This window comes from Candidatus Dadabacteria bacterium (assembly GCA_026705445.1).
Lineage (GTDB): Bacteria > Desulfobacterota_D > UBA1144 > Nemesobacterales > Nemesobacteraceae > Nemesobacter.
Window position 1 is genome coordinate 1 of sequence record JAPPAR010000010.1, and the last position, 46,834, is coordinate 46,834.

40 protein-coding genes, 1 tRNA gene and 1 other RNA gene are annotated in these 46,834 nt (G+C 52.0%); 22 read left to right on the forward strand and 20 right to left on the reverse strand.

Features of this window, described 5'->3' with window-relative positions; genetic code table 11:
- Positions 1 to 215: 215 nt before the first annotated feature.
- The 5 genes from OXG75_01480 to OXG75_01500 all read right to left on the reverse strand — a co-directional run bounded on the left by OXG75_01480 (position 216) and on the right by OXG75_01500 (position 5,209).
- A complete protein-coding gene (locus OXG75_01480; protein MCY3624664.1) occupies positions 216 to 1,106 on the reverse strand; it encodes a nucleotidyl transferase AbiEii/AbiGii toxin family protein in 891 nt (296 codons plus the stop codon).
- Positions 1,099 to 2,007, reverse strand: coding sequence for a hypothetical protein (locus OXG75_01485; GenBank protein MCY3624665.1), 909 nt, complete (start codon positions 2,005 to 2,007; stop codon positions 1,099 to 1,101). The genes OXG75_01480 and OXG75_01485 overlap by 8 nt, the downstream gene beginning before the upstream one ends.
- Before the next feature lie 226 nt (positions 2,008 to 2,233).
- Positions 2,234 to 2,914, reverse strand: coding sequence for a diphthine--ammonia ligase (locus OXG75_01490; GenBank protein MCY3624666.1), 681 nt, complete (start codon positions 2,912 to 2,914; stop codon positions 2,234 to 2,236).
- 51 nt (positions 2,915 to 2,965) lie between these two features.
- On the reverse strand, positions 2,966 to 3,697 hold the full coding sequence (locus OXG75_01495) for a TerB family tellurite resistance protein (GenBank protein MCY3624667.1): 732 nt from the start codon (positions 3,695 to 3,697) through the stop codon (positions 2,966 to 2,968).
- Between the two features lie 81 nt (positions 3,698 to 3,778).
- Entirely contained in the window at positions 3,779 to 5,209 is a 1,431-nt protein-coding gene (locus tag OXG75_01500) for a DUF4403 family protein (GenBank protein MCY3624668.1), read from the reverse strand.
- A gap of 173 nt (positions 5,210 to 5,382) precedes the next feature.
- Here OXG75_01500 and OXG75_01505 point away from each other — a divergent pair, with 173 nt between their 5' ends.
- From OXG75_01505 to phoU, 8 genes are all read left to right on the forward strand, one after another.
- A complete protein-coding gene (locus OXG75_01505) occupies positions 5,383 to 6,012 on the forward strand; it encodes a TetR/AcrR family transcriptional regulator (protein MCY3624669.1) in 630 nt (209 codons plus the stop codon).
- A gap of 33 nt (positions 6,013 to 6,045) precedes the next feature.
- Positions 6,046 to 7,218, forward strand: coding sequence for an aminotransferase class I/II-fold pyridoxal phosphate-dependent enzyme (locus OXG75_01510; GenBank protein ID MCY3624670.1), 1,173 nt, complete (start codon positions 6,046 to 6,048; stop codon positions 7,216 to 7,218).
- A gap of 77 nt (positions 7,219 to 7,295) precedes the next feature.
- Positions 7,296 to 8,132, forward strand: coding sequence for a M48 family metallopeptidase (locus OXG75_01515; protein MCY3624671.1), 837 nt, complete (start codon positions 7,296 to 7,298; stop codon positions 8,130 to 8,132).
- A gap of 162 nt (positions 8,133 to 8,294) precedes the next feature.
- Complete coding sequence (locus OXG75_01520) at positions 8,295 to 9,287, forward strand: phosphate ABC transporter substrate-binding protein (protein ID MCY3624672.1); 993 nt, start codon at positions 8,295 to 8,297, stop codon at positions 9,285 to 9,287.
- Between the two features lie 137 nt (positions 9,288 to 9,424).
- On the forward strand, positions 9,425 to 11,719 hold the full coding sequence (locus tag OXG75_01525; protein ID MCY3624673.1) for an ABC transporter permease subunit: 2,295 nt from the start codon (positions 9,425 to 9,427) through the stop codon (positions 11,717 to 11,719).
- Positions 11,712 to 13,328, forward strand: a complete 1,617-nt coding sequence (gene pstA / locus OXG75_01530; protein MCY3624674.1) for a phosphate ABC transporter permease PstA — start codon at positions 11,712 to 11,714, stop codon at positions 13,326 to 13,328. The genes OXG75_01525 and pstA overlap by 8 nt, the downstream gene beginning before the upstream one ends.
- Positions 13,329 to 13,361: 33 nt before the next feature.
- The gene (gene pstB / locus OXG75_01535; GenBank protein ID MCY3624675.1) at positions 13,362 to 14,222 is read left to right on the forward strand and encodes a phosphate ABC transporter ATP-binding protein PstB; all 861 of its coding nucleotides are present in this window, start codon (positions 13,362 to 13,364) and stop codon (positions 14,220 to 14,222) included.
- Between the two features lie 24 nt (positions 14,223 to 14,246).
- Complete coding sequence (gene phoU / locus OXG75_01540) at positions 14,247 to 14,912, forward strand: phosphate signaling complex protein PhoU (protein ID MCY3624676.1); 666 nt, start codon at positions 14,247 to 14,249, stop codon at positions 14,910 to 14,912.
- Between the two features lie 9 nt (positions 14,913 to 14,921).
- On the opposite strand, the gene OXG75_01545 is transcribed toward phoU, so the two are convergent.
- Together OXG75_01545 and OXG75_01550 are read right to left on the reverse strand one after the other, a co-directional pair.
- Positions 14,922 to 16,289, reverse strand: coding sequence for an ATP-binding protein (locus tag OXG75_01545; GenBank protein ID MCY3624677.1), 1,368 nt, complete (start codon positions 16,287 to 16,289; stop codon positions 14,922 to 14,924).
- A complete protein-coding gene (locus tag OXG75_01550; protein MCY3624678.1) occupies positions 16,286 to 16,984 on the reverse strand; it encodes a response regulator transcription factor in 699 nt (232 codons plus the stop codon). The genes OXG75_01545 and OXG75_01550 overlap by 4 nt, the downstream gene beginning before the upstream one ends.
- Positions 16,985 to 17,150: 166 nt before the next feature.
- On the opposite strand from OXG75_01550, the gene OXG75_01555 reads away from it, so the two are divergent.
- From OXG75_01555 to OXG75_01590, 8 genes are all read left to right on the forward strand, one after another.
- The gene (locus OXG75_01555; GenBank protein ID MCY3624679.1) at positions 17,151 to 18,422 is read left to right on the forward strand and encodes a porin; all 1,272 of its coding nucleotides are present in this window, start codon (positions 17,151 to 17,153) and stop codon (positions 18,420 to 18,422) included.
- Positions 18,423 to 18,567: 145 nt separating this feature from the next.
- Positions 18,568 to 19,188 carry a phosphoribosylanthranilate isomerase gene (locus OXG75_01560; protein MCY3624680.1) on the forward strand — a complete coding sequence of 207 codons (621 nt, stop codon included), beginning with the start codon at positions 18,568 to 18,570 and terminating at the stop codon, positions 19,186 to 19,188.
- On the forward strand, positions 19,175 to 20,374 hold the full coding sequence (trpB, locus tag OXG75_01565; GenBank protein ID MCY3624681.1) for a tryptophan synthase subunit beta: 1,200 nt from the start codon (positions 19,175 to 19,177) through the stop codon (positions 20,372 to 20,374). Before OXG75_01560 ends, trpB begins: the two co-directional genes overlap by 14 nt.
- Before the next feature lie 149 nt (positions 20,375 to 20,523).
- Entirely contained in the window at positions 20,524 to 21,324 is an 801-nt protein-coding gene (trpA, locus tag OXG75_01570; protein ID MCY3624682.1) for a tryptophan synthase subunit alpha, read from the forward strand.
- 48 nt (positions 21,325 to 21,372) lie between these two features.
- Positions 21,373 to 22,662, forward strand: coding sequence for a DHH family phosphoesterase (locus tag OXG75_01575; GenBank protein MCY3624683.1), 1,290 nt, complete (start codon positions 21,373 to 21,375; stop codon positions 22,660 to 22,662).
- Between the two features lie 131 nt (positions 22,663 to 22,793).
- Positions 22,794 to 23,822, forward strand: a complete 1,029-nt coding sequence (gene argC, locus OXG75_01580; GenBank protein MCY3624684.1) for an N-acetyl-gamma-glutamyl-phosphate reductase — start codon at positions 22,794 to 22,796, stop codon at positions 23,820 to 23,822.
- 7 nt (positions 23,823 to 23,829) lie between these two features.
- On the forward strand, positions 23,830 to 25,275 hold the full coding sequence (locus OXG75_01585; protein MCY3624685.1) for an AMP-binding protein: 1,446 nt from the start codon (positions 23,830 to 23,832) through the stop codon (positions 25,273 to 25,275).
- Positions 25,272 to 25,532, forward strand: a complete 261-nt coding sequence (locus tag OXG75_01590; protein MCY3624686.1) for an acyl carrier protein — start codon at positions 25,272 to 25,274, stop codon at positions 25,530 to 25,532. The genes OXG75_01585 and OXG75_01590 overlap by 4 nt, the downstream gene beginning before the upstream one ends.
- A gap of 9 nt (positions 25,533 to 25,541) precedes the next feature.
- Here the strand turns inward: OXG75_01590 and OXG75_01595 are convergent, their stop codons facing one another.
- A complete protein-coding gene (locus tag OXG75_01595) occupies positions 25,542 to 27,281 on the reverse strand; it encodes an NAD+ synthase (protein ID MCY3624687.1) in 1,740 nt (579 codons plus the stop codon).
- A gap of 175 nt (positions 27,282 to 27,456) precedes the next feature.
- Here OXG75_01595 and OXG75_01600 point away from each other — a divergent pair, with 175 nt between their 5' ends.
- Entirely contained in the window at positions 27,457 to 28,269 is an 813-nt protein-coding gene (locus tag OXG75_01600; GenBank protein ID MCY3624688.1) for a hypothetical protein, read from the forward strand.
- Between the two features lie 24 nt (positions 28,270 to 28,293).
- The gene (locus OXG75_01605; GenBank protein MCY3624689.1) at positions 28,294 to 29,667 is read left to right on the forward strand and encodes a nucleotidyl transferase AbiEii/AbiGii toxin family protein; all 1,374 of its coding nucleotides are present in this window, start codon (positions 28,294 to 28,296) and stop codon (positions 29,665 to 29,667) included.
- A gap of 158 nt (positions 29,668 to 29,825) precedes the next feature.
- On the opposite strand, the gene OXG75_01610 is transcribed toward OXG75_01605, so the two are convergent.
- Positions 29,826 to 30,509 (reverse strand): CPBP family intramembrane metalloprotease, encoded by a 684-nt coding sequence (locus OXG75_01610; protein ID MCY3624690.1) that lies wholly within the window; start codon positions 30,507 to 30,509, stop codon positions 29,826 to 29,828.
- Between OXG75_01610 and OXG75_01615 the strand changes: the two genes are divergently transcribed.
- A complete protein-coding gene (locus OXG75_01615) occupies positions 30,508 to 31,293 on the forward strand; it encodes a biotin--[acetyl-CoA-carboxylase] ligase (protein ID MCY3624691.1) in 786 nt (261 codons plus the stop codon). The two genes, OXG75_01610 and OXG75_01615, sit on opposite strands and share 2 nt — an antisense overlap.
- Here the strand turns inward: OXG75_01615 and OXG75_01620 are convergent.
- Positions 31,290 to 31,631, reverse strand: coding sequence for a hypothetical protein (locus tag OXG75_01620; GenBank protein MCY3624692.1), 342 nt, complete (start codon positions 31,629 to 31,631; stop codon positions 31,290 to 31,292). The genes OXG75_01615 and OXG75_01620 overlap by 4 nt on opposite strands.
- Positions 31,632 to 31,779: 148 nt before the next feature.
- On the opposite strand from OXG75_01620, the gene gltB reads away from it, so the two are divergent.
- The 3 genes from gltB to tyrS are packed head-to-tail and all read left to right on the forward strand — an operon-like array spanning position 31,780 to position 39,129.
- The gene (gene gltB / locus OXG75_01625) at positions 31,780 to 36,378 is read left to right on the forward strand and encodes a glutamate synthase large subunit (GenBank protein MCY3624693.1); all 4,599 of its coding nucleotides are present in this window, start codon (positions 31,780 to 31,782) and stop codon (positions 36,376 to 36,378) included.
- A 32-nt stretch (positions 36,379 to 36,410) separates the two neighbouring features.
- Entirely contained in the window at positions 36,411 to 37,895 is a 1,485-nt protein-coding gene (locus OXG75_01630) for a glutamate synthase subunit beta (GenBank protein MCY3624694.1), read from the forward strand.
- A gap of 34 nt (positions 37,896 to 37,929) precedes the next feature.
- Positions 37,930 to 39,129: a tyrosine--tRNA ligase gene (tyrS, locus tag OXG75_01635; GenBank protein MCY3624695.1), complete on the forward strand. Its 1,200-nt coding sequence runs from the start codon at positions 37,930 to 37,932 to the stop codon at positions 39,127 to 39,129.
- Positions 39,130 to 39,195: 66 nt separating this feature from the next.
- Here tyrS and rnpB read toward each other — a convergent pair.
- The 10 genes from rnpB to OXG75_01685 all read right to left on the reverse strand — a co-directional run bounded on the left by rnpB (position 39,196) and on the right by OXG75_01685 (position 46,688).
- Positions 39,196 to 39,562: RNase P RNA component class A (gene rnpB, locus OXG75_01640), an RNA gene on the reverse strand.
- Positions 39,563 to 39,979, reverse strand: a complete 417-nt coding sequence (locus OXG75_01645; GenBank protein MCY3624696.1) for a ribonuclease HI family protein — start codon at positions 39,977 to 39,979, stop codon at positions 39,563 to 39,565.
- Between the two features lie 30 nt (positions 39,980 to 40,009).
- Positions 40,010 to 40,711 (reverse strand): C4-type zinc ribbon domain-containing protein, encoded by a 702-nt coding sequence (locus tag OXG75_01650; GenBank protein ID MCY3624697.1) that lies wholly within the window; start codon positions 40,709 to 40,711, stop codon positions 40,010 to 40,012.
- A gap of 127 nt (positions 40,712 to 40,838) precedes the next feature.
- Positions 40,839 to 40,912, reverse strand: a tRNA-Ile gene (locus OXG75_01655).
- 94 nt (positions 40,913 to 41,006) lie between these two features.
- Positions 41,007 to 41,774: an ABC transporter ATP-binding protein gene (locus OXG75_01660; GenBank protein MCY3624698.1), complete on the reverse strand. Its 768-nt coding sequence runs from the start codon at positions 41,772 to 41,774 to the stop codon at positions 41,007 to 41,009.
- Between the two features lies 1 nt (position 41,775).
- A complete protein-coding gene (locus OXG75_01665) occupies positions 41,776 to 42,813 on the reverse strand; it encodes an iron ABC transporter permease (GenBank protein ID MCY3624699.1) in 1,038 nt (345 codons plus the stop codon).
- The gene (locus OXG75_01670) at positions 42,800 to 43,654 is read right to left on the reverse strand and encodes an ABC transporter substrate-binding protein (protein ID MCY3624700.1); all 855 of its coding nucleotides are present in this window, start codon (positions 43,652 to 43,654) and stop codon (positions 42,800 to 42,802) included. Before OXG75_01670 ends, OXG75_01665 begins: the two co-directional genes overlap by 14 nt.
- Before the next feature lie 20 nt (positions 43,655 to 43,674).
- The gene (locus tag OXG75_01675) at positions 43,675 to 44,670 is read right to left on the reverse strand and encodes a zinc-binding dehydrogenase (protein ID MCY3624701.1); all 996 of its coding nucleotides are present in this window, start codon (positions 44,668 to 44,670) and stop codon (positions 43,675 to 43,677) included.
- Between the two features lie 144 nt (positions 44,671 to 44,814).
- Entirely contained in the window at positions 44,815 to 46,095 is a 1,281-nt protein-coding gene (locus OXG75_01680) for a putative sulfate exporter family transporter (GenBank protein ID MCY3624702.1), read from the reverse strand.
- Positions 46,096 to 46,145: 50 nt separating this feature from the next.
- A complete protein-coding gene (locus OXG75_01685) occupies positions 46,146 to 46,688 on the reverse strand; it encodes a thermonuclease family protein (protein MCY3624703.1) in 543 nt (180 codons plus the stop codon).
- Positions 46,689 to 46,834 lie beyond the last annotated feature (146 nt).

Here is a 46,834-nt window from a genome sequence, read left to right on the forward strand (position 1 = left end):
CTTTATTATAACACAAACAACGGCCTTTTCTATACCTTACCGTGAGAAATCCGGGTTAGTGTGATTATGGATAAATTTAGATTGGTGTTTGAAGTAGTTTGGAAAGTGTTGTTGGTTGTTAATTTGCTGGGCCTGACCTATTATTTGGCGTGTCGGGCCCCGCTCTAAGAAAGGCGGAAGCCTAGTGGTGTGAGTCCGCAGAAATCTGCTATTTTTCAGGGGGTCCGTGTTGTTTGCCAGGGCAGGTCTCTGTAGAACTGCGAAACCCGTGCGAAACAATCTTCAAAATCCGGCACTTCCCCCAGCTCAAGCTCCATAGTCTGCCAGTCTGCCCCCGACCGTCTTTTTATTTCGGGGTGGTCAAGAGACATACGGGTCGGACTGATGCGGCGCGAGTTGCATTTCTCGATAAGAGCATCCAGGATCTGCGCACGGCAGGAATCGTCAATCTGGTCATCCGCTATCAGCAGGTCGAGATCATAAACGTCCTGTCGCCGGTTGCGTCTGCGCGCAAGCTGCTGAAGCATGGCGCGATATTTTTCGGCGATGAGATCTACGAGGCCGTAAGCCCGCAGTTGTTGTCCTCCGGTCAGTTCAAGCACTTGGAATTGTCCCAGCGGTTCATTAAAGGAGATGTCAAGGTTGATCACGCTGGTGGTTTTACCTTCCGAGAGTGCCGTCTCTTCCCTCGTGCCTCGTCGTGCGTAGGCGATTTTTAGTTGCAGTGCGGGGAATTGCGCTTTTTCAAAATCCATTTTTGGCGGGAGGCGCTTCACCGAGTAGGTTCTGACAATGAGGTCGGCATAACCAAGTGCGGTGGCAGCTCTCGGTAGCGCCGAATCCAGAAGTCTTCGGATTTTGTTGTCGACATTGGCCTCTGCGGTGAGATATGTCGTCAGATCTATATCAGATGTTTGCCTCGGGCTGTCGTAGGCAAGTCCCATCAGGATGCCGCCTTTTAGGAACATCTCCACATTCAGAGGAGTTGTCATGGCGATTGAATTGAGGACAATCTCGATCGTCTGGCGTTGTCGGTAGGCTGCGGGGTCGGGCTTTGCCCGTTCAACCCAGTCCGCGACTTTGATTTCAAGTACGGGGTTAGACATTAAGCGATATCATCCAGGTTTCGGAAAAAGTAGGCGCATAGGCCTCAGTCGGATCGAGTTTGCGGCTGCTCCCGCGCTGACAGAATTTCTTCCAACTCTCAATTGTACCGTGACGCAGGCCCAAGCGCTCTTCAAGTATATAACCGGCCCGACTTTTTACAATGCCGTTTTCGCAAGAGTCGACTGCGGAGACGATGTCGTCGAGATAATTTTCCGCGTGCTCTTCCCAGACGTCGAGAATATAAGACATGCCTCCGCACAGATCGGGTCTTCTGAGCATGTCGAGGAACGTCTGCCCGATCGTAGAGAGACGAAATTCGCTTCCCCGGTTTCTGAGCCACTTCCCCGGTGCCTTGCTTTCGTGAACTCGGATAGCTCGTCGCCTCACGCGGTCCGGATGCCCTATGATTTTCAACGGGAAAGGAGTGGTTTCGTCTTTGCCCAAGACTTCTTTCATGTAATTCCGAATTCTCTGCGCCGCAGTTCTGCGATCGGGGCGCGTAAGCATCAAGGCATTCGACCTCCGGTCGGTTAGCCCCCACCGCTGCATGGCAGAGAGGTGGGATACGTAGCATGTCGGGTCGACGAGACAGACGATGTCTTCTGCGGGAAGGTCGGAAATGGCCAGCACCCTGATGACGCGTCCGCCGTAATCCCTATCTGTTGCAACTATGGCTGTTTTCTTGAAATCTGATATTATCCGGGTGTAGTCGTCTTTCGTCGGAACGTCTCGGCGCAGGTACAGTTTTCTTCCGCCGTGATCCCGATACATTTTCCGAACGATCTGGAAAAAATCGAACTCCGTGAGAACTGGCTTGTTATTTTTTTCCAGCAGTTCCGCTAAGTAGCGGCCAGCACGAGTTAGTCTTGTCGGATAGATTATGGGAATTTTGTTCGGCACGGTTCTAAACTCTCTTTCCTGTTTCCGTTATATGTCCTTAGGACATATAACGGAAACAGGAAGGGAAGTCAAGAAAAAATATTTTAAGATTGAACATCTTCGGACGAAAAGGTTTTTTAAAACGAAGTATGAGGGAAAAGGAATTAGAAATTCTATTTTTCCTAGGTTGAAGATGTTTTTACGGACGTGCGTATTAAAATCAATGAGCATAATCGTCGGACCGGGACTAGGATGCACGGTGCGAACTTAATAAGAGGTCGTAGAAAAAGAAACCGTTTCTTTCCACTACCGTACCGCCTGTGAACTCAATCGGCCAGGAGAATATCGGTCCGTCGAAAACAAACGTGTGGAATTCCCCGTTCTCTCCGCAGGGGTCGACCCCGCTTGGAAGGTCATCAAGAAACGTCGTGTCGAAATGGCGTCCGGCGAAGGACTCATCAAGCATTTTGGAGTAAACGCATACAGTTACCGCACGAAACCCTTCGTCTATAAAGGTCCGGGCTAAAGACCGAGTCGGCTTCTTCCACAGGGGGAAGAGGCAGGTTAATCCCGAGGCCGCGAGCTGCCGTTCTCTGTAATCCCTAAGATCTTCCAAGAATATATCGCCGAAGGCAATCCGGCGAATGCCCTTGTCGCGGATATTGGAGAACGCCTTTCCCATTTCCTGTTCGTAGACAGCATTTGACGATTCCGGCGGCACCACGACTTCCACAAGTGGTAGACCTAAGGACTCCGCCTGTCTGCGAAGCAGCGTACGACGCACTCCGTGCATGCTCACCCGATCGTAGGCGTCAGTTACCGTCGTCACAAGTTCCGCCACGCGGTATTCCCCGCGCTTTCGGATTTCCTGAAGCGCCATGGCACTGTCTTTGCCGCCGCTGAAGCAAAGGGCAATCGGTTCGCTCAATGGAAAAATACTCCTTTCAGGGTGTCCTAGGGGACCGTCTGCGTAGAGGGATCAGATTGCCTTTCGCTCCTTCTCGATCCGGTCGTAGGCATCGTTTATGACTGCGAGCTTCTCGTTTGCCGCATCAACAAATTCCTGGGGAACGCCTTGGGCGATCAGGCTGTCGGGATGGTGCGCGCGGACAAGTTCGCGGTACTTGCTTTTAAGTTCGTTGTCCGAGATGTCCCTTGTAACTCCCAGGACTTCGTACGGATCCGGCTTGTCGACGCCATGTGCGGCGCGAATCCGCCTGAATGCCGCTTCGCTCAGTCCGAATATCTCGGCCACGCTTTTGAGATACTCATTTTCCTTGGTGTGGTAGACGTTATCGGCCTTGGCGATGAGAAACAGGCAGTTTAAAAGCTCCTCAAGAACTGCGGGGTTGCCCCTGAACATTTCGGCAAGCTGCTGTGCGTAGGGCTCAAAGCCTTCTGAGTCTTTCTTAGCGATATTGAAGACGCGGGCAACCTCGGCTTCTTTTACCTCGTCCCTCAGGATCGGATGAAACACCTTTCGGAAAGCTTGGATCTCCTCTTCGCTTACTACCCCGTCAGCTTTAGCCATCTTGGCCGCCAACACTATAACTCCGGCCGTGAAGGCGATCTGTTTTCTCGAGCGCGTGTCGGTTGGTCGCTCCCCGGTATCCACGAACGCGTGACCCGCCATGGCACCGAGCAACTCACCGATAGGGCCACCGAGAGCAAAACCCGCGGCACCGCCGATTATTTTTCCCCATACGCTCATATGATTTTCTCCTCTAAAAAATGTACCAGAAAAACTCCACTTCGAAATCTCCTCCAGAACTTCTGGACGCGAAAAAATACGCTAAGGAATTGCCTGCACTCTTGCCCTAACCCTGCCTTCTGCCGTGAGGACTAAACGCAGGTGTTCGGGCCCCACGTCAAGGCGGGTCAGGCGCACCTGGCGCACCTTGCCCGTAACCGAGACGTTCTCCGATGAAAGCGCCAAGATCGCGTCCTCCGCACCGTCTCGCAGTTCCTCAAGCTTAGGCCCGAGATCGAATGGAAGACGCTTTGAGATGGCTTCCAGTAGCAGTGGCTCCGCTGCCTTTCCAGCCATTGAGAAAAGCACGTTTTGCGAATCGATATCGAGTGCTACGTTTTCCAGCGTTATGGTCTGAGTCTCGGCGTCTAGTTCCGGTTCGGCAACCACGTACAGGATTCCCTTCACTTCCGTGTCTGAGAGGATTTTGGCCTCCACAGCCACCGTGGTTTCAAGCAGAAGCTTTTCTCCATACGGGTGAACCCTTATTGCCTTTATGGCTATGGAGATGTTTTTGCCCACAGACTTGCCGACTACCTCCTCGGCGAGTGTTCGCTCAAGCGTTTCGTAGTCGAGTATGGTGGGCATAATGATTTCGAAGCCTTCTGGCTTTGGCTTTTCTAGGAGCAGGGTTCTCGGGAAGGGGCATTCTGGCTGCGTTTGCTCTGTCAGGATGCGCGTTTTTACTTCAACTCCAATCGTAGTGCGGATGTCTTTGCGGCCGATGCGGATCTGTGCTGCGCGCGCAACTACGGGCCTTGTTTCAAGCCAGAGATCCGAGTCTTCTCCAAGCGGTGTTGAACCGCAAAGCCTCTTCCAGCCTTTTCTTACCGCCTGCTCAAAAAAATCGCTCCTGGCCACGCTTTGGTTAAGTTGCGTGCGAAGCGCATCGGCCGTGATTCGAACTCCGGGAAGTATATCTCCTCTTACGTCAAGGCTTCCAATGCGTTTTATCGGTATGTCGGCCTTTTGTATATCTATTTTTACCTCGGAGAGGTTCGGGGATACGCGCCAGTTGGTCTCAAGGGTCGGACTCGCGGTGAGGGAGACGCTTGCAAGTACGTCGCCGCGTGCGTTTACGTCAAACTTTCTTATCAGCCGAAGAGTCCCCGCTGCGCGAGCCTCTCCGCTAAGCCCGGTCGCTATGTCCAGCGCTCCGCTTCGGCCCAATACCTGAAGACGGGAACGGCTTAGATTCCAGCTGAGTTCGCTTTGGGCGAAAGGTCTTCCGAGACTGTTTTTCCTTGAACCCGACTCCTGCTTCGGCGTCTTGCGCTCAAGCGCTTCCTCTATTGCAGCTATGGGAACGGAGACTGGGATAGTTGCTCTTGAAAGATGCTCCGCAAGCGGTTCAAGCGCCGGGGTCTTGTGAGTGGGTCTTTCGGCGTCATGCCTCGACACGTTCTCCGAGAGGAAAACCCCCGCCGCGAGAATCACCCCGAGCACGAAAATGACCAGTATTATCCTTCCCATATTGAGGATATATGGTAAGGGAATTTCTGCGAATTTAAAGATTTTGGTCTCTTTGGGAGATTTCATCTGCTGTGGGATGGCCGGACCCTGATTTCAACAAGCTTAAATTTCTCCTTGACAATTTTTTAAGGACTTGTTAATCTGACTGACGAGTCAGTCAGTGGGTGAGGAGTATGGTTCAGACTAACAGCGTTCCCCAGAGAAGTACGCAGAGCACACAGACGTCCCGCAAGTTCAGGCGCCGCGACGAGATATTAAGAGCTGCGACCGACCTTTTCTCCGAGAAGGGCTACCACGAGGTCACCATGGAAGAGATAGCCGAGGAGATGGGCGTATCGAAAGGAACCCTCTACAACTACTTCTCTTCCAAGGAGAATCTCTACCTCGAAATCCTTAAGGAGAGCTTCGAGGCCATAGAAGCGCTCCTGCATGAGGAAGTAGAGAATTCGGACCCAGCCCCCCTGAAGCTCCGCAAGCTGCTTACGACCATATTCACTTTCTACAGACAGAACTTGAAGGTTCTTCGCATACTGAGCCGCGACGAGACTCATCTTCTTAAGGAACACTTTGAGCTTACCGAGAAGTGGAGAACGCGGCGGGTGAGGCTCTACGAAAAGATAATAGAAAAAGGCATAGACGAAGGAAGCTTCGTGAGGCAGAATCCGAGGCTTCGCGCCCTCATGCTCTACGGGGCCGTGGGCGCGGTAATGGTTCACCACGATTTCTCGATGGATGCGGGAGAGGTGGCCGACGCGGTTTTCTCGCAGCTTGCTTCCGGACTGCTGATAAACAAGGACTCTTAGCTTTTTGAAAAAAACTTAAGGAGGAGAGGAGTTATGTCATCATATGGATACAGTTCGCGTACCTCGCACTTTGTTCCGCCCAAGCAGTGGGCGAGCATGAGGGTCGCGAGGGAACTTGAGAGGAAAACGGGAAAAAAGATCATTCACTTTGAAAAGGGTGATTATCAGGGACCCGATTTCGATACGCCGGAGCATGTTCTTGACGCTACGGAGCAGGCGCTTAGAGACGGTTACGTAAGGTACGACCCAGGGCCGGGACTTCCCGAGCTTCGGGAGGCCATAGCGGAGAAGATGGGTGAGCGGGGAAGACCCACGGAACCCGACGAGGTCATAGTGACGGCGGGAGCGAAGCACTCCCTTACGATGAACCTTCTTACCTTTCTTGAGGACGGGGACGAGGTGATATTCCCGAACCCGGGATATCCCCCCGATGAGGTATGGGCCAAGTACGCAAACGCGGTGATAAAACACACCCCGCTTACAAAGCCCGACTGGCAGTTCGACGTTGAGAAGCTGGAAGGACTCATCACCCCGAAAACGAAGCTCGTGATCATAAACACTCCCCAGAGGCCGAACGGCCACCTGGTGGAGAACCCCCAGGAGATAGCCGATATGCTTGAGCGCCATCCCCAGGTGATGATCATATCTGACGAGATATTCTCCCAGGTAACCTTCGGAAAGCCGCATCTCTCGATCTCATCGATAGAAAGCATACGCGACAGGGTGATCTGCATAGACACGTTCTCAAAGACATGGGCTATGACAGGGTGGAGAATAGGTTGGACCGTGGCCCCGAGGCCGGTTATCGAGAAGCTCTCTATATTCCTTCAGGACTCAATCACAAACGTGGCTGCGTTCATACAGAAGGCAGCGCACGCGGCTCTAACCGGGCCGCAGGACTGGGTTGAGAACAAGCTGGTTCTGCTTGAGCAGAAAAGGGACCGTATGGTCGCCGGGCTAAACAGCGTCGACGGTATAACATGCGATACTCCCGACGGTGCGTTCTACGCCTTCGCCGACATTTCGGGAACGGGACTTACCTCCCAGGAGTTCACCGACAGGTTGGTTGAGCGCGCGGCGGTCGCCGTAGTGGCCGGCACAGCATTCGGAAGCCAGGGGGAGGGTTACGTGAGGGTTACCTACGCGTGTTCTGACGACGATATAGACGAAGGAATGAAAAGGATGAGGGAAGCGGATCTTTCCTGATTCCATTAGTTTAGAAAGTTAGGCTTTTTACTTGACTCAGGGCCCGCAGGCTTGCGGGCCCTGAGAATTAACGGAAATTGAGGTCGATATTTAAAAGGAAAAGTCTTTTTCCGGCCGGAGTTCTGCTTTTTCTGCTCCTCCTCGTTGCGTGCGCCAGGGCCCCGATTACCAACAGAACGCAGTTTATACTACTCCCCCAGGCCTTCGAAATGCAGCTTGGCGCAAGTGCGTACGTGAACCTGCTTGAGACCGAGAAGATCTCGCGTGATGCGCACTACAACGGGGTCGTGAGGAGGGTCGGACAGCGTATAGCCGCGGTTTCCCACACCCCCAACCTCAGGTGGCGGTACACCGTTTTCGATAACGACAAGTTGGTGAACGCCTTTGCGCTTCCCGGGGGGAAAATCGGGGTTTACACCGGGATGATGCCCGTTGCCAAAACCGAGGCGGGGCTCGCTACCGTGATGGCCCACGAGGTTGCCCACGCAACGGCGCGCCACGGAGGGGAGAGGCTTACTCTCGGAATTCTGCTCCAGATGGGCTCTGCGGCGCTCGCGTCGGCCATGAAGAAAAAGGACAAAAAAACCACAAGCAGGGTTCTTGCCGCCTACGGGGTGGGGACAACGCTCGCGGTCGCCCTGCCGTTTTCAAGAAAGCAGGAATCAGAGGCCGACAGGATAGGCCTCATATACATGGCAAAGGCGGGCTATGATCCCCGCGAGGCCATCCCCTTCTGGGAGAGGATGGGGGCTGCGGGACGAGGGGCTCCGCCCGAGTTTCTCTCTACCCACCCCGGGTACAGGACCAGGATAAAAAACATCCGCAAGTGGATGCCCGAGGCGCTCGAATACTACGAGGCGAGCCAGAAGGCTCCCAACAGGCGCATAGTAATTGCCGAGGGAACCGGACGCTAGCACAGGAGAGCGGCTTTTTCTCCGAAGTTTTATCAGTTTTTTCCACATTCTTTTTTGTTCATCTTTTTTTAATTGCTTCTTAACACCCGCTTAACTTTTCCGGGTTTTAATTAATCCGACTTGCTTGGTTTGTTTTCCACTATCTTAAGGAGGATTCTCGTAATGAAGAATTTCAGTGTTACGTCGTGTTTTACGCTTTTTGCGATCGTTTACACGCTTGCCTCCGGTTCTGTCGCGGGGGCCCAGACGGTCAAGGTTGATCCGTCCATACCTTTCTATGCGAAGGCGACGGGCGTTTCGGGGAACATAGACAGCGTGGGTTCCGACACAATGAACAACCTTATGACGTTCTGGTGCGAGGGATTTTCAAAGTTCTACCCCAATGTTAGATGTCAGATAGAGGGTAAGGGTTCAAGCACTGCCCCCCCGGCTCTCATAGCGGGGACTTCCCAGTTCGGACCCATGTCGAGAATGATGAAATCAAAAGAGATCGACGCCTTCGAAAAGGAAACCGGTTACAAACCGACTGCGGTTCCGACGTCAATTGACGCTCTCGCGGTTTACGTCAACAAGGATAACCCGATCGGGTGTCTTTCGATAAAGCAGGTAGACGCCATTTTCTCAAAGAACAGAAAGTGCGGTGGCGGTTCCGATATTTCTATCTGGGGGGCGGCTGGGCTCGGCGGCGATTGGTCCGGCAAGCCGATAAGCGTCTATGGGCGAAACTCGGCTTCAGGGACCTACGGTTACTTCAAAAAGAAGGCGCTTTGCAAGGGCGACTACAAGGACACCGTCAAGGAGCAGCCGGGATCCTCCGCCGTTGTGCAGGGAATTACTGAGGATCTCCAGGGAATCGGCTACAGCGGCATCGGGTACAAAACTTCCGGAGTGAAGGCGATCGAGATTGCCAAGACCGCCGAGAAGGGCTGTTTCGGGCCCAGTATCGAGAATGTCGTCGGCAAGAAGTATCCGCTCGGAAGGTATCTTTATCTTTACGTGAACAAAAAGCCGAACGAAGCCCTTGATCCGCTACGCCTTGAGTTTCTGAAATACATTCTGAGCCAGGAGGGACAGGAGATAGTAATAAAGGACGGTTATCTTCCCTTGACCGCCGGGAAAGCCTCTGAGTTAAGAGACCTTATAGGTGCGAACTAGGTATGCTATTTAAGGCTTTTTGCGCGGATGGACCCGGAACTGTTTCGGATCTGCCTGCGTTCGGCCGTTTACCCCGGGGAGGTCGGATTTTAAGCCGTCTTTTTCGCACCTGATGTCCCGGGTGCAGGGTAATTTCATTGTCAAGCGATAGAACTGACGAGCTTGGAATCGAAGAAAGTTCCAAGCAAAAGCAGATACGGAGAAGAAAGCTCTACGACAGGCTGGCGAGGCACGTGGTGTTTGTCGGCGGTGCCGGAATCATTCTCTGTATCATAGCGATACTTTTTTTCATAGGGATCGAAACCGTACCTCTGTGGAAAAGTCCCGGGAAAAAGCTTGAGAGCGTCTCGGAAATGAAAGATCGTCTTGTTTCCGGGACGGCTGCCGGGCAAGTGCGTATTTTCGACATAGGGGTGGATGAGTATAGGGAGCAGTTTTTCACGGTGGACTCCCTAGGGTCGGTACGCTTCTTCACTCTGGAAGAAAAACCCAAGTCCCTCAAGACTCACACCATTTCTCACAAGACAGTCGGCTATACCTCTTTTTATAATGCCATAAGCAATACTTCCTACGCGCTTGCTGACCGGGAAGGCTACGTAAAGCCTTTCGATGTAAGCTTCGGGGTCGAGTTCCGCGAAGGGACGGAAAGAACCGTAGTATCAAAAGTGACGGAGGGAGAAGCCCTTCGCGTAACGCAAGAACCGATAGAAATCTTCGCCTATCAAAGCTCGCCCGAGACCGGGGCTCCGGTAGTCGCGGCCTACACGGCCTCGGGGCGCCTCATAACCTACTTGGAAGTCAAGGAGGAAGGGTTTCTGGGAGAGAGCGAAACTGAAATCTTCACGACCGATCTTACAGCGGAGCTTAAAGGAGTCGCGGTCACCGGAGTGCAGATCGATTCCGAAACCCAGAACCTCTACGTCTCAACGAAGAACGGGAAACTTTATCACTGGTCGCTTTCAGACCCCTCTTCTCCGGAACTCAAATCCACGCTTGGGGCTACTGCGGGTCCCGGGGTGGCAGTTACTAAAATAGGGTTCCTTCTAGGTCACCGTTCCCTTATTGTCGGTGACTCCGCGGGAAACGTGAGCGTGTGGTTTGAGACCACAGGTGGCGGCGAAGAAAGCAAGCTCACTAAAGTGCACGTCTTGCCTCCGCTTCCAGGGCCGGTAGACAAGTTCTCCGCGTCGCAGAGGGGAAGAGGTTTTCTTGCTTCAGACACCTCGGGAAACATATTCCTTTATCAAGCCACTTCCGCCACGAAGCAGCTTGATTTTCCGGGCCGGGGGAAGCCTTATGCGGGGATTAGCTTTTCTCCCAAGGCGGACGGGGTGGTGGCTGTGGATTCCGATATGGCGCTTTCAAGCTACTATCTTGATAATCCGCACCCCGAGACGAATTTCCGCTCCCTTTTCGGAAAAATATGGTACGAGGGTTACGACAGGCCCCGGTATGTTTGGCAGTCAACGGGAGGGACAGACGAGTTCGAACCCAAGTTCAGCCTGACGCCGCTTGCCTACGGAACCATGAAGGGCGCCATATACACGATGCTACTTTCGATCCCGCTTGCGGTTCTGGCGGCAATATGCGTTTCGCAGTTTCTCCATCCCTCCATAAGGAATGTGGTAAAGCCCGTGATAGAGGTAATGGCGGCGCTTCCAAGCGTTGTGCTCGGATTTCTGGCGGGTCTCTGGCTTGCGCCGCTGCTTGAAAAGGTCTTTGTCGCGATTCTGGTGATGCCGTTTATTGTGATCGCGCTTACCCTTCTTGTGCTTTTCCTGTGGCACCGTTTTCCGTTCTCGCTTTCGGGGAGATTCCGGGTGGGAGCCGAGCTTTTCACGCTCGTGGGAGTGATAGGGATTGCCGCTACGCTTTCCCTGTGGCTCAACAGTCCGCTTGAGAGCCTCGTTTTCGCCGGGGACTTTAGGGACTGGTTTTTCAGAATGTTCGATCTTCGCTACGATCAGAGAAACATGCTGGTCGTGGGATTCGCGATGGGCTTTACGGTGATTCCCATCATATTCACAATCTCTGAAGATGCGCTCTCGAGTGTTCCAAGGACTCTTTCTGCGGGATCTCTGGCCCTCGGGGCCAACAGGTGGCAGACGGCTACAAGAATAGTTCTGCCCTCGGCGAGCGCCGGCATATTCTCGGCCATCATGATAGGTTTCGGAAGGGCCGTGGGAGAGACGATGATCGTGCTCATGGCCACGGGCAACACCCCGGTCATGGACTGGAGCTTCTTTAACGGCTTCCGGGCTCTTTCGGCCAACATCGCGGTCGAGCTTCCCGAAGCCCCGCACGGGGGAACCCTCTACAGGGTCCTTTTCCTGACGGCGATCCTGCTGTTTGCGGTCACCTTTCTGCTTAACACTCTGGCGGAGATTCTAAGCCAGAGACTGAGGAGGAAATACGCTCAATCCGATGCCTAAACTCTGGAAAGCAGGCGACGCCTACATTTGGATATCGGGCCTTGCCCTCATGATCACGCTCGTGATGATAGGAGGACTTCTGTTTCTCATAGCCGCAAAGGGTCTAGGCTCTATGTGGCCGACGGACATCGGGCGCTACACGCTTAGAGACGGCTCTGTCTACCTAGGGCAGTTTCGAGCCAAGGAGTCCGTGCGGGATAGCGACGGAGTAAGAGGTTCTGAGTCTCGGATTAAGCTCAAGATAGGAAACAGGGACCTCTACGGTCTTGACTTCAAATGGATAAACGAGGCGGACATAGCGTCGCGCGGCTATCCTCGCGACGCCGTGATTTTGGAACGGCACGAGTGGGGTAATTACCACGGCTACCTAAAGGAGATAAGGAAGAACGGGGTGGTGATCCCGGGCGGGGACCCTGAGGCTTTCTCCGTGTTTCGGGATCTCATACGCGACTCAAACGAGATACACGCCAAGATACTTAAGATAGAAAAGGGCGAGATAGGAGACATAAATTACGGGATTGAAAAACGGCGTCTTAAGCTCCGTGGCCTTGCGATGCGCGGCGAAGGCGATCCTGTTAAGGAGGCCGAGCATCGCCTGAAAATAAAAGAATATGAAGAGCGCTACAAGGAAAGCGAGGCGAAACTCGAAGCGCTCTACTCGGAACTTAACAGAAACGAGGCGGTGATGATCTCCGCCGGGGGAGACGAGAAGGTAATCCCGCTTGGGAAGATCGTGCTTGCCTTTCGTCCAAACGACATGGGATTTGCGGAAAAAGCCGGTTTTTACGTCAAGAGATTCTGGGGATTTGTCTCCGATGATCCGAGAGAGGCAAACACCGAGGGCGGAATCTTCCCCGCGATATTCGGTACGGTGCTCATGGTGTTTATCATGAGCATAGTGGTCATGCCTTTCGGAGTCATAGCGGCGCTTTATCTCCGGGAGTATGCTAGGCAGGGAGTGATGGTGAGAATTGTTCGGATATGCGTTAACAACCTGGCCGGGGTCCCCTCGATAGTGTTCGGAGTTTTCGGAGTGGGATTCTTTCTCTACGGCGTAGGGGGCATAATTGACTCCGTGTTTTTCAAGGAGGCTCTCCCAAGCCCGACTTTCGGCACGGGAGGAATACTGTGGGCATCGCTTACCCTTGCTCTTCTCACTGTTCCGGTGGTAATAGTCGCGACCGAAGAGGGGCTCGCTGCAGTTCCGAGAAACATAAGGGAGGGATCGCTTGCGCTCGGGGCAACGAAGTTCGAGACCACCTGGAAGGTGGTTATCCCGAGTGCGCTTCCGGCCATACTTACGGGCCTTATCCTCGCGGTCGCCCGGGCCACCGGAGAGGTGGCGCCGCTCATGATAACGGGGGTTGTGAAGCTTGCGCCTGATCTTCCCATAGACGGGCACTTTCCCTTCCTTCACCTCGAGAGAAAGTTCATGCATCTCGGGTTCCACATATACGATCTCGGCTTTCAGTCTCCAAATGCCGAGGCGGCAAAACCCATGGTGTTCATGACCGCGTTTCTGCTCATACTGATAGTTATTGTGCTTAACATAACGGCGATAATAATAAGAAACAGGCTAAGGAAAAAATACGCGACTTCCGCGGTGTAGTTTAATAGGGTATAAGTAGAGGAGGAAGACTTAATGCTGTCTGGAAAACCGATGGAAAAACAGGAGTTCAAACCCCCGGAGACAAACGGCGTTTCCCCGGCTCCCAAGGCCAAGAAACCGAAGAAGGCAAAGTCCGTTCCCGATCCCTTGGCCGAGGTCGAAAGCTTGAGCCTTTTTTACGGCGCGAAGCAGGCTCTTCGGGACATCAACATGAATATCCCGAGAAAACAGGTCACGGCGTTTATAGGTCCTTCGGGCTGCGGTAAATCCACGCTGCTTCGCTGTTTTAACCGCTTAAACGATCTCATTGATGACTGCAGGACCGAAGGGGACATATCGATTAACGGCAAAAGCATATTCGATTCCGATGTCGACATCACCGATCTTAGAAAAAGGGTCGGTATGGTATTTCAGAAATCAAACCCGTTTCCCAAATCGATCTACGAGAACGTCGCCTACGGAGCCAGGATAGCGGGGATCAAGAAGAAATCTGTTCTTGACGATATCGTGGAGAAGAACCTCAAGCGCGCCGCCCTCTGGGAAGAGGTAAACGACAGGCTTAATGACAGCGCCATGGGTCTTTCGGGAGGTCAGCAGCAAAGACTCTGCATCGCGAGGGCAATAGCGGTTGAACCGGATGTGCTTTTGATGGATGAGCCCTGCTCCGCGCTTGATCCCATAGCTACGGCCAAGATAGAGGATCTTGTTACGGAACTTAAAAGCAAGTTCACCATAGTGATCGTGACCCACAATATGCAGCAGGCCGCCCGGGTCTCGGATTACACGGCCTTTATGTACATAGGAGACATAGTGGAGTTTGACACCACGGAGAAGATATTCCTTAACCCTGCCAAAAAACACACTGAAGACTACGTCTCGGGCAAGTTTGGCTAGGCATCTCCGAAGGAGCAATTACAGATGATAAAGTACCAAGGGGAACTCGTGCTTCTTAACAAGAAACTGCTTGAGATGGCATCCCTTGTCGAAACCATGATTGCCAAGAGCATAAAGGCCCTTCGCGAAGGCAACATGATTCTTGCTCAGGAGGTTATCAGCACGGACGACCAGGTAAACTCGATGGAGATCGAGATAGACAACCTCTGCATTAAGATACTGGCTCTTTACCAGCCGGAGGCCACAGATCTGCGGACCGTCACCATGATAATGAAGGTCAACAACGATCTTGAGAGGATAGGGGACCATGCCTCGAGTATCTCGAGACTGGCTCTTTTCATGGCCGACTACCCGCCTATAAAGCCGCTTATTGATATTCCCAAGATGGCTGACAAGGCGATGGAGATGCTCCGCGAGGCCTTGGACGCGTTTATAAGAAGCGATGAACGACTCGCCGTCGAGGTCTGTCGCAAAGACGACGAAGTCGATAACTACGAACCCCAGATAGTGAGGGAGCTTATAACCTTTGTGATATCGGACCCCTCAACGCTTAACCGGGCGCTTCGCTACATTTACGTTGCGAGGCATCTTGAAAGGGTGGCGGATCTTGCGACCAACATAGCCGAGAACGCCTACTACATAGCCACCGGAGAGATGCTTAAGCATCAGCACACTTCGGAGATGAACTGACCGCCGCGCTTACTTCTCAGGTCGCGGGAGTTCGACGGTGAACGTGCTTCCTTCACCTTCCGCGCTTCTCACAGCTATGGTTCCCCCGTGCTGTATGACTATGTGCTTCACTATGCTGAGTCCGAGTCCCGTTCCGCCTATCTCTCTCGAACGGTTCTTATCCACCCTGTAGAATCTCTCGAATATTCTTTCTTGATGCTCCGGGGGGATTCCGATCCCGTTATCTTCAATCTCTATGCACAAGGTGCCGTTTAGGGCCGAGGCGCGGACCACAACAGAGCCGTTTTCCGGGGTGTACTTGGCCGAGTTCTCAACGAGATTAATGAGCATGCGTTCCACGAGGAACCTGTTTGCCCTGTAGGGAGGCATGCCGTCCTCAATTTCAAGAGAGAGATTGACTCCTTTTTTCGAAAAAAGCGAGTCAAGAGAACCCACGGAGCGGAGGATCGTTTCCCTGATGTCAATCTCTTCGTCTCCTTTCCTTGAATCTTGAGAGTCGGCTTCCCCGCTTTCAAGTTCCGAGAGCACCAGAAGATCGGAAGCTATTGCTATAAGCCTGTCGGTATTTTCCTCCATTATCTCGAGAAAATGCTTTTTCTCCTCATCCGTGTCATAGCTTCTGTCAAGAAGGGTTTCGATGTATCCCTTTATGGACGTAAGCGGGGTTCTGAGTTCATGGGAAACGTTCGCCACGAAATCGGCCTTTATCCTCTCAAGCTTCTTAAATTCCGTTATGTCAAAAATGACAACCACGATTTCCCAGTAGCGTGGACTTACGCGGACGCTTACGAGATACGATTTTTCCTGGGGGTAAAGCACGGAGATTTCTTGGGTGGCCGATTTTTTCTTCTGCTTCATGCGGGAGATAAGCCTCTGGAGATCGGGGTTTCGTATGGTTTCCATGTAAGGGTGGCCAATTGCCGCGTCGTCTATTGCGAACATTTCCTTCGCAGCGTCGTTTACGAGCAACAGATCCTCCTCTCTGGATATCACTATGACTCCTTCCTTCATGGACTCGATTATACTTTTAAGCTGGTTCCCCTCCCTCTCGGTTGACTGCATCTGAAGGGAGATTCTCTCCGAGAGTTCGCTTATGGAGATCGATACCCCCGTGTCGAAATCGCTTACCTTGCGGCCTGTTTTGCGGGCTTTCTTCTGCTTCTCCGGCAGAAGCTCAAGCGCCTTCGATATTCTTGAGAAGTCCTTCAGGATGTCTCTTTCGACTATCCACAACAGCACGAATCCGAATGCCGTAAATGCGGCTACGCACACAATGTAACCCAAAGCTCCGCGTCCGGGGGGAAGCAGCATGGCGAGCAGAGCCGCGGCGGCGGCCAGGCAGAGCAGGTAAAGGAAATGTTTTCTGAATATCTTCAAACCGTTTGGATCTCTTCTAGCTTGTAACCGATTCCTCTCACGGTCTTTATCATCTTGCCGGCGGAACCCAGTTTTTCTCTCAGGTTTTTTATGTGAACGTCTATCGTTCTGTCAAAAACCACCCGTTCGTCTCCCCAGAGGGTTTTTCTTTTAAGCAATTGATCGCGGGTGAACACCTTTCCTTCCGCTTCTGCGAGGGCCTCAAGTATTTTGAACTCCGTGGTGGTTAGGTCGATTTTCTGTGAATCGACCGAGACCTCGTAGCTTGCGGGGTTTATGCTGAGGGAGCCGATCCGAAGTGTTTCGTCCCCGGGGTTTTTCATCGCATATCTTCTCAAGATGCTTTTCACTCTGGCGACAAGTTCACGAATCCGGAAAGGCTTGACTATATAGTCATCAGCGCCGAGTTCGAGGCCCACGACGATATCGGCCTCGGTGGATTTCGCGGTGATCATGATTATGGGTATTGAGTGCGTTTGGGGCTTGCTTTTCAGGATCCTGCAGAGCTCAAGGCCGTCCATGCCGGGCAGCATTATGTCAAGCAGCACTAGATCGGGCGGAACGGAATTTATGTAGAGCAGAAAGTCCTTTCCGCTCTGAAAGGGCTTTACCCGGTATCCCTCGCGCTTTAGATGGTGGGTTATCAGGTTGAGTATATCTTTTTCGTCATCTACTACTGCTATGAGCTTTTCCATATGCTTTCCCTGATAATTTACAGAATACGAAAGGGTACATCAATTGCGTGGCGCGGACTCTTAACGTAGAATTAACGGCTTATTTATTCCGAATTAACCATTTAAACATATCATTAGGCCAGAGCTGTTAAGAGCAGAACAATAACCACACCAAGGAGAATATGGGATGAGAGTTTTAGCAGTTTTAGCCGTGTCTTTTTTGACGTTGCTTTCCTTTATGTCGCTTCCCGCCCAGGCCGGCGGCGACCAGAGCATCAGGGAACAGATTGAGGAACTTAAGAAGCAGATAGAAAGGCTCGAGGAACAGAGCCAGCAGATGAACATGAAGATGTACGAGGGCAAGGACCCCAAGGCTTGGTACAACAAGATAAAAGTCAAGACCAAAAAAGGCGCGGGTCTTACTTTCCAGACCTCGGACAGCAACTACAAGCTCAGGATGAGGCTCCACAGCCAGTTCCAGACTAACTACATAAACCCTGACGGAGAGGACAATGAAAGTCTCGGTTTCAGGGTAAGAAGACTCAGAGTGACCTGGGACGGTAACGCTTTTGCCCCGTGGATGAAATATAAGATTCAGTACGATTTCTCAGGAGGTGGAGAACTCAAGGATATGAAGCTTTCGTTTGCCAAGAACAGAGCTTTTGTTCCGGTCGCAGGTCAGTACAAGATTGCGTTCAACAGGGAGGCGCTCACATCCTCTTCCGCCCTTCCGCTCGTCGGCCGCTCTATCATAAATGACAACTTTCAGTATGACAGGGATATCGGTGTAGGCGTTTACGGTCTTCTCGGTGGCGGAATGCTCCGCTATGATCTCGGCGTTTTCCAGGGAGAAGGTGCGAACGTGAAAAATGACACGGGAGATACGGGAATGCTCTGGGCTGGTAGAATTCAGGCGGCTCTTCTCGGCGGAAAGGCGAAAAGCGTGAAAGAAAATTTCGCCAAGAGACCCACGATTACAATTGGAGCCGCTGTTGCGGGCGTAGACGTTGAGGAAGGTGGTGATTCCGGTAATAAGGCAATTAAGAATGCGGGACTCGAAGACGGCAGGATGACTTCAATCACCTTCGACGCGAACTACAGAGACCCGAGATTTAATCTTACCGGTGAGTATATCGGAAGATGGTTGAATCCCGACGATGCGGGTGTGGAAACAGGCTATGACTACGGTTTCAGGGTCCAGGGCGGTTTCTTCCTGATTCCGAAGAAAATCGAGGTTGCTTCCAGATATGCCATGGTTGTTTATGATAATGATCCAAACGCGTTCAAAGCAGAAGAGCTTGACAACGTATGGACGTTCACCCAGGGACTTAGCTACTACCTAAGCGACAATCACAAGTGGAAAGTGCAGCTTGACTACACATTCCAGAGGAAAGAGGACCTCGATGGCGCAGAGTCTGATGAGTCGATGGTAAGAGCTCAGGTTCAGGCCTATTTTTAGGATCCTACGCTAAGGAACAATTTTTTTCTTTCCTTTTAATCTGTTAGACCAAAGCTCCTTGCGTCGGATGCGGCGCGAGGGGCTTTTTTATTCTCATTCGGATACGATTAATTAATTCTGCCTCATCGGTTAGGATTAACCGCAAATGACTAGAGTAAAGGTGTGCGGAATAACCAACTCGGAGGACGCGCTCTGCGCGGTGGGGCTGGGAGCTTCGGCTCTCGGTTTCGTTTTCTACGAGAAAAGCCCGAGGTTTATCAGTGCCGAAGAGGCGGGAGAAATAATAAGCCAGGTCCCCCCGTTTGTAGCCAAGGTGGGGGTTTTCGTAAACGCCGAGGCGGATTGCCTGAGGGAGGCAAAAGACATCGCGGGTTTTGATGTCTATCAGTTCCACGGGGATGAGACCCCGGAGTTTTGCGCTGCGTTCGCAGAGAACTACATAAAGGCCATAAGGGTTAAGAATGCGGGAAGTCTCGATGCGGTGGAACTCTACGATACGGACGCATTTCTTTTCGATGCCTACTCGCCTGATGCCTATGGAGGCACGGGAGAGAATTTTTCGTGGGACGTTCTTTCCCGCCGGAAACTTGAGGATAAATTCGTTATACTTTCCGGAGGACTTAACTCGGGTAACGTGCGCGAGGCCATACAGGCGGTGAATCCCTACGCCGTCGACGTGAGTTCCGGGGTTGAAAGCTCCCCGGGCATAAAAGATCATCTTAAGCTCAAGCGGTTTATGGAGGCCGCGGGTTATGGGCAAGACTGACCGGAGATACAGCTATCCTGACACGGGAGGTCATTTCGGAGACTTCGGAGGTCGTTATGTCTCAGAAACCCTTATGCCCGCTCTGATCGAGCTTCAGAGGGCCTACGAGGAGGCCGCGGCTGACGAGACTTTTCACGAGGAGATCGATTACTACCTGAAGCAGTACGCGGGGAGGCCCACCCCGCTTTATTACGCCCGCGCGATGACGGAGAGTCTCGGCGGCGCCAAGATTTACCTTAAAAGAGAGGATCTTGCCCACACCGGGGCGCACAAGATAAACAACACGATAGGACAGGGGGTTCTCTGCGGGAGGATGGGCAAGGACAGGATAATAGCCGAAACCGGGGCGGGACAGCACGGGGTCGCCACAGCCACGGTTGCTGCGCTTTTGAACAAGGAGTGCGTGATATACATGGGGGAGGAGGACACGAAACGCCAGGAACTCAATGTTTTCCGCATGAAGCTTCTGGGAGCTGAGGTGAGGCCCGTGGTCTCGGGCACGAAGACACTCAAAGACGCCATGAACGAGGCCATGAGAGACTGGGTTACGAACGTGAGAAACACCTTCTACATAATAGGAAGCGTTGCCGGTCCCCATCCCTACCCGATGATGGTAAGGGATTTTCAGTCCGTGATCGGGCATGAGGCGATGGAGCAGATACTCGCCGCGGAGGGAAAGCTTCCCGACACCCTGGTTGCCTGCGTCGGTGGAGGCTCAAACGCCATGGGCCTTTTCTTCCCTTTCATAGAGGAATCCGGGGTAAGGAAAATCGGCGTGGAGGCGGCGGGCCATGGTCTTGAGAGCGGTCTTCACTCCGCGACCATAACCGCGGGCTCAGTAGGGGTCCTTCACGGAAGCAAAACCTACCTGCTCCAGGATGAAGACGGCCAGGTACAGGGCGCCCATTCCGTCGCCGCTGGTCTTGACTACCCGGGCGTGGGTCCCGAGCATTCGTATTTCCAGGACGCGGGCGAGGTCGATTACGTTTCCGTAACGGACGAAGAAGCGCTCTCGGCGTTTTCCTATCTCTCGGAAGTAGAGGGAATAATACCCGCGCTTGAAACCGCACACGCAATAGCCCACGTGCGCAAAATCGCTCCGTCCATGTCCCCCGAGCAGATTATAGTTATCTGTCTCTCCGGCCGGGGGGATAAGGACATACATACCGCTTCCTCTCTTATATGAAGCGGCGCGGACCGGTTTTTCTTCCCCGCCACCAGCTTGACAATAACCATACGCGCGTATATAAAGCTTCCGAAGGTTGGAGGTTCGTTTTTTATTCTGTCTGCTTGCGATTTCTGCGTTTCCAGACTGCCGGCTTCTTATAAAAGCACATGGGAAGGATAAAGGAAAAATTCCGCGAACTTCGGGAGAAAAACAAAGCGGCTTTAATCTGCTATGTTACCGCCGGGGATCCCGATATCGACTTGACCGAGCAGATCATTGACCACCTGGAGGCAAGCGGTGTCGACATGGTGGAAATCGGCATACCCTTTTCGGACCCCATGGCGGACGGGCCGGTGATCCAGGCTGCTTCGGAACGGGCTCTTGCTAACTCGACATCCCTCTCCGACGTGCTTTCGCTTGTTAAAAGGATAAGGTCCCGCTCGGATATTCCCGTGATACTTTTCGGCTACTACAACCCTTTTTTCTCCTACGGTACCGAGCGATTCGCGCGCGACGCCCGCGAGGCGGGAGCGGACGGAGTTCTGGTCGTTGATCTTCCGCCCGAGGAAGCCGGGGAACTGAACGTCCATGTCGAGCAGGAGGGGCTTGACCGCATTTTTTTGCTTGCCCCTACGAGTACCGAAGAAAGGATAGAGATGGTGTCGCAAAACGCCTCGGGTTTTATCTATGTGGTTTCGGTTACCGGGGTCACGGGAGCGCGTCCTGACATGGACTACGATCTTGAGGATCTGGTGGAAAGAATAAAGCGCCGCTCTGAGCTTCCCGTCGGGGTAGGTTTCGGGGTGTCCTCCGCACGCCAGGCTGCCGCGATAGCCTCTTTTTCCGATGCTGTTATCGTGGGGAGCGCCCTTGTGAGAATAATCGAGAGCGGTGGAGAGGGAAGGCAGGAAATGCTGGGTAGGATTTCAAGCTTCACAGAGGAACTTAGCGCCGCCTGCTACAGATAGATGCTCTGAATTCCAGATACTATGAGTACGAACGGGGAAAGGCGATATATGTTCATCGGAGAATTTGATATTCTCCTGATGAGCCTTTTTAAGAACAGGGGTAAGGTAACAGAACTTGATTCTCCCGATGACGCGTTCAAGCAGAAGGGAACCTTTACGCTTATAGTCGTAAACAACGAATTTGCAACCAAGGAGTTTCTGGTATCCCTTGCTCGCAGTTATTCCACGAGCCCGATAGTTGTTTCCGCCGACGGTAAGAGGCGCAAGGACGGCTATATAGCGAGATACGTGAGATTCGACGAAGTCGCCGACAGCCAGATATCCTTTGAGGAGAAGCTCGCGAGGTCCGATATCTCCGTAAGACTGATAAGAGAGGTTCACCGCGACGCGAAAAAGCTTCTCATACTCGTTCATAATCACCCCGACCCGGACGCGATCGCAAGCGCCATGGCCCTTCGGACCCTTCTTAGAAGGAACAGGAAGACGGCGACCATAGGCTACCTCGGGGAGAAAATTTCAAGACCAGAGAACGTGGCCATGGTGGAGCTTATGGACATAGACTTGCAGGTGATTTCCCAAGATGACATAAAAAATTTCGATTCCATAGCGCTTGTCGATGTGCAGCCTTCTTATTTCAGAGGGGAGATTGCGGATGTCGATTCGGTGATCGACCATCATCCGATAACCCCCGAGTGCGATGCAAAATTCACAGAGATAAGTTCCGAGGAAGGAGCTACCGCGACGATCATGACCCGGCTCCTCAGGGCCGCACAGGTTGAGATTTCCGCGAAACTCTCGGCCGCGCTTCTCTACGGCATAAAAACCGACACCATGATTCTCAACAGGGGTGCGGATCTTGACGACCTTGAAGCGTTCACATACCTCTACAGTCAGGCTGACTTGGGTTTGCTCAGGAAAATAGAGTCCAAAAACCTGTATTCAGAAGAGATCAAGCATTACGGCCAGGCGCTCTCAAGACACTGGATAAATGACGGAATAATTTTCATGAACCTGGGAAGGATAGAAAAGGAACATCTTATTGCCCAGGTGGCTGACATGGGGATGAAGGTGGAAGGGGTCAAATGGTCTGTTGCCTTCGGGATTGTTTCCGGTTCCCATGTGGTTATGTCCGTAAGAAACAGCGGATCCGTCAAGAGTGCCGGGCGGCTGCTTTTCGAGCTTTTTGACGAAATAGGAAGCGCCGGAGGACACAGATCCTACGCCAAGGCCGTGATTCCCATGCAAGAAGTGAGTGAACTTATAGGAAAAACCTCGCGCAAGAACATAGAGCAGTGGATCGACAGGGTATTTAGAACCGCGACCGCTCAGAAGACCTGAGGACGGAAGCCAACCTCTTTTTTCCGCTGAACCCGGTTTTTCCCTTCCGCTTTTAAAGCTATATTAATGATAGCAAGCCCCATATTAATCAAGGTGGATTTGCGACGAACAGCTTGGTTTCCCAAGAGAAGATGAAACTCAAGACGGCAATTCTGGGAGTTACGGGTTATGTCGGCCAGCAGCTTCTTTCCCTTCTGGCGCGCCACCCTAACATTGACCTGCGGGTGCTTACGTCTGAGAAGTTCTCGGGCAGGAGGGCGGATGAGGCGTTTCCGCATCTTTTGGGCTACTCGGATCTTATCCTAAGCCCCGTATCGAAAATTCCTGACTCAGAACCTCTTGATCTTCTGTTCTCCTGTCTTCCCGGGGGTACTTCTTCTGTTTTCGTGCGGAAGTTCCTTGAGAAGGGCGTAAGGGTGATTGATCTCAGCTCCGACTTAAGATTCTCTGACCCTGCCGACTACTCCCAGGCTCACGGCGTAGCGCCGCGCTTTCCCGAACTTCTCTCTCAAGCGGTCTACGGACTTAGCGAACTTAACCGCGAGAGAATAAAAAACGCCCCGTTGATTGCTAACGCGGGTTGCTACTCTACCTGCGTTTCACTCGCCGTGGTGCCTTTTCTTAAAGAGTATGAAGTGGAAAACGACATTATAGTGGACATAAAGTCTTCTTTTTCGACTTCGGGACGAGCGCCGAAACCCGAGAGTCACTACACCGAGGTAAAGGAGGACGTATCTGCTCGTGGGGCTGGAGGGGATGACCAGAAACATGAGATTCTTCGCGTGCTCTACGATTTCTGCGGCGTGAAGAAGAAACTGCTTTTCTTCAATACACGTATTCCGGTTAAAAGGGGAATAATGGCCACTTCGTATCTCAGGCTCCGCTCGGAGATCTCCCCCGATGAGGTAAGGGAACTTTACGCCGGGTTCTACAGAGATGATGCTTTCGTCCGGGTCTGCGACGAGCCGCCCGGAATGGCGTCTGTTTCCGGTTCCAACTATATCTCTTTGGGTTTCTGCGAGCGGGAAGGGCACCTTGTCATCGTCTCGGTTCTTGACAATCTCATGAAGGGAGCCGCGGGCCAGGCCGTTCAGAACATGAATATAGTCTTTGGATTTCCCGAGGACACTGGACTCGGACAAGTTCCCCTTTTCCCGTGACGGGGCGATGAGAAACTACTGCGAAATACTTTATTCAAACCTGGAGCGAAATTCCCGGGGAGCGGCCGTCTGGTATCAAGGAGAAATCTACAGCTACGCGCAGCTCTGCGGCTTTGTTGACGGCTTTTCCTCGTTTCTTTCCAACCTAGGGGTGTCACGGGGGGATAAGGTGTGCGTTTTTCTTCCCAATTCGCTTTCCCTTGCCGTATCTGTTTTCTCGATAGCGAGACTCGGAGCTGCCTGCGTTCCGATCGACAGCACCTCTGGAACCGAGGAGATAAGACACTGCCTTGAGTTCTCGAAGCCGGCCCTGATCGTTACGGACGAGTCTCTTGCGCATACCGTGAACGCCGTTTCCGGAGGCATAACCACCGTTTGCGTGACCCGGGACAACTTTCTGGGCGAGGCTCCCGCGGATCCGCTAGGAAACCGTCCTTCGGAGGAATCCATCTACCTTTTTTCCACTGGCTCAACCGGAAAGCCTAAGTGCGTTGCGAGAAGCCACGCCAACATGATCGCCCTTGCCCGGAATCACACGGCCACAATAAACTGGGATAGCGGGGACAGGATTCTTTTTTCGATTCCGATATCGCATACCTATGGTCTTGGGAACTTCGTAAGCGCAGTAAGCGTCGGGGCGTGCTGTTATTTCCTTCCGAGGTTTACCAGAAAAGAGGTCCTGGGCGTGCTTGAAGAAGAACAGATAACGGTCTTTCCCGCCGTCCCGTTCATGCTAGAGACCCTTGCTCGAAGCGCGGGCCGTGGGGATTATGATTTCCCGCGGCTAAAGCACGTTATTTCCGCCGGGGCTCCCCTGCCCGAGGAAACCTTTTTTTCCTTCCACCGGGCTTTCGGCGTCTATCCCCGCCAGCTCTACGGTTCCTCCGAGACCGGGGTGATGGCAATTAATATCGCGGAGAACATAGAGGAGAAGCGTTTTTCAGTCGGAGTACCGGTTGAAAACGTCGTTATAAGGGTGGTCTCGGAAACCGGGGGTGAACTTCCGGTCGGGCAGATCGGCGAGATAATAATAAGGAGCCCTTCCATGACAGACGGCTACGTTGATTTTCCGGAAGAGACCGAGAGGGTTTTTGTCGACGGTTTTTACCACACCGGGGATCTCGGAATGTTCGACGACGACGGGTATCTTTTCATTCGCGGAAGAAAGAAGCTTTTCATCAACATCTCTGGGAACAAGGTTGACCCGTTCGAGGTTGAGAACCTGCTTATGACTCACGGGGTAATAACGGAAGCTGCGGTGATAGGAACCCTTGGAGCCGGGGGCAGGGAAGAGGTAAAGGCCTTTATCGTCGCGGACGGACTCACGAGGCGGGAAGTTGTCAGTTTCTGCAGGGGAAAAATTTCCGACTACAAGATTCCCGTGAAAATGGAATTTGTAGATGCACTTCCGAGAAGCCCGGCAGGCAAAGTGCTTAGGGGGAAACTTAAGTGACCGAGCGAAAAGAAGTTCTTGGAGAGAAAATAAGGCGGCTTGTCGTCGGCAAGTTCAATCTTGACATCAGTCCTCAGGACATATCGGCTGAGCAGTCGCTGATCGAGCTCGGAGTTGGCGTTGATTCCGTTTCGACGCTTGAATTCATTATGGAGCTCGAAGAGGAGTTTGGGGTCTCAATTGACGAGTCCGAGGTTCCCCCCGGGATTCTTGAGACCGTTGAGAGCTTATCTGAGTTTATTCTCTCGCTTAAGTGATTTGTCCTTTTACTTCTTGTAGAGGTTGGTTATCGGGAAGCGGCGGTCCTTTCCGAAGGCAAGCGACGTTATTTTTACCCCCGGGGCGCTCTGCCTTCTTTTGTACTCGTTCGTGTTTACCATTCTGACTATTCTCCGCACTACGCTTCTTTTCTCCCCGAGCTTTACTATGTCGTTGACCCCGAGGCCGTCTTCCACGTAGGCTTTCAGTATCCTGTCGAGCGTATCGTATTCGGGAAGCGAGTCGGAGTCTTTCTGGTCTGGGCGAAGTTCGGCTGAAGGGGGCTTTTCGATCACAGATTTCGGTATTATTTGTTTTCCCCGAAGGCGGTTGTAGTAATGAGAGAGTTCGTAGACCATGGCCTTAGGCACATCCTTTATCACCGCGAACCCCCCTGACATGTCCCCGTAGAGTGTAGAATAGCCGACCGCGAGTTCACTTTTGTTTGATGTGGCAAGCACGAGCCACCCGAACTTGTTTGAAAGCGCCATGAGGATATTTCCTCTTATCCTCGCCTGAATGTTCTCTTCCGTTACGTCTGATTCCATTCCGGAGAAAAACTCGGCGAACATTCCCTCGTAGCACCTGAAAACGTCTTCTATGGGAATGCTTAAGAGCTCGATTCCGAGATTGCGCGCGAGCTTTTTCGCATCAGTGACGCTTCCCTTGGAACTGTACATTGAAGGCATGGAAACTCCGACGACTTTTGAGGGTCCGACGGCTTCTGTGGCAATGACGGCTGTAAGCGAAGAATCTATCCCGCCGCTTAACCCAAGCACCACCTTTTCAAAGCCGTTCTTTCTTATGTAATCCCCGGTGCCGAGGACAAGTGCCGAGAAGGCGCATTTTAGAGGATCTCCTGAAGGATCAGTCTGTTTCCCCGGGATTTTCACTTTCCGCTTTGTTTTCGTAGTCTTAAGCGTGAATGTTTCGAGCTGGTTTTCCTCGAAGGAGAGCTCGTATCTTGTCTTTCTTATGGTCGGAGTGTTAAGCCTTGATTTGTAAACCCTTTCGGTGTTAACGTCGCAGACCAGCAGGTCTTCTTCGAAATGTCGCGCAGTGGCGACGATGTTGCCTTTTTCATCTATGAACATGCTGTTTCCATCAAACACAAGCTCGTCCTGCCCGCCGACCATGTTGCAGTAGGCTATTATTGTGTTGTAGTCAACCGCCCTTGTGGCGAGCATCCTCTCCCTCGCCAGAGGCTTTCCCATGTAGTAGGGTGAAGCCGAGAGGTTGAATATGATCTGGGCGTTTCCCAGCAGAACTTGGCTTCTTATAGGTTCTCCGGGATACCATATGTCCTCGCAGATCGTAACCCCGAAAGTCATTTTTCCCATGGAGTAAACGGGAAACCGTCTTTCTGACTGGAAATAGCGGTTCTCGTCGAACACTCCGTAGTTGGGAAGGCGGAGTTTGTGGTATACGTCGATTAGTTCTCCTCTCTGGATTACGGCTGCCGAGTTGAATATGTCGTCCTTTTTATCGACAAAGCCCACTATGACGACCATGTTGTCCGGACAGTGCTTCTTTATTTCGTCAAGCGCCCGGATGTTGTCGTCGATGAACTCGGGTTTAAGAAGAAGATCCTCGGGGGGATAGCCGGTCACGGAAAGCTCGGGGAAACACAAAATGTCTATATCGAGACCTCGCGCCGCCTCGATCACTTTGGTTATTTTCTTAGTGTTTCCGGTTATGTCCCCCACGCTCGGATTGATCTGGGAGAGACCGGTCCGCAACTGTTTCATCTAAAAACTATACTTGTAACCGCAGGATATTTCGAGAATTTTGTGGTTTTACAGAGCGCTTTTTGCTTCACATAAATAACAGAGAATTTTTATCACTTGACTGTCTCGAATTGTTTAGTATATTAATCTGACATAAATTCTTGATTTTTGCGAATTAAAGGCATATTAATATAGCATGAAGGAAATTAATACACATTTGCCTGCAGGAAGAGCGAAGCTTGTAGCAGTGATTAAGGCCGCTGGTGATGTTGTGACTATTGACGATGCGGTGCATACCCTTAACTTCTCCCGCACCCAAGCGGCCAAGATACTGTCGCGTTGGACAGAACAAGGATGGTTGCGGCGCGTGGGTACCGGAACCTATGTTCCGGTCCAGATTGATATGCTGGATACAGATCAAGTTGTTCAAGATCCTTGGGTTTTAATTCCTGCCTTGTTTGATCCGGCATACATTGGCGGATACACTGCCGCCGAGCACTGGGATCTCACGGAACAGATATTCAGAGATATTGTAATCTTTACGGCTCGGCGGCCCAGAGTAAAATCACTCAAACGGCAAGGGGCTGTATTCACTTTTTTTCCTGTTCGCGATGATCATATTTTTGGTACTGAATTTGTCTGGCGCGGGCAGACCAGAATAGAGGTTTCCGATATACACCGGACAATCGTTGACATGCTAAATAAACCTGCTGTTGGAGGAGGTATTCAGCATGTTGCCGATTGCTTCGAACAATACATGAAACGGCGAGACAGCGATCCAAACAAACTGATCGATTATGCTGACCGCATTGGCAATGGAGCGGTTTTCAAGCGCCTTGGATTTCTTGCGGAACGTTCGCAAAAAGGAGTTGAATTGATAGCTGCCTGCAGAGCGCGTCTTACCGAAGGCAATGCTCTCTTGGATCCAAGTCTTCGTTGTCCTCGGCTGATTACTCGCTGGCGTCTGTGGGTAACCAACATGTGGGCTCGTCAAGGAGTCAATAAATGATTCCAAAACATGAGCTTCTGAAAATTGCGACCACAATCAGCCTCAATCCAAAGTATTGTCGAGAAAGACTATGCGCTAGGTTGGATGTTGGCAGGAATTTTTAACCATGGTGAACTGACCAAGAGTTGGATTTTCAAGGGTGGTACTTGCCTCAAGAAATGTTATTTTGAAACCTATCGTTTTTCCGAAGATCTTGACTTCACGCTCTTGTTGGAAGACCATCTCAATGAAGAGTTTCTGCGGCGTATTTTTGGAGAGATATCGGAATGGATCTACCAGCAAGTCGGTCTCGAGTTTCCTGTGAACTTGCAGTCATTTGAGATTTATAAGAATCCCCGGGGGAATCTCAGTTGTCGGGCTAAACTTAGTTATCGCGGTCCGGTTTCTCCAAGTTCTGGGGGATTGCCACGAATCAAGCTTGACCTTACCGCCGACGAACTCCTTGTTCTACCGCCTGTACGGATACCGATTTTGCATCCCTACAGCGATGCTCCAGCCGAAGGCATTCAAGTTCTAGCCTATGCATATGAAGAGGTCTTCGCCGAGAAGATCAGGGCACTTGCTGAGCGTACAAGGCCGCGTGACCTCTACGATGTTATAAACTTGTTCAGGAACACCAAATCTAGGCCTTCGGCCTCGGTGTTGCTTCATATTCTCAGTCGGAAATGCGAATTCAAAGGTATTTCAGTACCGCAACACGGGGACTTTGACGAACATCAAAGTGACCTTGAAGGCGGATGGGATATGATGCTGGAGCATCAACTTCCAGCATTACCGCCAGTGTCTACATTTTGGAACGTTTTGCCGGAGCTTTTTGCCTGGCTTGACGGAGGTTTATTTCCCCAAGTGCCTCTTTCCTATGAGCTTGAGCGTGGCGATACTATTATTCGTGAACGCACGTTAAATTTGCCGCTATCTAGCAATGCGCAATCCTACCTTGAGATCATTCGATTTGCAGCCTCTAACAGACTTTGTGTCGATCTTGGCTACGCCAGCAAGACTCGACGGATCGAACCATACTCTTTGCGGCTTACAAAAGAAGGCAACTTCATCCTGCACGCATGGAATGTTGATAGTGATGCACACCGCAGTTACCGCATCGACCGGATTGAAGGTGCCAAAATTACTGGACAGAATTTTTCACCGAGATACGAGGTTGAACTTATTCCGACAGGCCCAATTACTGTGCAGGAGACACAAGGGTCTACAGGATTCTCCATACGTAATACGGTAAGATCTATATCGCGAAACTATGGACCGATTTACATTCTCGAGTGTGGCCTGTGCGGCAAAAAATTCCGCAGAAAAACTTCTTCCAGAACTCTTAGAAAACACAAAACTCCAGACGGATTTTCATGCTCCGGTCGCACAGGGTATTTAATCGACATCAAGTATTGAGGCATCGAGGGAATCAGATTGTTGATGTCTTAGGTTATAGATGGCTTTAAACAGCATGTACTTACTAACTTGGCTCAAAACCGCATTTGGAAAAACTCTACGTTTTTCTGAGATTCTGATTTATTCCACCCGTATCGGGGGGAGTGGGGTGATTCGGATTAGACCAATCTGAAAGACAGGTAGACGATATTCGCAGCGAAGTGAAAGAAGACGCTTGACCAGATGTTTCCGGTTCTCATGTATAGATACCCCATGACAAGCGAAGGGAAAAAGGTGAGGACGTTCTGCGCGCAGTAGCTCCCACCGGAGAATACGCAGATCACGAGAATATGTGCCAAGGCAAAAAGCACGCTTGCCGCAATAATCGCGCCCCATCCGCCGCCGAGAGTTCTCTGAAGGTATCCCCTGAAAAAGAACTCCTCGGGAAACGCGATAACTACAAGGTGTGTGAGCACGAAAAGCGCCGTCGGTTCAACGAACTTGACCGTTTTTCCCAAGTAGGCTGAAAAAAGATATAGGCAGACCAAGTAGGAGAAAAGCACTGCAATAGAAATTACCGCTCCCCGAACCAGTCCCCGCAGATCGAACCTCAAAACACCCACCGCGCCGCGGTCAAGCAGAAACGGAACCCAGAGCATGAACCCCGCCGAGAGCAAAAGGGCGTACTCGCGGCCAATCGCGGCTCTTGAGATTATGATCGCCGCTATCACCACCCCGTAGGCGGCAAACGGTATCGCAAGGTTTTTCGAAAGAAGTCGTTTCACGGAACCGAGTTTTTTTCTTGAGCAGAAGTTCCGACTATAATACTTGAATATCGCGCAAAAGGGGTGCTTTATCTGCATGGAAATTTCGAGAATAAGAAACCATCTTCAGGCGGAAAAAGTTGGCGAGCAGCTTTTTGTTTTCAATGAGTTAGGTTCCACAAATGACGTTCTGCGTGAACTCGTAGCGGAAGGCTCAGACGCGGACGGAACGGTAGTGGTCTCCGATTCGCAGACCGGGGGTAGGGGACGGCTTGGGCGAAAGTGGTTATCTCCCGGGGGCATGAATCTTTATCTCTCCGCCTTGTTTCGCCCGGAGGTATCCCCGCAGAGATCCTCCGTCTTTACCTTCCTTGCGTCCTGCGCCCTTGTCGAGGTTTTCTCAACTTACGGAGTAGACGCCGAGATAAAGTGGCCGAACGATATTCTTGTCGGCGGAAAGAAGATTTCGGGGGTGCTCACGGAACTTGGAACCTCCGGCGGCGCTATCGACTATCTTGTGATCGGCATCGGGGTTAATCTCAATTTGCCCGAGGAATTCATCCGCCGCGAAATGGAGGATATTTCAGAGAAAACCACCTCTCTTTCTATACTCCTCGGAGAGGAAGTTAACAGGGAGAAGTTCTGCGCGGAGCTTATTAACGCCCTTGATCGGTTCTACGGGGAGTTTCGTCGCCGCGGGACAGGGGCGATTGTGGATACGTGGATCGAGATGTGGGGATTTCTGGGAAAGGAGATATCCGTAGACGTCTCGGGAGAGGTTGTAAGCGGAGTCGTGGAACGCGTCGATGCAAATGGGTTTCTTTATCTGAGAACGGATGAAGGCGACCTTCGCAAGGTGATTACGGGAGATACTGTTTTCTAGAGCACCTCGATTATCTCGTGGCGAAGCCTGCGCATCAGGTCCATCCATTCGTTTATCGTCTCCTCGGGTTCGTCGCTTACGTCTTTTTTTATGACTATTCCGTAGACCCTGGGTTCTACGGCGCATTTCCCGTATTTTTCTGCGACGATGGAGCCGAATCTGTAGAGTATGTCGAGAGCCTTTCTGTTCTTTCCCTCGAACCTGCTCACGAGGACCATCTCGGAGGAAAAACCCTCGAATATCCTGTTCCACAAAGTCGCGCTTGACTCCATGTGGAAAGAGAGGATTATGCTTTCAGGGTCTTTTTTCTCTTTGATTTCCTGGGGATTAATTGCCATCTTTCCTTGTTTATTATAACCGTGGGAGGTGCGTGTGCGGAGTTTCGGATTTATGTTATAATTACACGATGGCGTCTGAAGAGGTTGCTTACGCCGGCATCAGCTCTCGCGTTGTTTTTTCATAACAACACAACAGGCGGACAGTTATATGAATTTTAAGAAACTTCCCGAAAAAAGGGGACTTTACGACCCTGCGTTTGAACACGATTCCTGCGGAATAGGATTCGTTGTTAACGTTAAGGGCACGAGGTCGAATTCCATAATCCGCGATGCTATAACCGTCCTAAAAAACTTGGAGCACCGCGGGGCCTGCGGGTGCGAGCCGAACACGGGAGACGGTGCCGGAATACTGTTCCAGAAACCCCACGCGTTTTTCGTCGATGCCTTGGAATCTGAGGGAATCACTCTCCCGTCAGAAGAGGATTACGGAGTCGGAATGATATTTCTCTCTCCGGATCCATCTGTTGAGAAGAAAACGAAAAAGAGGCTTGAGGATGTAGTCGCCGAGGAAGGCCAGAGCATTTTGGGCTGGCGGACCGTTCCGACCGACAATTCCTCTCTGGGCGCGACCGCTCTAGGGTGTGAGCCCGGGATACGGCAGATATTCATCGGCCGGGGAGACGGGACCCTCGCCGGGGACGATTTTGAGAGAAGGCTCTACATAATAAGAAAGCGCGCGGAGAACGAAATAAAGACCGCGGGGAGCGACGAGCATTTTTACGTGACGAGCCTTTCATCGAGGACAATAGTTTACAAGGGAATGCTTGTTACCTGGCAGCTTGTGCCCTATTTCCCGGACCTCATGTCTGATCTCATGGAAAGTGCAATAGCGCTTGTGCACTCGCGTTTCAGCACGAACACGTTTCCGAGCTGGGACAGAGCTCACCCTTACAGATACGTGATACATAACGGCGAGATAAACACGCTTCGTGGGAACATAAACTGGATGCACTCAAGGCAGGCCGTTTTGGAATCCAAGTTCTACGGCGACGACATAGAAAAAATCTTCCCGGTGATAGCTCCCGAGGGAAGCGATTCCGCCTCTTTCGATAACGCGATGGAATTTCTTTGCCTGTCGGGCTACTCCATAGAGCATGCCGTGATGATGATGATTCCCGAACCGTGGTCAAAGCACGAGAGCATGTCCGAGGAGAAAAAGGATTTCTACAGGTTTCACAGTTGCCTTATGGAACCCTGGGATGGTCCTGCTTCCATAGCTTTTACAGACGGCGAGAAAGTGGGAGCGGTGCTTGACAGAAACGGGCTTCGTCCCACGAGATATTACGTTACCAAGGACGACACCGTGGTGCTGGGTTCAGAAGTGGGAGTCCTCGACATACCGCCCGAGAGGGTGAGCTACAAGGGTCGCCTGCTCCCGGGAAGGATGCTTCTTATAGACACGCGTGAAGGCCGCATCGTTGGCGACACGGAACTCAAGGAGAGACTTTCAACGGAAAAACCCTACGGAAAGTGGCTCAGGGAAAACATGGAGAGCTTCTCCGGGATTATGGAAGGAGAGCCGGCGGAGACTCCGCCCGAGTATGACTCCGAAACGCTTCTTACGAGGCAGAGGGTTTTCGGCTACACCTTCGAGGATCTGCGCATTCTTCTGGGTCCGATGTCGAAAAACGCGGTCGAACCTGTGGGTGCCATGGGAGTCGATACCCCGCTTGCGGCGCTCTCTGACGAATCGAAGCTTCTTTACAACTATTTCAAGCAGATGTTCGCTCAAGTCACAAATCCCGCTATTGACGCCATACGCGAGGAACTTATAACCGGGACCATGGTCACGCTGGGCAAGACGGCCAACATACTCCGTCCCGAGGCGAAAAGCTCCGAGAAATTAGAACTTGAGACCCCGTTTCTTACGAACCCGGAAATCGAAAAACTGAAAACCATTCGCGGAGAGAAGTTCCGCTGCGAAGTAATTCCCACCCTTTTTGATCCCAAGAAGGGAGACGAGGGGCTAGAGGAGGCGCTCTCCGGGATGTTCGCCCGCGCCGATGAACTCATAGAAAAGGGTGCCAACATCCTGGTTCTCTCGGACAGGGGCTTTGATGCTGAAAACGCCCCCATTCCCGCCTTGCTGGCGGTCTCGGGGCTTCACCACCACCTGATAAAAAACGGAAACAGGATGCGCGCGGCGCTCGTTGTTGAATCGGGCGAGCCGAGGGAGACTCATCACATGGCGCTTCTTATAGGCTACGGCGCAAGCGCCGTCGCCCCCTACATGGCCTACGAGACCCTAAACGGCATGATCCACCAGAACATGCTCGTGGGCATATCTTACGAGGAAGCGGTCTCCGGGTACGTGAAGAGTCTCGTGAAGGGCATAGTGAAAATAATGTCCAAAATAGGCATTTCCACGGTGCAAAGCTACCACGGGGCCCAGATATTCGAGGCCCTCGGGCTAAATACCGAGTTTGTCGGGAAATACTTCACCTGGACGGCTTCCCGTATACAGGGAGTTGGAATTGACGTCATAGCGGAGGAATCGATAAAACGCCACTCCAAGGCTTACGCGGAAAGGGATGTTGAGACCGCGACGCTTGAGACCGGAGGGGTTTACAGGTGGAGACCCGACGGAGAGCGTCACATGTACCACCCGCGCACCGTGCACAAGCTTCAGGAAGCCTGCCAGACGAGAAGCTACGAGAAATTCAAGGAATACACGAAGCTTGCAAACGATGAGGAAAAGGAACATTTTACGCTCCGCGGCCTGATGGAGCTTAAGTACTCGGACAATCCCGTGCCGCTTGACGAGGTGGAGTCGGTCGAGAGCATATGCAGGAGGTTCAAGACGGGGGCTATGTCCTACGGGGCGATAAGCAAGGAGGCCCACGAAAGCCTTGCCATTGCGATGAACCGAATAGGAGCCAAGAGCAACACGGGCGAGGGGGGAGAAGATTCAGACAGATATACCCCCGATCCGAACGGGGATCTCAGGAGAAGTGCCATAAAGCAGGTTGCTTCCGGCCGTTTCGGCGTCACGAGCGAATACCTGGTGAACTCGGACGAGATACAGATAAAGATAGCTCAGGGAGCGAAGCCGGGTGAAGGCGGACAGCTTCCCGGGAGAAAGGTTTACCCGTGGATAGCCAAGGTGAGACTCTCGACTCCGGGAGTGGGCCTCATATCGCCTCCCCCGCACCACGACATCTACTCGATCGAGGATCTGGCGCAACTCATCTACGATCTTAAAAACGCGAACAAGCATGCGAGGATAAACGTCAAGCTGGTTTCCGAGGTTGGCGTCGGTACCATAGCCGCCGGCGTGGCGAAGGGTCATGCGGACGTGATACTCATAAGCGGAACCTCTGGGGGAACGGGAGCATCCCCGCAAAGCAGCATACACCACGCGGGACTTCCCTGGGAACTGGGCATAGCCGAGACGCATCAGACGCTTGTTCTTAACAACCTTAGAAGCAGGGTGGTTCTTGAGACGGACGGTCAGATGAAAACCGGAAGGGATGTGGCCATTGCGGCCCTTCTGGGTGCCGAGGAATACGGGTTTTCCACGGCTCCGCTCATAGTTCTCGGATGCATAATGATGAGGGTCTGCCATCTTGACACCTGTCCCGTGGGAGTTGCCACGCAAAACCCCGAGCTTCGAAAGAAATACACTGGAGATCCGGCGCACGTGGTCGATTTCATGCATTTTGTCGCCGCTGAGTTCCGCGAAATAATGGCGAAGATGGGTTTCCGGACCGTAAACGAGATGATAGGCAGAACGGACTGCCTCGAGATGAGAGAATCGCTTGATCACTGGAAGGCCAAAGGCATAGATATAAGCAGCATCCTCTTCCGTCCCGAAGTTCCGGAGGACTGGGGAACCTACTGCCAGATCGAACAGGACCACGGCATACAGAACTCTCTTGATGAAACCGTCCTGATGGATCTATGCCGCCCGACGATTGAAAAGGGAGAGCGGGTCCGCGCCGATGTATCCATAAAAAATGTTAACAGAACTGTAGGGACCATAGTTGGAAGCGAGCTTACGAGAAGATACGGCCTTGGTGGGCTTGAGGAGGATACGGTAAGGCTTCATTTCTCTGGTTCGGCGGGCCAAAGCTTCGGAGCCTTCGTTCCCAAGAGCATGACACTTATTCTCGAGGGCGACTCGAACGACTATACGGGAAAGGGGCTTTCTGGAGGGAAAATGATCATTTATCCGCCGAAGGAGTCCACCTTCATTGCTGAGGAGAATATAATAATCGGGAACGTAGCGTTCTACGGCGCCACCGGAGGGGAAGCCTACGTGAGAGGTGTTGCCGGGGAGAGGTTCTGCGTGAGAAACAGCGGAGTCCGCGCCGTGGTGGAGGCTGTCGGGGATCACTGCTGCGAATACATGACCGGGGGCCGCGTCGTGGTGCTGGGTTCGACCGGGAGGAATTTTGCGGCCGGGATGTCGGGCGGCATGGCGTATGTTTACGATCCCGAGGGGGGTTTCCACGGAAGGTGCAATACCGAATCCGTGTTCCTTGAATTCGTGGAGGAGAATGACGAAGCGGAACTTCTTGGGATGGTAAGGAAACACCTTGAGTACACTGGAAGCGAGGTAGCGCGGCGGATATTGGAGAACTGGTCCGGGAGTCTTCCCAGATTCGTTAAGGTGATACCGAAAGACTACAAGAGAATGCTCGAGCACATAAACCGCGCGCAACAGAGCGGTCTTTCGGGTGACGAAGCCCTTATGGCTGCTTTTGAGGAGAACAAACGAGATCTCGCGCGCGTAAGCGGAAACTGACACGGAAGCTCTGACGGAGGAGAAGTTTTTCAATGGGTGATCCCACAGGTTTTATGAATTATAAAAGGAAGCTCGGGCCTGACAGGGATCCTGCCCGCAGAATCGCCGACTGGGACGAGTTTCACGGCCATCTCCCCGAAAAAGAGCTTGCCACTCAGGGCGCAAGGTGCATGGACTGCGGGGTCCCCTTCTGCCAGACGGGCCAGATAATCGGCGGCATGACCTCCGGATGCCCCATAAACAACCTTATACCCGAGTGGAACGACCTGATTTATTCGGGACTCTGGAGAGAGGCTCTCGAGAGACTTCACAAGACGAACAATTTCCCCGAGTTCACGGGCCGGATATGCCCCGCTCCCTGCGAGGGGTCGTGCGTTCTGGGCATTAACGAGCCCGCGGTCACCATAAAAAGCATAGAGTGCGCCATAGTCGACAGGGGTTTTGAGGAAGGATGGATAACCCCCGAGCCCCCCGAGATCAGAACCGGGAAGAAAATCGCCGTCATAGGCTCCGGGCCCGCGGGACTTTCCTGCGCCGCGCAACTTAACAAGGCGGGACACCTGGTCACCGTGTTTGAGAGGGACGACCGCATCGGCGGACTGCTCATGTATGGAATTCCCAACCCCCACCTCGACAAGAAGATAGTCGACCGCCGCGTCAATATACTCGCGGAGGAGGGAATCGAGTTCGTCACCAACACGGAAGTGGGAAAGGATATCGACGGAAACGAGCTCGTGGAGAACTTTGACGCGGTCGTGATATGCACGGGAGCTACGAAGCCCAGGGATCTTCCGATTGAGGGAAGGGACCTTGACGGAATCCACTTTGCTATGGAGTTCCTGAGGGCCAACACGAAGAGCCTTCTTGACAGTGGGCTCGCCGACGGCCGCTACATCTCCGCCGCGGATAAGGACGTTATCATTCTCGGGGGCGGCGATACCGGAACCGACTGCGTCGCGACATCCATGAGACACGGATGCAGGAGCCTTCTTCAGTTCGAAATACTTCCCAAGCCTCCGCTCGAAAGGGCTGCGGATAACCCGTGGCCGCAATGGCCTAGGGTGTACAGGCTTGATTACGGCCAACAGGAGGCCATGGCGGTTTTCGGAGAAGATCCGAGAAGGTACCAGGTTCTTACCAAAAGATTCGTAGGAGACGCAGAGGGCAGGCTGGCGGAACTTGAGACCGTACGCATTGAGTGGTACATGGGGGATGACGGAAGGATGACTTTTCGGGAAGTTGAGGGTTCCGAGCAGAAATGGCCATGCGGTCTAGTGCTTTTGGCCCTCGGATTCTTGGGACCCGAACAGGAACTCCTCCAGCAGATGAATATCCATACCGACGAGCGCTCAAACGCCATGGCGGAATACGGAAAGTACATGACGAATGTCGAGGGAGTTTTCGCCGCGGGGGACTCGCGCAGGGGGCAAAGCCTTGTGGTGTGGGCTATAAACGAGGGAAGAGAAGCCGCAAGAGAGTGCGACAGGTATCTTATGGGGTCAACCGATCTTCCATAAATAGGCTAAACCCGCTGCGAGGAGGAATTTCCAGATGGCCTTCGCTGATCCTAAAGAACAATTAAAGGTAATAAGACGGGGAACCGAGGCGATAATTCCCGAAGAGGAGCTTCTTTTGAAGCTCGAAGCTTCAAGAGAGAACGACCGTCCCCTGAAGGTAAAGGCAGGGTTTGACCCCACCTCTCCCGACCTGCATCTGGGTCACGGGATAATCCTCAAGAAGCTCCGCGATTTTCAGACTCTGGGCCACGAGGTTCTTTTCCTGATAGGGGATTTCACCGCCTACATAGGAGACCCCTCCGGCAGGAGCGAAACCCGCCCCTCGATTTCAAAAGAAGAGATAATCAAGAATTCAAGGACCTACGAACGTCAGGTTTTCAGGGTTCTTGACAGAAAAAAGACCCAGATTCTTTCAAACTCCCGCTGGCTCAGCAACCTCGATCCAGAAGAGTTCCTCGGGCTTACCTCTCTGGTTAACGTATCGCGGATACTTGACCGGGATGATTTCTCAAAGAGGTACAGGGAGGGAGTGTCCATTTCCCTCAGGGAGTTCATATATCCCCTGGTGCAGGCGTACGACTCGGTGCAGATGCACTGCGACGTTGAACTTGGCGGTACGGATCAGACCTTCAACATACTGCTCGGCCGCGATTTCCAGAGACATTACGGACAATCTCCGCAGGTAGGAGTCTTTCTTCCAATACTTGAGGGAACGGATGGGGTAAAGAAGATGTCAAAGTCACTTGGAAACTATATAGGTCTTGACGAATCTCCGCAGGATATATACGGGAAAATGATGTCGATTTCTGACGACCTTATGTGGAGATACTATCTTCTTTTAAGCACCTGCAATGAAAAAAAGATACGAAAACTAAGAACCGAGCATCCTATGGATGCAAAAAAAGGGCTTGCCAAGGAAATCGTTTCCTGGCTCCATGACACCCGGGGTGCCCTTGAAGCCGAACGGGATTTTGAAACCAAGTTCTCAAAGAGATCTTTTCCAGAAGACGCAAAGGAAAAAGACTACGTTGCCGGCTCCCGAAAGGTAGTTGATCTTGTTATAGGAGTGTCCGATTCCGTCAGCACTAAAGGGGAGGCTAAAAGGCTCATATCCCAGGGAGGACTTGTCATAGACGCAGAGAAGTACACCGATCCGAATTCGGAATTTCCCGACAAAGTCGCTTTCGAGGTTAAAATCGGAAAAAAAGAGTTCCTGAAAGTCGTTATCAAGTAATCAGGCCCGGTTTCTTTCCAGATAATTCTGACCGTATCGAACCTGTCTACGCGAGAATAGCGAAAGGAAGCGAGTCAGCCTGTAAGCCGAGTTCTGTCAAGTACGGTCATCCATCTGAGATATCTGTTGCCAGGATACCTTAAGCGACTACCCGAAAACCAGGACGGGCCGCCCTGACCGGACAGTTGTCCGGACGTTTTCCTATTTGTCTTTCTTCAGGCGGGGTTTGCCTTGCCTCCTCCATCACTTTCGGAGCGGTGGTCTCTTACACCACCTTTTCACCCTTACCGGGACGCCTGCGGCGCCCAGGCGGTATGCTTTCTGCTGCACTTTCCGTTGTCTCGCGACACCTGGTCGTTAACCAGCGCCCTGCCCTGCGAAGCTCGGACTTTCCTCCCGCGTACAAGCCGCGGGCGACCGCCCGGCCGACTCGCTAATCATTAAAATATCTATCTATCGCCTCGTTCGCAAGACTGTCAGCTTCTACGTTATTCTCCCTGGGGATATATTCTATATCGAGTGCCGGAAGGGATGAAGCGAGTTTTTTCGCTTCCGAGTGAAGTATTCTAAGCTTTGAATCCTTTACTTTCCATAGCCCGTTCATCTGGCTTGCGACAAGCTGGGAATCGGTGTGGATTTTCACTTGGAGGCGGCCTTCAGCCACGAGATAACCGAGCGCTTTTATGAGCGCCTTGTATTCCGCCTCGTTGTTCGTTCCCCTGCCGATATACTCCCTTATTTCCTCTCTTGTTCCGTCCGGGCGGATAACAAGAACCCCGATTCCGGATTCTCCTGGGTTTCCCCTTGACGCTCCGTCTATATAGACTTCGGTTGTTTTCTCTGAGGTCATGTTTTTAATTTGGATAACCGCATCAAACGGTTACGGGTTTGTGTAAAGAATCTTCTTGCAGTTCGGACACTGAACCAGTTTTGTCTGTTTCAGTATTTCGTTGTAGAGCTGAGGCGGAATGTTTATGTTGCAACTCGTGCACTGCTCGTTTTCGGCAAGCGCAAGCGCCCTGCCGTTTCTTTTGAAGATTCTTTCGTAAAGCGGAAGTATTTTGGGGTCTATGGTAGAGAGGATTTCACTTTTTTCCTTTTCCGCCGGTTTACGGGAAATCTCGAGTTCTTCGATCTTTTTTTCTTTTTCCGCAATCTGCCCCGCGTATTGCTCTTTTAGAGTCGCGTAGTTTTCCTTTTCTTCGGTGAGTGTCGCCTCGGTCTCTTCGATTTCCGCCATTACCGAGATCGTGCGGTCTTCTATCTCGAAGTTTTCTTTTCTGGTATCGGTTATTTCCTTCTGAAGCGCCTCGTATTCCTTGTGGGTCTTTATGGCAAAAAGCCTTTCCTCGGATTTTTTTATGGATTCTTGATTGGAGAGAAGAGAGGATTCAAGACCGTCTCTTTGCGCCTTGAGTTCTGAGAGAGAGGTTTCCTTGAGATTTATCGATTCTTCTTTTCCAAGGAGGTCTTTTTTAAGGTCGTCAATTTCGTTTGGATATCTCTCGAGCCCTTCAGTTAGCTCTCTGATTCTTAAGTCAACTGTCTGAAGTTTCTGCAGGCTTTCAATATGCTGTTGCATAATTTTTTATTTCAGGCGAAGCAATCCCGATGTGCTTTTTAGGGGGAAAATGGTATTTCGGGGGCTTTTGGATGGGGTTGCTTCGGCTTTCTCTTTATTGACCTTCATGGTCTCTGTTTCTCAATTCTGGGCCCACCCGGACTCGAACCAGGGACCGACGGATTATGAGTCCGCTGCTCTAACCAACTGAGCTATGGGCCCTAATAAAACTAGGAAACACAATATAGTTGATCGAATTTTTTTGTCAAATTATCATTTCAAAAAGTGTAAAAACCGGTATTTAGGCCTACTGTGCTTACCGGAAAACAAGAAGATTTTCGCTTCTGGGGTCCCATGAACCCCTTACTTTAAATACCGACGAGAGAAGCTTTTCGGAAAGCACGCGGGACGGTTCTCCCAAGGCTGCGACTCGTCCATTTTCAAGTACAAGGATCCTTTCGCAGAATTTGCTCGCAAGATCAAGGTCGTGGAGAACGGCCACGACCCCTTTTCCTTCTTGAGCTAGCGACTCGAGCAGTTCCATGAGGGCGAACTTGTGGTGTATGTCAAGGTGGGAGGATGGCTCGTCAAGGAAAATAAAATCGGTTTCCTGCGCAAGAACCCTTGCGATCGACACTCTCTGCTGCTCTCCTCCCGAGAGTGTCGTTACTTTTCTTCGAGAAAACCCTTCCAGATCCACAAGCGAAAGGCAATCCTCGGCGCGCTTTATATCTTCTGTGCTTTCGCTTTCGAAAATTCCCAGGTACGGATACCTTCCCGTAAGTACTACCTCAAGCACGCTCAGCGGAAAATCAAAATACGAGGTTTGGGGGAGAAACGATATTTTTTTGTAAAGCTCTTTTGCTTCGTATCCCGAGATATCCTCTCCGTCAAGCAGAATGTGGCCTCCGGTGGGATTGATTATACGGGCAAGAAGGCGAAGAAGCGTGGATTTCCCCGTGCCGTTGGGGCCGACTATGCCCAGAAACTCGTTTCTTTTGATCTCGAAGCTTACGTCATCAACTATGATTTTTCCGTTTACTCCGTAACTGAGCCCCGATGTTTTTAAGAGTTCTCTTTGCATTTTACGCAAGTCCTCTCCCGCTGAAATTTCGCCTCAGCAGAAACACGAAGAAAGGAACTCCGATGAAGGAAGTGATTATCCCGAGGCGAAGTTCCTCAGGGCTCATGACGGTTCTTGCTATAAGATCCGCTGCGGGCAGAAATATGGCTCCGGCAATAAAACTTGCGGGCAGGAGCCGGCGATGATCTACTCCGATCAGCAATCTTATTGAGTGTGGAATTATAAGTCCGACGAACCCCACGATGCCGCTTACCGCCACGCTTGCTCCAACTATTAGGGAACTCAGGACTATGAGATGCTTGGTCGTTTTCTCTATGTCGATACCGACGGTCTTCGCTGTCTCGTAGCCTAGAAGTCTTGCGTTTAGGTTCTTAGCGTAAAAAAGCAGCATAACCGAGGCGGCAAGCACGGGAACCGCTGCCATTGCGAAATGCGTCCATGTGCGCGAGTCGACTCCGCCCATTATCCAGAAAAGCATTTCCTTCATTGACCACGCGTTTGATACCGAAAGCACGAAAGTCGTGAGAGAGACAAAAAGTGTTCCTAGTGCTACCCCGCAGAGAAGAAGCGTCGTATTCTCGACAAACCCCCTGTAACGTGATATTCCGTAGACTGCGTATGCCGTGAGGAGTGTGCCTGCAAACGCAGCGAGAGGGAGCAGAAGAAACCACTGCTGATGAATACCGGTGTAGATCACCAGAACGGCGAAAAAAGCCCCTCCGCTTGACCAGCCCAGTATTCCAGGTTCAGCAAGGGGGTTTCTGAACATCGCCTGCATTACCGCTCCCACAATTGAGAGTCCTCCTCCTATGGTGGCGGCGAGAAGAACCCTGGGGAGCCTAACGTTCCAAACGATAAGTTCCTGTGATTTTTCGATTCCCGCTCCGGTATCAAGCCAGAGCAGCTTGCCGGCTATCACGCTGACTACCTTGTCAAACGGAACACTCACCGCCCCGAGCGATACGCACACAATGACGGTCAACAGAAGCAGGGAGGCGAGTACTACGTATACGGAAAGCGTTTTCTTACCGGTCGGCATTGTTCTCTGCTCTGAATATCAGGTTCACCAGATCAATTACGGCCCGTGCCGCATAATGAGACGCGGCGTCTAGATGTTTTCCCGCGACGACTATGATCTTCTTGTCTCTGAAGGCGGAATTTTTGAACATCTGGCCCACAAAATCCGGGTGAGATGGATTATAACTACTTGTAAGCACTAGGTCAGGGTTGTTCTGGATTACGTATTCGGTAGATATGTTGCTGTGTCCGCTTAGCCCGAGGCGTGCCGGGAGGTTTATGGCTCCGGAACTTTCTATTATGTCGTTTATGGTTGAGCGTTTGCCGACCGTGAACCCTGGAGCTCCGTAGAAAAGAACCGTCGGGGCTTTTGCGTGAGGCGGAATCTTTTCCCTGGCATCCGCGATCTGGGCTTCCATTTTTTTTACGAGGTTTTTCGCCGCGGCTTCCTCGCAGACAGCCTCTCCAACCAGTTCTATATTCTTTTTTATGCTCTCAAGAGAGGCGATTTCGTGGAGCACCAGTACTTTTATTCCCGCTGCCTCAAGATGCGCGCGTATGTTCGGGTTAGTGTGACCCGCGACTATCACGAGATCCGGAGATTTTGCAATTACCTGCTCGAGGTTTGCTTGGACCTGCGGAATTCCCCGCGCTTTTTCCACGACGTTTGAGATCAGCGGGTCGGTCGAGAAATAGGTAAGCGCAGCTATTTTCTTTCTGTCGCCGATTATATCGACTAGGATTTCATCTGAAGCCAAAGTGAGCGATATTATGCTTTTTGGGCAGTGCGGTTTTGCTAGGCATACAACTGGCGCGGCGAAGAGGGCGAACAGAAACGCCGCGAACAGATTTTTGATGCTCACCTTGAAAATCAGGCTTTTCCTTACGGGTTCAGGATGACTTTTCCGAACTGCTGGCGGTCTTCAAGAATTTTCTGCGCCGCAGCCGCTTCACTCAGGTGAAACCTGCTGTGTATCGAAGGTTTTAGGGCACCTTCTTCGGCAAGCTGCGCGACTTTCTCGAAGTGTTCCGCCCGGGCGTTAAACACCGTTACTCCCAGTACGGAGAGATCTTTCATGATAAGCGGGCCGAGGGCTGCTTCCGTGGCGCCACCTCCGGCAACTCCGATCAGCAGAAGTTTTCCCCCGGGGGCCAGATACTGCGTGTTCTCTTTCCACACCGAAGCTCCCACGGGATCGAAGATCATGTTTATCTTATGCGTTTTTGTAATTTTCTTTAGCTCCTCTCCGAGATCCGAGGAGTTGTAGTTTATGGTGACGTCGGCTCCGATTTCTTTTGCCTTCTCAAGTTTTTCGTCGCTTCCCGCGGTAGCTATTACGAAGGAATCGAAGAGCTTGGCTACCTGGATCGCCGCGCTTCCCGTTCCGCTTCCCGCCGCGTGCACAAGCACTGTTTCTCCCTTGGCGATATTCCCTCTTTCGCAGAAGCCGTACCAGGCGGTGACGTAGCAGGTTGGAAGGGTTGCCGCGTCGTCAAAGGAGAGCCCTTCGGGAATCGATACCACGTTAGATGAAGGTATCTTTACATATTCAGCGAATCCTCCGTGGAGGTTGACCCCGACTATCTCAAGGCCCCTTTCCGAGCGCACGGCCGGCATGATCATGACCCGATCGCCCGTTTCCACGTCAGACACGTCCTCGCTTTTCTCGCATACAATGCCCGCCACGTCTACTCCCCCCACGTGCGGCAGGGGCACTGGACGGGGTGATTTCCCGCTTCTGAGCCTGAGGTCGACGAAGTTTATGGAGGAGGATTTTACCTCTACAAGGACTTCTCCCGGTCCAAGTTCCGGCTCGCTCACCTCTTCGTATTTAAGAACATCGGTTTCTCCGAATTCGTGATAGATAATCGCTTTCATTGTTGCGAACTCCTTTGGAATATTTGCTGCAATTAAGGTACTTGGCTTTGCGGGTTTGGCAATAACGGGAGCTATGCTGCCGATAGCGCCGAGGATCTAATGAGCTGCAGAGTTTCTAGGGACCTGTGATACGATCAAAGGCTTTTATAGAACAGGGGCGGGGAATAACAAGCCGCCGAAAAGAATCCAGGCTATAATCAGTGTCCAGATGACGTTCATTCCCTGCGCTATGAGAAACGCGTAGGCGGGCCGTCCTTCTTCCATGCTGACCAGGGTGGAAAAACGGGTCTCAAGGCCAATACACACAAACGCAAGGGCGAACCACCAGCCGCGAAGCCCTTTCATGAGTCCCTTGGTCTGCGAAACAAGATCGTCTCCAACTGCGAAGGAAAAAAGAAGGGATGCCGCCATGAAACCTAATATGAACTTTGGGAAACGCTCCCAGATGACCCCGACCGACGGCTTTACCCCTTCATCCGCTCCTTGGCGAAATGTCCACCAAAGAGAAAGGGCAAACGCCGCTAGACCCAGCATGGCGTTCTGCGAAAACTTCACCACCACGGCAGCGTTCATCGCCGATTCTCCCACCAGTTCCCCAGCCGCTACCACGGCTCCTGTGGTGTCAATGGTTCCTCCGATCCATGCTCCTCCGATCACCGCAGGAATCTGGAAATGCTCTACAGCCCAAGGCATGATCAGCATCATGGGGACGGCCACTATGAGAACGAGAGAAGTTACGTAGGAAAGCTTTTTTCTGTCTCCGCCTATGGCTCCGCAGGCCGCAATGGCGGCAGAGACTCCGCAGATGGAAACGGCTGTGGAGAGCATGGCGGCGAACTCGGAATCCACGGCAAGCCTCCTGCAGATCCAGTAGCATGCGTACCAGATGACGAGCACAACGAACAGGGCTTGCAGAATCCCCGCCGACCCCGCGGAGAGTATTTTGCCGAACAGGATTCCGGAGCCCAGAATTATAAGCCCAATCTTGATGTAGTACTCGGTGCGGACCGCCTCCCGGAAGCGATCGGGGAAAACATTGCCAACGAACATTCCGATTAAAAGAGCAAAGATGACATAGCTTACACCCCATTCCTTGGCCATTGCGTTTCCGGCCAGAAACTTGGATGCCCACGCAAGTGCGAAAACTATGGGAAAACCCACGACATAACGAGCAACCGATCCGCCCATCATACGGACACCGAAGCTTGAAAAAAACAAAAAGACCACTCCCAGCGAAAGGGAAAGAGAGATGTTCTTTGCGCTTAAGACCTCGCCCAGAGAATCTGGTGTCCATGAAAACTTGGGAAGAGAAAGATAGGGAAAAAGAAGCCCGAGGGCTATAAGGATGAAAGCCGGTCCGAAAACCACCCAGTCTTCGGAGAGTCCGCGGCTTTCCTCGGGGGAACCTGCTGTTTCGTTTTCCATGAAGGTAAGAGTGACACGAACTCCCGGTTTTTCAATACTTCGCTGTCTGCTTACTGACCGTGCGGTCGGGAACCGGTCGCGAGCCGTTCTCCTTTTCGCCAGCTCCAGGGCGCGACGAACTCCCCGGCCCACAGGCCGCGGCTGTTTTCGCGGGCCTCCTGTTCGGCGGAGACATAACGGCCCGAGTAGCGTGCGTAGGCGAGAGCGTAACCGTTTCGGACCATCCAGCCGTTTAAGTCGAGTTCATTTAGGTAGCAGACCCCGAGAAAGCGTCCGTAGCGGTCGCGCTTTGTTCCCTCGCACGTAATGGAATTGCGCCCTATTTTGTTTCTAAGAGCTGCGGTTGAAACAATGCCGCAGTCATAGCCTTTTCCAGATGCGTCTTTGCACCGCTGGTTCCTCTCCGGCGCGTCAATTCCTTCAAGCCTGATCCGTTCTCCCGAAATTTTGACCGTATCGCCGTCTGTAACGTAAGGCTTGCCGGTCAGGGTCTCGGCTTCCGCCGACGTCGGGCAAAGCAGCAGAAGAAGCGTTAAGCACAATGATTGACAGAGCAATCTGGGACCGTACTTTGAATCAGGGATCTTTTTCATTACGCACCCGACAGCTAGCGGTTTATTACTGGGTGTTTCCGTCGTCCACGGCAAGCTTTTTCGCCGTCCTTCTTTTTCTTCTTTTTTTCTGTCACAACTTGAACTTTAAAACGCACCACTGAGTTCGATAATCTCTTTTCAGGGGA

Coding starts and splice junctions, on each gene's coding strand:
- trpB (MCY3624681.1), top strand. CDS start 19,175: ATGGGCAAGACTGACCGGAGATACAGCTATCCTGACACGGGAGGTCAT.
- OXG75_01495 (MCY3624667.1), bottom strand. CDS start 3,697: ATGAGCGTATGGGGAAAAATAATCGGCGGTGCCGCGGGTTTTGCTCTC.
- OXG75_01555 (MCY3624679.1), top strand. CDS start 17,151: ATGAGAGTTTTAGCAGTTTTAGCCGTGTCTTTTTTGACGTTGCTTTCC.
- OXG75_01550 (MCY3624678.1), bottom strand. CDS start 16,984: ATGGAAAAGCTCATAGCAGTAGTAGATGACGAAAAAGATATACTCAAC.
- OXG75_01615 (MCY3624691.1), top strand. CDS start 30,508: ATGGAAATTTCGAGAATAAGAAACCATCTTCAGGCGGAAAAAGTTGGC.
- OXG75_01510 (MCY3624670.1), top strand. CDS start 6,046: ATGTCATCATATGGATACAGTTCGCGTACCTCGCACTTTGTTCCGCCC.
- trpA (MCY3624682.1), top strand. CDS start 20,524: ATGGGAAGGATAAAGGAAAAATTCCGCGAACTTCGGGAGAAAAACAAA.
- pstB (MCY3624675.1), top strand. CDS start 13,362: ATGCTGTCTGGAAAACCGATGGAAAAACAGGAGTTCAAACCCCCGGAG.
- OXG75_01620 (MCY3624692.1), bottom strand. CDS start 31,631: ATGGCAATTAATCCCCAGGAAATCAAAGAGAAAAAAGACCCTGAAAGC.
- OXG75_01560 (MCY3624680.1), top strand. CDS start 18,568: ATGACTAGAGTAAAGGTGTGCGGAATAACCAACTCGGAGGACGCGCTC.
- OXG75_01610 (MCY3624690.1), bottom strand. CDS start 30,509: ATGCAGATAAAGCACCCCTTTTGCGCGATATTCAAGTATTATAGTCGG.
- OXG75_01680 (MCY3624702.1), bottom strand. CDS start 46,095: ATGGAAAACGAAACAGCAGGTTCCCCCGAGGAAAGCCGCGGACTCTCC.
- OXG75_01585 (MCY3624685.1), top strand. CDS start 23,830: ATGAGAAACTACTGCGAAATACTTTATTCAAACCTGGAGCGAAATTCC.
- gltB (MCY3624693.1), top strand. CDS start 31,780: ATGAATTTTAAGAAACTTCCCGAAAAAAGGGGACTTTACGACCCTGCG.
- OXG75_01685 (MCY3624703.1), bottom strand. CDS start 46,688: ATGAAAAAGATCCCTGATTCAAAGTACGGTCCCAGATTGCTCTGTCAA.
- OXG75_01600 (MCY3624688.1), top strand. CDS start 27,457: ATGAAGGAAATTAATACACATTTGCCTGCAGGAAGAGCGAAGCTTGTA.
- OXG75_01595 (MCY3624687.1), bottom strand. CDS start 27,281: ATGAAACAGTTGCGGACCGGTCTCTCCCAGATCAATCCGAGCGTGGGG.
- argC (MCY3624684.1), top strand. CDS start 22,794: ATGAAACTCAAGACGGCAATTCTGGGAGTTACGGGTTATGTCGGCCAG.
- OXG75_01660 (MCY3624698.1), bottom strand. CDS start 41,774: ATGCAAAGAGAACTCTTAAAAACATCGGGGCTCAGTTACGGAGTAAAC.
- OXG75_01505 (MCY3624669.1), top strand. CDS start 5,383: ATGGTTCAGACTAACAGCGTTCCCCAGAGAAGTACGCAGAGCACACAG.
- OXG75_01480 (MCY3624664.1), bottom strand. CDS start 1,106: ATGTCTAACCCCGTACTTGAAATCAAAGTCGCGGACTGGGTTGAACGG.
- pstA (MCY3624674.1), top strand. CDS start 11,712: ATGCCTAAACTCTGGAAAGCAGGCGACGCCTACATTTGGATATCGGGC.
- OXG75_01645 (MCY3624696.1), bottom strand. CDS start 39,979: ATGACCTCAGAGAAAACAACCGAAGTCTATATAGACGGAGCGTCAAGG.
- OXG75_01500 (MCY3624668.1), bottom strand. CDS start 5,209: ATGGGAAGGATAATACTGGTCATTTTCGTGCTCGGGGTGATTCTCGCG.
- OXG75_01665 (MCY3624699.1), bottom strand. CDS start 42,813: ATGCCGACCGGTAAGAAAACGCTTTCCGTATACGTAGTACTCGCCTCC.
- phoU (MCY3624676.1), top strand. CDS start 14,247: ATGATAAAGTACCAAGGGGAACTCGTGCTTCTTAACAAGAAACTGCTT.
- tyrS (MCY3624695.1), top strand. CDS start 37,930: ATGGCCTTCGCTGATCCTAAAGAACAATTAAAGGTAATAAGACGGGGA.
- OXG75_01575 (MCY3624683.1), top strand. CDS start 21,373: ATGTTCATCGGAGAATTTGATATTCTCCTGATGAGCCTTTTTAAGAAC.
- OXG75_01630 (MCY3624694.1), top strand. CDS start 36,411: ATGGGTGATCCCACAGGTTTTATGAATTATAAAAGGAAGCTCGGGCCT.
- OXG75_01650 (MCY3624697.1), bottom strand. CDS start 40,711: ATGCAACAGCATATTGAAAGCCTGCAGAAACTTCAGACAGTTGACTTA.
- OXG75_01675 (MCY3624701.1), bottom strand. CDS start 44,670: ATGAAAGCGATTATCTATCACGAATTCGGAGAAACCGATGTTCTTAAA.
- OXG75_01520 (MCY3624672.1), top strand. CDS start 8,295: ATGAAGAATTTCAGTGTTACGTCGTGTTTTACGCTTTTTGCGATCGTT.